The 55,375-nt window shown below is 71.5% G+C and carries 57 protein-coding genes (2 of these 57 running past the window's edge); 25 read left to right on the top strand and 32 right to left on the bottom strand.

Annotated features, from left to right (window positions below; all coding sequences use genetic code 11):
• Positions 1–60: the beginning of a GNAT family N-acetyltransferase gene (locus QOL16_RS01685; protein ID WP_065961033.1), read on the bottom strand. 561 nt of this gene lie to the left of the window's left edge; the window shows 60 of its 621 coding nt (coding positions 1–60); its start codon is at positions 58–60; its stop codon lies beyond the left edge, outside the window.
• 80 nt (positions 61–140) lie between these two features.
• Between QOL16_RS01685 and QOL16_RS01680 the strand changes: the two genes are divergently transcribed.
• Positions 141–749, top strand: coding sequence for a TetR/AcrR family transcriptional regulator (locus QOL16_RS01680; RefSeq protein WP_071282912.1), 609 nt, complete (start codon positions 141–143; stop codon positions 747–749).
• Between the two features lie 76 nt (positions 750–825).
• A complete protein-coding gene (locus QOL16_RS01675) occupies positions 826–1,254 on the top strand; it encodes a DUF4190 domain-containing protein (protein ID WP_253181580.1) in 429 nt (142 codons plus the stop codon).
• Between the two features lie 207 nt (positions 1,255–1,461).
• Here the strand turns inward: QOL16_RS01675 and QOL16_RS01670 are convergent, their stop codons facing one another.
• The 4 genes from QOL16_RS01670 to QOL16_RS01655 form a co-directional block, all read right to left on the bottom strand.
• Positions 1,462–2,796, bottom strand: a complete 1,335-nt coding sequence (locus QOL16_RS01670; protein WP_065961025.1) for an ABC transporter substrate-binding protein — start codon at positions 2,794–2,796, stop codon at positions 1,462–1,464.
• A gap of 123 nt (positions 2,797–2,919) precedes the next feature.
• A complete protein-coding gene (locus QOL16_RS01665; RefSeq protein WP_253181579.1) occupies positions 2,920–3,870 on the bottom strand; it encodes a carbohydrate ABC transporter permease in 951 nt (316 codons plus the stop codon).
• The gene (locus QOL16_RS01660; protein WP_071282910.1) at positions 3,867–4,811 is read right to left on the bottom strand and encodes a carbohydrate ABC transporter permease; all 945 of its coding nucleotides are present in this window, start codon (positions 4,809–4,811) and stop codon (positions 3,867–3,869) included. The genes QOL16_RS01665 and QOL16_RS01660 overlap by 4 nt, the downstream gene beginning before the upstream one ends.
• Positions 4,808–6,847 (bottom strand): beta-galactosidase, encoded by a 2,040-nt coding sequence (locus QOL16_RS01655; RefSeq protein WP_071282908.1) that lies wholly within the window; start codon positions 6,845–6,847, stop codon positions 4,808–4,810. The genes QOL16_RS01660 and QOL16_RS01655 overlap by 4 nt, the downstream gene beginning before the upstream one ends.
• Positions 6,848–7,386: 539 nt before the next feature.
• On the opposite strand from QOL16_RS01655, the gene QOL16_RS01650 reads away from it, so the two are divergent.
• Positions 7,387–8,409: a LacI family DNA-binding transcriptional regulator gene (locus QOL16_RS01650; protein WP_065961019.1), complete on the top strand. Its 1,023-nt coding sequence runs from the start codon at positions 7,387–7,389 to the stop codon at positions 8,407–8,409.
• A gap of 59 nt (positions 8,410–8,468) precedes the next feature.
• Here the strand turns inward: QOL16_RS01650 and QOL16_RS01645 are convergent, their stop codons facing one another.
• Both QOL16_RS01645 and QOL16_RS01640 read right to left on the bottom strand, forming a co-directional pair.
• Complete coding sequence (locus QOL16_RS01645; RefSeq protein WP_071282906.1) at positions 8,469–8,729, bottom strand: hypothetical protein; 261 nt, start codon at positions 8,727–8,729, stop codon at positions 8,469–8,471.
• A gap of 212 nt (positions 8,730–8,941) precedes the next feature.
• Positions 8,942–9,583 (bottom strand): hypothetical protein, encoded by a 642-nt coding sequence (locus QOL16_RS01640; protein ID WP_071282903.1) that lies wholly within the window; start codon positions 9,581–9,583, stop codon positions 8,942–8,944.
• A gap of 160 nt (positions 9,584–9,743) precedes the next feature.
• On the opposite strand from QOL16_RS01640, the gene QOL16_RS01635 reads away from it, so the two are divergent.
• A complete protein-coding gene (locus QOL16_RS01635; RefSeq protein ID WP_071246548.1) occupies positions 9,744–10,019 on the top strand; it encodes a DUF4190 domain-containing protein in 276 nt (91 codons plus the stop codon).
• A gap of 130 nt (positions 10,020–10,149) precedes the next feature.
• A complete protein-coding gene (gene glgX / locus QOL16_RS01630) occupies positions 10,150–12,168 on the top strand; it encodes a glycogen debranching protein GlgX (protein WP_254780173.1) in 2,019 nt (672 codons plus the stop codon).
• A gap of 226 nt (positions 12,169–12,394) precedes the next feature.
• Here glgX and QOL16_RS01625 read toward each other — a convergent pair whose 3' ends face one another.
• The 6 genes from QOL16_RS01625 to QOL16_RS01600 all read right to left on the bottom strand — a co-directional run bounded on the left by QOL16_RS01625 (position 12,395) and on the right by QOL16_RS01600 (position 19,771).
• Positions 12,395–14,164, bottom strand: coding sequence for a CBM35 domain-containing protein (locus QOL16_RS01625; RefSeq protein WP_083394926.1), 1,770 nt, complete (start codon positions 14,162–14,164; stop codon positions 12,395–12,397).
• A gap of 46 nt (positions 14,165–14,210) precedes the next feature.
• Entirely contained in the window at positions 14,211–14,432 is a 222-nt protein-coding gene (locus tag QOL16_RS01620) for a LacI family DNA-binding transcriptional regulator (protein ID WP_065961007.1), read from the bottom strand.
• A gap of 209 nt (positions 14,433–14,641) precedes the next feature.
• Positions 14,642–16,546 carry a glycoside hydrolase family 127 protein gene (locus QOL16_RS01615; RefSeq protein WP_071282898.1) on the bottom strand — a complete coding sequence of 635 codons (1,905 nt, stop codon included), beginning with the start codon at positions 16,544–16,546 and terminating at the stop codon, positions 14,642–14,644.
• Positions 16,547–16,578: 32 nt separating this feature from the next.
• Entirely contained in the window at positions 16,579–17,340 is a 762-nt protein-coding gene (locus QOL16_RS01610) for a carbohydrate ABC transporter permease (RefSeq protein WP_065961079.1), read from the bottom strand.
• A 133-nt stretch (positions 17,341–17,473) separates the two neighbouring features.
• Positions 17,474–18,445 (bottom strand): carbohydrate ABC transporter permease, encoded by a 972-nt coding sequence (locus tag QOL16_RS01605; protein WP_065961004.1) that lies wholly within the window; start codon positions 18,443–18,445, stop codon positions 17,474–17,476.
• An 81-nt stretch (positions 18,446–18,526) separates the two neighbouring features.
• On the bottom strand, positions 18,527–19,771 hold the full coding sequence (locus tag QOL16_RS01600) for an extracellular solute-binding protein (RefSeq protein WP_071283196.1): 1,245 nt from the start codon (positions 19,769–19,771) through the stop codon (positions 18,527–18,529).
• A 169-nt stretch (positions 19,772–19,940) separates the two neighbouring features.
• Here QOL16_RS01600 and QOL16_RS01595 point away from each other — a divergent pair, with 169 nt between their 5' ends.
• The 4 genes from QOL16_RS01595 to QOL16_RS01580 all read left to right on the top strand — a co-directional run bounded on the left by QOL16_RS01595 (position 19,941) and on the right by QOL16_RS01580 (position 23,164).
• Complete coding sequence (locus QOL16_RS01595; RefSeq protein ID WP_071282896.1) at positions 19,941–20,996, top strand: LacI family DNA-binding transcriptional regulator; 1,056 nt, start codon at positions 19,941–19,943, stop codon at positions 20,994–20,996.
• Between the two features lie 317 nt (positions 20,997–21,313).
• Positions 21,314–21,652: an SH3 domain-containing protein gene (locus QOL16_RS01590; RefSeq protein ID WP_071246555.1), complete on the top strand. Its 339-nt coding sequence runs from the start codon at positions 21,314–21,316 to the stop codon at positions 21,650–21,652.
• Between the two features lie 79 nt (positions 21,653–21,731).
• Entirely contained in the window at positions 21,732–22,676 is a 945-nt protein-coding gene (locus QOL16_RS01585; protein WP_083394923.1) for a GNAT family N-acetyltransferase, read from the top strand.
• 98 nt (positions 22,677–22,774) lie between these two features.
• Positions 22,775–23,164 carry a hypothetical protein gene (locus QOL16_RS01580; protein ID WP_139266341.1) on the top strand — a complete coding sequence of 130 codons (390 nt, stop codon included), beginning with the start codon at positions 22,775–22,777 and terminating at the stop codon, positions 23,162–23,164.
• Positions 23,165–23,287: 123 nt separating this feature from the next.
• Here QOL16_RS01580 and QOL16_RS01575 read toward each other — a convergent pair whose 3' ends face one another.
• The 5 genes from QOL16_RS01575 to QOL16_RS01555 form a co-directional block, all read right to left on the bottom strand.
• A complete protein-coding gene (locus QOL16_RS01575) occupies positions 23,288–23,587 on the bottom strand; it encodes a hypothetical protein (protein WP_139197411.1) in 300 nt (99 codons plus the stop codon).
• Positions 23,584–24,591: a hypothetical protein gene (locus QOL16_RS01570; protein WP_139266340.1), complete on the bottom strand. Its 1,008-nt coding sequence runs from the start codon at positions 24,589–24,591 to the stop codon at positions 23,584–23,586. Before QOL16_RS01570 ends, QOL16_RS01575 begins: the two co-directional genes overlap by 4 nt.
• 196 nt (positions 24,592–24,787) lie before the next feature.
• Entirely contained in the window at positions 24,788–24,970 is a 183-nt protein-coding gene (locus QOL16_RS01565) for a hypothetical protein (RefSeq protein WP_071282890.1), read from the bottom strand.
• Positions 24,971–25,038: 68 nt separating this feature from the next.
• Entirely contained in the window at positions 25,039–25,677 is a 639-nt protein-coding gene (locus QOL16_RS01560; RefSeq protein WP_071282888.1) for a hypothetical protein, read from the bottom strand.
• The gene (locus tag QOL16_RS01555) at positions 25,667–25,948 is read right to left on the bottom strand and encodes a hypothetical protein (RefSeq protein WP_065960978.1); all 282 of its coding nucleotides are present in this window, start codon (positions 25,946–25,948) and stop codon (positions 25,667–25,669) included. The genes QOL16_RS01560 and QOL16_RS01555 overlap by 11 nt, the downstream gene beginning before the upstream one ends.
• Positions 25,949–26,085: 137 nt before the next feature.
• Between QOL16_RS01555 and QOL16_RS01550 the strand changes: the two genes are divergently transcribed.
• The 4 genes from QOL16_RS01550 (at position 26,086) to QOL16_RS01535 (ending at position 27,770) form a co-directional block, all read left to right on the top strand.
• Positions 26,086–26,643, top strand: a complete 558-nt coding sequence (locus QOL16_RS01550) for an RNA polymerase sigma factor (protein ID WP_065960975.1) — start codon at positions 26,086–26,088, stop codon at positions 26,641–26,643.
• Positions 26,640–27,218, top strand: coding sequence for an Asp23/Gls24 family envelope stress response protein (locus tag QOL16_RS01545; RefSeq protein WP_065961076.1), 579 nt, complete (start codon positions 26,640–26,642; stop codon positions 27,216–27,218). The genes QOL16_RS01550 and QOL16_RS01545 overlap by 4 nt, the downstream gene beginning before the upstream one ends.
• Positions 27,219–27,228: 10 nt before the next feature.
• Positions 27,229–27,558: a hypothetical protein gene (locus tag QOL16_RS01540; RefSeq protein ID WP_071246567.1), complete on the top strand. Its 330-nt coding sequence runs from the start codon at positions 27,229–27,231 to the stop codon at positions 27,556–27,558.
• 83 nt (positions 27,559–27,641) lie between these two features.
• The gene (locus QOL16_RS01535) at positions 27,642–27,770 is read left to right on the top strand and encodes a hypothetical protein (RefSeq protein ID WP_290439172.1); all 129 of its coding nucleotides are present in this window, start codon (positions 27,642–27,644) and stop codon (positions 27,768–27,770) included.
• A 111-nt stretch (positions 27,771–27,881) separates the two neighbouring features.
• Here the strand turns inward: QOL16_RS01535 and QOL16_RS01530 are convergent, their stop codons facing one another.
• Positions 27,882–28,796 carry a carbohydrate kinase gene (locus QOL16_RS01530; RefSeq protein ID WP_071246634.1) on the bottom strand — a complete coding sequence of 305 codons (915 nt, stop codon included), beginning with the start codon at positions 28,794–28,796 and terminating at the stop codon, positions 27,882–27,884.
• 200 nt (positions 28,797–28,996) lie between these two features.
• Here QOL16_RS01530 and QOL16_RS01525 point away from each other — a divergent pair, with 200 nt between their 5' ends.
• On the top strand, positions 28,997–29,410 hold the full coding sequence (locus tag QOL16_RS01525) for a BLUF domain-containing protein (protein ID WP_071282886.1): 414 nt from the start codon (positions 28,997–28,999) through the stop codon (positions 29,408–29,410).
• Between the two features lie 10 nt (positions 29,411–29,420).
• Here QOL16_RS01525 and QOL16_RS01520 read toward each other — a convergent pair whose 3' ends face one another.
• Positions 29,421–29,651 carry a hypothetical protein gene (locus QOL16_RS01520; protein WP_071282883.1) on the bottom strand — a complete coding sequence of 77 codons (231 nt, stop codon included), beginning with the start codon at positions 29,649–29,651 and terminating at the stop codon, positions 29,421–29,423.
• Positions 29,652–29,692: 41 nt separating this feature from the next.
• On the opposite strand from QOL16_RS01520, the gene QOL16_RS01515 reads away from it, so the two are divergent.
• Both QOL16_RS01515 and QOL16_RS01510 read left to right on the top strand, forming a co-directional pair.
• On the top strand, positions 29,693–29,878 hold the full coding sequence (locus QOL16_RS01515; protein ID WP_071282881.1) for a hypothetical protein: 186 nt from the start codon (positions 29,693–29,695) through the stop codon (positions 29,876–29,878).
• Positions 29,879–29,889: 11 nt separating this feature from the next.
• Positions 29,890–30,684 carry a hypothetical protein gene (locus tag QOL16_RS01510; RefSeq protein ID WP_071282879.1) on the top strand — a complete coding sequence of 265 codons (795 nt, stop codon included), beginning with the start codon at positions 29,890–29,892 and terminating at the stop codon, positions 30,682–30,684.
• A 222-nt stretch (positions 30,685–30,906) separates the two neighbouring features.
• Here the strand turns inward: QOL16_RS01510 and QOL16_RS01505 are convergent, their stop codons facing one another.
• A complete protein-coding gene (locus QOL16_RS01505; RefSeq protein ID WP_071282877.1) occupies positions 30,907–31,665 on the bottom strand; it encodes an SDR family NAD(P)-dependent oxidoreductase in 759 nt (252 codons plus the stop codon).
• A gap of 90 nt (positions 31,666–31,755) precedes the next feature.
• Here QOL16_RS01505 and QOL16_RS01500 point away from each other — a divergent pair, with 90 nt between their 5' ends.
• Entirely contained in the window at positions 31,756–32,352 is a 597-nt protein-coding gene (locus QOL16_RS01500) for a TetR family transcriptional regulator (protein WP_071282875.1), read from the top strand.
• Between the two features lie 147 nt (positions 32,353–32,499).
• Complete coding sequence (locus QOL16_RS01495; protein WP_071282873.1) at positions 32,500–33,051, top strand: GNAT family N-acetyltransferase; 552 nt, start codon at positions 32,500–32,502, stop codon at positions 33,049–33,051.
• 221 nt (positions 33,052–33,272) lie between these two features.
• Here QOL16_RS01495 and QOL16_RS01490 read toward each other — a convergent pair whose 3' ends face one another.
• The 4 genes from QOL16_RS01490 to QOL16_RS01475 all read right to left on the bottom strand — a co-directional run bounded on the left by QOL16_RS01490 (position 33,273) and on the right by QOL16_RS01475 (position 42,919).
• On the bottom strand, positions 33,273–35,498 hold the full coding sequence (locus QOL16_RS01490) for an Ig-like domain repeat protein (RefSeq protein WP_071282871.1): 2,226 nt from the start codon (positions 35,496–35,498) through the stop codon (positions 33,273–33,275).
• A gap of 242 nt (positions 35,499–35,740) precedes the next feature.
• The gene (locus QOL16_RS01485; protein WP_175473047.1) at positions 35,741–37,129 is read right to left on the bottom strand and encodes an FAD-binding oxidoreductase; all 1,389 of its coding nucleotides are present in this window, start codon (positions 37,127–37,129) and stop codon (positions 35,741–35,743) included.
• A gap of 532 nt (positions 37,130–37,661) precedes the next feature.
• On the bottom strand, positions 37,662–39,146 hold the full coding sequence (locus QOL16_RS01480; protein WP_217637611.1) for a hypothetical protein: 1,485 nt from the start codon (positions 39,144–39,146) through the stop codon (positions 37,662–37,664).
• Positions 39,143–42,919 carry an ACP S-malonyltransferase gene (locus tag QOL16_RS01475; RefSeq protein ID WP_071246603.1) on the bottom strand — a complete coding sequence of 1,259 codons (3,777 nt, stop codon included), beginning with the start codon at positions 42,917–42,919 and terminating at the stop codon, positions 39,143–39,145. The genes QOL16_RS01480 and QOL16_RS01475 overlap by 4 nt, the downstream gene beginning before the upstream one ends.
• 244 nt (positions 42,920–43,163) lie before the next feature.
• Between QOL16_RS01475 and QOL16_RS01470 the strand changes: the two genes are divergently transcribed.
• A complete protein-coding gene (locus QOL16_RS01470) occupies positions 43,164–44,345 on the top strand; it encodes an MFS transporter (RefSeq protein ID WP_065961147.1) in 1,182 nt (393 codons plus the stop codon).
• A gap of 113 nt (positions 44,346–44,458) precedes the next feature.
• A complete protein-coding gene (locus QOL16_RS01465; protein ID WP_083394921.1) occupies positions 44,459–45,364 on the top strand; it encodes a ScbA/BarX family gamma-butyrolactone biosynthesis protein in 906 nt (301 codons plus the stop codon).
• On the opposite strand, the gene QOL16_RS01460 is transcribed toward QOL16_RS01465, so the two are convergent.
• Positions 45,351–45,998: a ScbR family autoregulator-binding transcription factor gene (locus tag QOL16_RS01460; protein WP_071246606.1), complete on the bottom strand. Its 648-nt coding sequence runs from the start codon at positions 45,996–45,998 to the stop codon at positions 45,351–45,353. The genes QOL16_RS01465 and QOL16_RS01460 overlap by 14 nt on opposite strands.
• Positions 45,999–46,001: 3 nt before the next feature.
• On the opposite strand from QOL16_RS01460, the gene QOL16_RS01455 reads away from it, so the two are divergent.
• From QOL16_RS01455 to QOL16_RS01445, 3 genes are all read left to right on the top strand, one after another.
• Positions 46,002–46,898, top strand: a complete 897-nt coding sequence (locus QOL16_RS01455; RefSeq protein WP_071282865.1) for an NAD(P)-dependent oxidoreductase — start codon at positions 46,002–46,004, stop codon at positions 46,896–46,898.
• A gap of 691 nt (positions 46,899–47,589) precedes the next feature.
• A complete protein-coding gene (locus QOL16_RS01450; protein WP_071282863.1) occupies positions 47,590–47,853 on the top strand; it encodes a hypothetical protein in 264 nt (87 codons plus the stop codon).
• A 644-nt stretch (positions 47,854–48,497) separates the two neighbouring features.
• Positions 48,498–49,682: a hypothetical protein gene (locus QOL16_RS01445; protein ID WP_071282861.1), complete on the top strand. Its 1,185-nt coding sequence runs from the start codon at positions 48,498–48,500 to the stop codon at positions 49,680–49,682.
• Between the two features lie 34 nt (positions 49,683–49,716).
• On the opposite strand, the gene lepB is transcribed toward QOL16_RS01445, so the two are convergent.
• The 4 genes from lepB to QOL16_RS01425 form a co-directional block, all read right to left on the bottom strand.
• Positions 49,717–50,424, bottom strand: a complete 708-nt coding sequence (lepB, locus tag QOL16_RS01440) for a signal peptidase I (protein WP_071282859.1) — start codon at positions 50,422–50,424, stop codon at positions 49,717–49,719.
• A 225-nt stretch (positions 50,425–50,649) separates the two neighbouring features.
• A complete protein-coding gene (locus tag QOL16_RS01435) occupies positions 50,650–50,856 on the bottom strand; it encodes a tautomerase family protein (protein ID WP_071275925.1) in 207 nt (68 codons plus the stop codon).
• A gap of 39 nt (positions 50,857–50,895) precedes the next feature.
• Positions 50,896–51,798 carry an SDR family oxidoreductase gene (locus QOL16_RS01430; protein WP_071282857.1) on the bottom strand — a complete coding sequence of 301 codons (903 nt, stop codon included), beginning with the start codon at positions 51,796–51,798 and terminating at the stop codon, positions 50,896–50,898.
• Positions 51,798–52,538: an SDR family oxidoreductase gene (locus tag QOL16_RS01425; protein WP_071282854.1), complete on the bottom strand. Its 741-nt coding sequence runs from the start codon at positions 52,536–52,538 to the stop codon at positions 51,798–51,800. The genes QOL16_RS01430 and QOL16_RS01425 overlap by 1 nt, the downstream gene beginning before the upstream one ends.
• Before the next feature lie 96 nt (positions 52,539–52,634).
• On the opposite strand from QOL16_RS01425, the gene QOL16_RS01420 reads away from it, so the two are divergent.
• Positions 52,635–53,360 (top strand): TetR/AcrR family transcriptional regulator, encoded by a 726-nt coding sequence (locus tag QOL16_RS01420; protein ID WP_071282851.1) that lies wholly within the window; start codon positions 52,635–52,637, stop codon positions 53,358–53,360.
• Positions 53,357–53,857: a VanZ family protein gene (locus tag QOL16_RS01415; protein ID WP_071282849.1), complete on the top strand. Its 501-nt coding sequence runs from the start codon at positions 53,357–53,359 to the stop codon at positions 53,855–53,857. The genes QOL16_RS01420 and QOL16_RS01415 overlap by 4 nt, the downstream gene beginning before the upstream one ends.
• A gap of 236 nt (positions 53,858–54,093) precedes the next feature.
• Here the strand turns inward: QOL16_RS01415 and QOL16_RS01410 are convergent, their stop codons facing one another.
• Together QOL16_RS01410 and QOL16_RS01405 are read right to left on the bottom strand one after the other, a co-directional pair.
• Complete coding sequence (locus QOL16_RS01410; RefSeq protein ID WP_055960810.1) at positions 54,094–54,906, bottom strand: AAA family ATPase; 813 nt, start codon at positions 54,904–54,906, stop codon at positions 54,094–54,096.
• On the bottom strand, positions 54,903–55,375 hold the final stretch of the coding sequence (locus QOL16_RS01405) for a Mu transposase C-terminal domain-containing protein (RefSeq protein WP_071245666.1). 931 nt of this gene lie beyond the right edge of the window; only the last 473 of its 1,404 coding nucleotides appear in the window; the start codon falls outside the window, past its right edge; its stop codon occupies positions 54,903–54,905. Before QOL16_RS01405 ends, QOL16_RS01410 begins: the two co-directional genes overlap by 4 nt.

The following is a 55,375-nucleotide window of genomic DNA, read 5'->3' as shown; positions in this document are numbered from 1 at the left end:
CAGGACGGTGGCGACTGCCGGGAGCTCGTGCGCGGCGGCGGGTCGGACGATGATCGGCATCGGGTCTCCTCCTTGATTCGGCCGTGTGGCCAGATCGAGTTTCCCGTCCGCTCCTGGGCACGGGCCGTACGCTGCCTGTGATGCCCCCTGGACCCGGACCCCGCGCCTACCGCAGCCGCGCCGCGCGCCGCGACGAGCTGCTCGACGCCGCTGCGCTGGTCGTGCGCGACGGGGGCCTCGACGCGCTCACGACCCGTGCCGTCGCCGAGCGGGCCGGGGTCGCGCACGGTGTCGTGCACTACGCCTTCGGGGCGCGGCGGAACCTCGTCGTCGCGCTGCTCGACCGGCAGGCACGCGACGTCCTCCCCCGGGTGCTCGCGGCCGCCGACGCCCATGCCGACCTCGCCGGGGCGCTCGACGCAGCCGTCGCCGCGTGGCTCGAGCTCGTCCGCGCCGAACCCGAGCGCTTCCTGCTGCTCGAGGCGGTCAGCGGGCCGGCACTCGCGGACGACGACGTCCTGGTCGCCGAGGAACGACGGGTCTGGCGCGAGGGCGTCGCCGCCGGGGTCGAACGGTGGACGACCCGGACCGGCGTGCGCCTGACCGAACCCGCCGAGGTGGTGGCGGACGCCGTGCTCGCCCTGGTCGACGGTCTCGGCCGCGCGGCGTGGAGCGACCCGGACGGCGTCGCGACCGAACGGGCTCGCACGGTGCTCGTGCGCGGGCTCGCGGCGGCCCTCACCGTCTGACCGCCCGACCGTCCGACCGCCGCGACGTCGTCGGCTGCCGGTAGGGTGCGGGGACCATCACGACGAGGGGATCACGATGAGCGACGACGACCGACGACCGACCACGCCCGAGCAGCAGGCCTGGCAGCAGACCGCGGGGACGCAGCAGCAGGGGCAGCAGCAGCACGGCCAGCAGTTCGGCCAGCAGCAGTACGGTCAGCCGTACGGGCAGCAGGTCGTCGTGAACGCGTACCAGCCCGCTCCGCCGCGCGGCCTGAGCATCACGAGCATGGTGCTCGGCCTGGTGTCGATCGTCGCGGGGTTCACGCTGATCGTCCCGGTGATCGGGCTGGTCCTCGGCTTCGTCGGCATCCGGAAGGAGCCGGCCGGTCGAGGGATGGCCATCACCGGGATCATCCTGAACGGCATCATCGTGGCCGGGTGGGCCGTGCTGCTCGTGGTCATGCTCGTCTTCGGGTTCGGCCTGTTCGGGGCGGCGGCGACGAGCGGCACGACCAGCCCCTAGCCACGACGGACGCAGCCGGCACGACGGGCCCAGCCGGCACGACGGGCCCAGCCGGCTCGACGGACGCGACCCGCACGACGGACGCGACCGGCGCCTCCCGCGCGACCCACGACGTGACGGGAGGCACGGTGCCAGCCGGCACCGTGCCTCCCGTCCGCGTCAGCGCGTCAGCGCGTCAGCGCGTCAGCGCGTCAGCGCTTCAGCGCTTCAGCCCTTGACCGGGATCGACTGCGCCTTGAGCGCCGCGATCGTCTTCGACTGCCCGTTCTCGAGCGCCTCGGTGAGCGTGCCCTGCCCGGACGCGGCCTGGCCGAAGCCGTCCGACACGTCCGCGTAGGTCTGCGTCATCGTGGGGCCCCAGGTGAAGGGCTGGATGTCCTTCGCGGCCGAGGCGAACTCCTCGTAGATCTTCTGGTTGCCGTAGAAGGGCAGGCCCTCGGTGAGCGCCGGCAGGTCGGCACCGGTCGAGGACGCCGGGTAGAGGTTCGCCTCCTTGTTCAGGGCGGACAGCGCCTCGGTCGAGGTGTTCAGCCAGACGAGGAACTTCGACGCCTCGGCCGGGTGCTTGCCACCCGCGAACACGACGTTGGACGAGCCGCCCCACGCGGCCGACTTGCTGTCACCCGACTTCCACTGCGGCATCGGGGCGACGGCCCACTTGCCCGAGGTCGACGGCGCACCGCTCGAGATGGTGTTGGCGCCCCAGACCGCGGAGACCCAGGTCCAGTCCTGGCCGCTGTCGTACGCGGCGTTCCACTGGTCGGTGAAGCTCGGGACGGTGTTGACGAGCTTCTTGTCGATGAGGTCCTGCCAGTAGTCGGCGACCTTCTTCGACGCGCTGTCGGTCAGGTTGACGTCCCACTGGTCGCCCGTGTTCGAGAACCACTGGCCGCCGGCCTGCGAGACGAGCCCGGCGAACTGGTTGACGTCGCCCTTGGCGAAGTTCGTGATGTTGCCGCCCTTGGCCTTGATCTCCTCGGCGGCCTTGGCGTACTCGTCCCACGTCGTCGGGACGGGGATGCCGGCCTGCTCGAACAGGTCCTTGCGGTAGTACAGCGCCATCGGCCCGGAGTCCTGCGGCACGGCGTAGACCGACTTCGACTCACCGAAGGTGACCTGGTTCCAGAGGCCCTCGGAGAAGTCCTTCTTCGCGGCGGCGACCCCGGCGCACGCGCCGATGTCCTGCAGGCCGCCCTGCACGCGGAAGGCCGGCAGCGAGTCGTACTCGACCTGGCCGATGTCCGGCGCCTGCTTGGCCTTCAGCTGGTTGAAGAAGTTCTGGTACGTGCCGCTGTTGCCGTTCGCGACGATGGAGACCTTGACCTGGATGTCCGGGTTCTCCTTGTTCCAGATCTCGACGACCTTGTCCATGTTCGGCACCCACGTCGTGAAGTCGAGGGTGACCTTGCCGCCCGAGGGCTTGCAGCTCGAGGCCGCGGAGTCGGAGCCGCTGCTGCCGGAGCCGCCGGCGCTGCAGCCGGCGAGGGCGACGGTCGCCGCGACGGCGATCGCGGCTGCACTGAGGAACTTCGTTGTCTTCATGCTGTTTCCGTTCGGATGTGAGGGGTGGTGCGTCGGGAGGGTCTTGAGCCGGTCCGGGTGCCCCGGGCCAGCGGCGGGGGCCGGGGGCCGGGGCCGGGGGCCGGGGCCGGGGGCCGGTTCGGGCTACTTCAGGCCGCCGGCGCCGAGGCCGGACCGCCAGAAGCGCTGCAGGGAGAGGAAGGCGACGAGCAGCGGGATGATCGAGACGAACGACCCGATGAGCACGAGCGTGCGCAGGTCCGGGTACTGGTTCACGCTCGAGTTCCACGTGTAGAGGCCGAGGGTGACCGGGAACAGCGACGTGTCCCGGAGCATCACGAGCGGCAGGAAGAAGTTGTTCCACACGGCGACGAACTGGAACAGGAAGATCGTCACGAGCGCGGGCGACATGAGCCGCACCGCCACGGTGAAGAACGTCCGGATCTCGCCCGACCCGTCGATGCGCGCGGCCTCGATGATCTCGTCCGGGACGCTCGACGCCGCGAACAGCCGGGACAGGTACACGCCGAACGGGCTGACGATGCTCGGCAGGAACACCGACCAGAACGTGTCGGTCAGGTCGACCTGGCTGAAGATGAGGAACAGCGGCAGGGCCAGCGCGGTCGCCGGCACGAGCACGCCGCCGAGGAACACGTTGAACAGGGCCTCGCGGCCGCGGAACCGGTACTTCGCGAGGGCGTAGCCGCACATCGCCGACAGCACGGTCCCGAGCAGTCCGGCGACCCCGGCGTACGCGATGCTGTTGGCCATCCAGCGCAGGTAGACGCCGTCCTGCCGGGTGAACAGCTCGACGAGGTTGCCGAGGAAGTCCTGCACCGAGGTCGCGCTGAACCACAGCGAGAACGTCGTGTTGAAGTTCGCGGCCGTCTTGGTCGACGACACCAGCAGCCAGAAGATCGGCAGCAGGAAGTACAGGGTGAAGACGCCCATCACGAGCATCGCGGCGCTGCGCGAGATGACGCTCTCGCGGGGACCGCGCGCTCCGCGCTGGTGCGGACGGGAGGCGCGGTTCGGCTCGAGCGGTCGGCCCGCGTCGGCGACGAGGTCGCGTCGGGAGGGTGCGTTGACGGTCATTCGGCGGCCTTTCGCTGGGTCAGTCGGAGGAACCCGATCGACAGGACGAACGTGGCGAGGGCGAGGACGACCGAGAACGCCGCCGCGAGGTTGAAGTTCGGCACCGACGAGGTCGAGTAGACGAGCATGTTCGGGGTGAACGTCGACGTGATCGTCGAGGTGAACTGGCGGAACACGGTCGGCTCGGTCAGGAGCTGCAGGGTCCCGATCACCGAGAACACGGCGGTGAGGATGATCGCCGGGACCACCATCGGGATCTTGATCGACAGGGCGATGCGCAGCTGGGACGCGCCGTCGAGCTTCGCCGCCTCGTAGATCTCGGTCGGGATCGCCAGGAGCGACGAGTAGATGATGAGCATGTTGTAGCCGACGTAGACCCAGGTCACGACGTTGGCGACCGCCCAGAGCACGGTGCTCGCCGAGAGCAGGTCGACGTTCGAGGTCAGGAACGAGAACGGCGACAGGTCGGGGGCGTAGAGGTAGCCCCACATGATCGCGGCGATGACGCCCGGCACCGCGTACGGCGCGAAGAACGCCAGGCGGAAGAACCGCTTGCCGCGCAGCAGCGGGGAGTCGAGCAGCAGGGCGAACAGCAGCGCGAGCCCGAGCATCACCGGGACCTGCACGACACCGAACAGCAGCACGCGGAGGACCGAACCCCAGAACTCGGTGTCCTGGAACACGAGCACGTACTGGCTCAGGCCGCCGAACACCTGCGTCGGGGCGCCGAACGTGCCCTGGCGCTCGATCTTCTGCAGCGACTCCCACACGGCGTAGAGGATCGGTGCCAGGTAGAACGCGGCGAAGAGCACCGCGAAGGGGAGCACGAAGATCGCGATCGCGCCGCGGTACCGCGAGCTCCCGCCGGTTCGACGCCGACGCTCGGTCGACCCGCCTGGGGTCGGCCGGGCCGCGCGGCGCGACTGGGTGGTGGTGGTCATGAGCGGGCTCCGGGGGTGTGCTCGGTACGGATGATCTGGGTGCCGCCCGGGGCGACGACGGTGGTGCCGTCGACCGGCCGGTCGGCGACGAGCTCGTGGCCCGCCACGGTGTGCGCGACCTCGCGGTCGGAGTGGTTGAGCAGGAAGACCCACTCGTGCCGGTCGTCGCGGCGACGGACGACCTCGAGGCCGGGCTCGGCCTGCGGGTCGGGGGCGACGCCGGCCTCCGCGGTGACCCGGCGGAGCAGTTCGGCCCGCGCGGCGTCCTCGAGCACGGTGGACACGTACCAGGCGCTGCCCGCTCCGTGCGTGTTGCGGGTGACGGCGGGGGAACCGGCGAGGGGGCCCTCGGCGTAGGACGTCACCGTCTCGGCGCCGCGCAGCGCCACGGGCTCCGACCAGGTGCTCGCCCGGGTGCCGTCCGACAGCGCCAGGGTCTGCCCGGCGGCGAGCGGGCGGAACTCCTCGACGCGGACGCCGAGCAGGTCGCGGAACGCCCCGGGGTACCCGCCGGTACGAGCCCGGTCGGTCTCGTCGACGATGCCGCTGAAGAACGTCACGACGACGTGTCCGCCGCGCTCGACGTGCTCGGCGATCGCGGCGGCGTGCTCGTCACGCACGAGGTAGAGCTCGGGGACGACCACGACGCCGTAGCCGCCGAGCGGCGCACCCGGCGCGACGACGTCGACGGTGAGCCCGAGGTCGGTCAGCGAGGCGTGGAACGCGTGGACCTGCTCGAGGTAGCGGAGCGCGGTGGTGGGGTGCGCCTCCGTGTCGGCGGCCCACTGGACCTCCCAGCTGAAGACGACCGCGACGTCGGCGACGACGCGGGAACCGCGGAGTTCACCGAGGCGCTCCACGACGGCGCCGAGCGCGACGACGTCGCGCCAGACCTGCGAGTCGGTCCCGGCGTGCGGGAGCAGTGCCGAGTGGAACTTCTCGCTCCCCTGCACCGACTGGCGCCACTGGAAGAAGCAGACGCCGTCGGCCCCGCGGGCGATGTGCGTCGCGGTGTCGCGGAGCATCTGCCCCGGGTCCTTCGCGACGTTGTGCGGCTGCCAGTTCACCGCGCCGGTCGAGTGCTCCATGAGCAGCCAGGGGCCGCCCTTCGCGAGACCGCGCGTGGTGTCCGCGGCGAACGCGAGCTCGGCGTGCGGGCGGGGCAGGCGGTGGTCGAGGTAGTGGTCGTTCGCGATGACGTCCATGTCGTCGGCCCAGGACCAGTAGTCGAGCGCCGTGATGTGCGCGGCGACCATGAAGTTCGTCGTCACGGGCTTGTCGCTCAGCTCGCGCAGGACCGCGGCCTCGGCACGGTGGTGGGCGAGGAGTTCGTCGGACGAGAACCGGTCGAAGTCGAGCGTCTGCCCGGGGTTCGTGAACGAGAGGGTCGCGCGGGGCGGCAGGACCTGCTCCCAGGCGGAGTAGCGCTGGCTCCAGAACGAGGTGCCCCACGCGGCGTTGAGGGCGTCGAGCGTGCCGTAGCGGTTCCGGAGCCAGTCGCGGAAGGCGTCGGCGGAGACGTCGCAGAAGCAGTGTGCGTTGTGGCAGCCGAGCTCGTTCGACACGTGCCAGAGCTGCACCGCGGGGTGGTCGCCGTAGCGCTCGGCGGTGGCGCGGACCAGGGCGAGGGCGTGCTCGCGGTAGACCGGGGAGCTCGGGCAGAACGCCTGGCGGCCACCGGGCCAGCGGGTGGTGCCGTCGGCGACCACCGGCAGGACCTCGGGGTGGGCGGTCGTGAGCCACGGTGGGGTCGAGGCGGTGCCGGTGCCGAGGTCGACGCCGATGCCCGCGCCGTGCAGCAGCTCGATCACGCGGTCGAGGGCGGCGAAGTCGTACGCGCCCTGGTGCGGCTCGACGTGCGACCAGCCGAAGATGTTGATCGCGACGAGGTTCACGCCGGCCTCGCGCATCAGGCGGACGTCCTCGACCCAGACCTCGGGGTCCCACTGCTCGGGGTTGTAGTCGCAGCCGAACGCGAGTCCGGTCGAGCCGAGCCCGAGCGCCGTGGTGGCGGGTGCCGGGAGGGTGGTGGTCACGGTGGTCCTCGCTGGTCGTGGCGGTCTGCGCCGTCCGGTCGCGATGGACCCCTTCGACGGCGAAGGTACTGCTGTGTGGGAGCGCTCCCAGACTGCGCCGACCGATCGGGATCGGAGGGTTCTGGGAGCGCTCCCAGAGTGAACACCAGATCGCGGTGGCTGTCAACACGGCACCGCTCGGAGCCGGCCGGGCGCGGTGCTGCGCCGCCACGCCGTGGTGCGAGTTGCTCCCGCACAACCGGGAGCACGTCGCGCCACGGCGAACCACGGCGCGAGGTGCTTCCGGTTGTGCGCAGGGCGCTCAGGCAGGGCGCGGGGCGCGGAGCCGCGGGACCCCCGCTCCGCACGGCACCACACGGCGCCACCCCGCGGTGCGGGGTGCTCCCGCACAACCGGAAGCACGTCGCGCCACGGCGAACCACGGCGCGAGGTGCTTCCGGTTGTGCGCAGGGCACCGAGGCAGGGCGTGGCGCAGGCCCCGGCCGGGGCCCCGGCGGCCCCGCACCCGGCCGCGCCGCGCGCGCCGATACGCTTGCGGGATGACCGACGTCCGAGCCGCGCGCTCCCGTGCGACGATCCAGGACGTCGCGGACGAGGCCGGGCTCTCCCGCGGCACCGTCTCCCGGGTCCTCAACGACGAGCCCTACGTCTCCGCCGAGGCACGCGAGGCCGTCCAGGCAGCCGTCCGCCGGGTGGGCTACGTCCGCAGTGCCGCGGCCCGCAGCCTGGTCACCCGTCGCTCCGGTGCGGTCGCGCTCATCGTGCACGAGCCGAGCGTCCAGGTGCTCGACGACCCGAACATCGGCAACATCCTCATCGGCACGAACGCCGTCCTGTCCGAGGCCGACCAGCAGCTCGTCACGATCATGGTCGACTCGGCCCGGGACAACGAGCGCGTGGTCGAGTACCTGCGCGGCGGGTTCGTCGACGGCGCGATCGTGCTCTCCGCCCGCGACGGCGACCCCGTGACCCGGGCGATCGAGGAGATCGGGCTGCCCGCGTGCTTCGTCGGGCACCCGTCCGACGCCGCGAACACCTCGTACATCGCGATCGACAACCGCGCCGCCGCCGAGGCCATCACCCGACGCCTGGTCGACACCGGCCGACGGCGCATCGGCATGCTCGCGTCCGGCCTCGACCGCGACTCCGGGCAGGACCGCCTGGAGGGCTTCACCGCCGCCCTCGGCGACCGCTTCGACCCCGACCTGGTCGCACGCAATCCCCTGTTCAGCTACACCGCCGGGGTCGAGGGCATGCGCGAGCTACTCGACCGCGCGCCCGACGTCGACGGCGTGTTCGCAGCATCGGACGCCGTGGCCGCCGGGGCGATGGACGTCCTGCAGCGCGCCGGTCGCTCGGTCCCCGGAGACGTCGGCGTGGTCGGCTTCGACGACAGCGCCTGGGCCCTCCGCTGCGACCCGCCGCTGTCGACCGTGCGCCAGCCGGCCCGCACCCTGGGCGAGCACGCCGCACGCCAGGTGCTCGAGCAGATCGCCGGGACCGACGACGGACCGCGGGGCCTGATCCTGCCGACCGAGGTCGTCTGGCGCGCGAGCGCGTAGCCCCGCGAACGGCCGGTCACCGCCAGGTCGGCGCGAGCGGGCAGCCCCGACGCCGCCGGTCACCGCCAGGTCCGCGCGACCACCCACCCGTCCCCCTCGGGCACGATGTCGACGACGACCGCGTCCCGGTCCGCGCTCACCTGGAACCGCCACCCCACGGTCCGCTCGGGCGCGTGCGTCATCGCGGAGGGCAGGAACTCGGCCGTCGCGGTCAGCCGCGTCGGGCTGTCGCTCACCCGCCAGCGCCGCTCGCGCCACACCATCCGGTCCGGCACACCGCGCTCCCACCACACCGTGGCGACCTCGTGCGTCAGCATCATCTCGACCTCCCGTTCGAACGTGTGTTCGAATGGTACGCGACGGCGCGGACATCGGCACCCGTCGGCGTGCCCCGGACAGGACGGCGGACGGGAGGCCCGTGGCGGCGCCGCCACGGGCCTCCCGTCCGCCCCCTCGTCGCGCCGTCAGCCGCCCTGCGCGACCCGGGACGCGCTCACCGGAACAGGCCGACGACGCGCGTCGTCGGACGCGGTCAGGGCCGCCGCGAGACCGGGGCGTCCGGCGGGCCGGACGACGAACGACCCCGCCGGGTGCGGGGCACGAGCATCGCCCCGCCCACCGTCACGGCCAGCGGGAGCAGCACCGCGAGCACGCCCTCCACCTGCCACAGGACCGGACGCGCGTCGAGGGCGGCGTCGAAGACCGCACGGGCGAGGATGCCGACCAGACCGAGGCCGACGATGGCCGCCGCGGGGGCCACGAGCAGGAGCCAGGCGACCGGCGGAGCGCGGTGCACCAGCAGCCACGCGGCGAGGAGCGCGGCGCAGCCGAGGCTCCCGCCGACGAGCCAGGCCACCCCGTCGAGGAACAGGCCGACCACCAGGACCGTGCTCGCGAGGGTCGCGAGACCGAGCGCCACCGCACGTCCCACCGCGTCGGTCGGCACCCGCGACAGCGCCACGAGCACGAGCACGAGCGGCACCACGAACCCGAGGACGCCCATCACGACCTCGCCGGTGCGGAGCTGCAGCTCGCTCGTCACGACGAAGAAGACCCGCTGCAGCACCGCCGCGAGGAGCACGGACAGCACGGCACCGGCCAGGAGCAGCCGGGCCTCGTCCGTCCGGCGCGCAGGACGGGGCGGCGCCGAGCGTGCGCGGAGGGAGTCGGTCATGGCGGGAACCTACCGCGAGATCGCTCCTCCGACCGGCGGACCCCGGGTTCGTCCGCACGGTGGACCCCGGTCATCCGCCCGAGGCTCACCCCGGCGACGACTCAAGGACGAGGCTCGGAGGACAGGGGCGGGACGCCCGCCCACGACGAGAGGAACGACCGTGACCGACCACGCCCATCCCCTGCCCACCGACCCGTACGCCCCCGTGCCGCGCGTCGACCGGACGAGTTCGCTCGCGATCGCGGGCTTCGTCCTCGCGTTCGTCGCGAACGTCGTCGGGCTCGTCGTCTCGATCGTCGCCCTCGTGCGTATCCACCGGACGGGCGAGCACGGCCGCGGCCTCGCGATCGCCGGCATCGCCGTCGGGGGTGCCTGGATCGCCCTGTTCGCGGTCGCCCTGCTCGCACACGCGCTCGTCGTCACCGTCGGGCACTGACTCGTCGTCACCGTCGGGCACTGACGCGTCGTCACGGTCGGCCACTGAACCGGCCCCTCGGAGGAGCAGCGCGGGCCCCGGGGTACGCCGGTCGCGCGGGAGCACAGTCGCCCACCACTAGAAGGGCATGATGACCACTTCCTCCCGTACCCCGCTCGGCGTCACGCTCGTCGACGGCGGCGCCAACGTCGCGCTCTTCTCCAGCACCGCAGAGCGGGTGGAGTTCTGCCAGTTCGACGAGGACGGCACCGAGCACCGCACCGAGCTGCGGAACCGCACCGGGTACACCTTCCACGACGTGGTCCCCGACGTGGCGGTCGGCACCCGCTACGGCTTCCGCGTGCACGGCGCGTGGGACCCGGCGAACGGCCTGCGCCACAACGCCGCCAAGCTCCTGCTCGACCCCTACGCCACCGCGATCGACGGCGAGTACACGTGGGGCCAGGCGCTCTTCGGGCACGACATGGAGTCGCCCGAGCAGATCGACGAGACCGACTCGGCAAGCGCCATGCCGAAGTCCGTCGTCGCCGACCGCGACTTCGACTGGGACGGCGACACGCAGCTCCGCACCCCGTACGCCGACACCGTCGTCTACGAGGTGCACGTGAAGGGCTTCACGAAGCAGCACCCCGACGTCCCCGAGGAGATCCGCGGCACCTACGCGGGCCTCGCGCACCCGGCGGCGATCAAGCACCTGACCGACCTCGGCGTCACCGCCGTCGAGCTGCTGCCGACGCACCAGTTCGTGCAGGACTCCACCCTCGCCGACAAGGGCCTCCGCAACTACTGGGGCTACAACTCCATCGGCTTCTTCGCCCCGCACGACGAGTACGCGTCCTCGGGCACGGCCGGCCAGCAGGTCGCCGAGTTCAAGGAGATGGTCAAGGCCCTGCACGCCGCCGGGCTCGAGGTCATCATGGACGTCGTCTACAACCACACCGCCGAGGGCAACCACATGGGCCCGACGCTGTCCTTCAAGGGCATCGACAACGCCTCGTACTACCGCCTGGTCGAGGGCGACGAGGCGAACTACTTCGACACCACCGGCACGGGCAACAGCCTCAACGTGTCGCACCCGTCGGCGCTCGGGCTCATCACCGACTCGCTCCGCTACTGGGTCGAGGAGATGCACGTCGACGGCTTCCGCTTCGACCTCGCCACGACGCTGACCCGCCAGGACGGCGAGGCCGAGAAGCACTCCGCGTTCCTCGACATCATCCACCAGGACCCGGTGCTCCGCGAGGTCAAGATGATCGCCGAGCCGTGGGACACCGCGGGCTACCAGGTGGGCGGCTTCCCGGCCGACTGGTCCGAGTGGAACGGCAAGTACCGCGACGACCTGCGCGCGTTCTGGCGCGGCGACGAGGGCACCCTGGGCGACGCCGTCCAGCGCGTCCTCGGCTCGCCGGACGTGTACGAGGGCTCGCGCCGCTCCCCGCTCTGCTCGGTCGACTTCGTCACCGCGCACGACGGCTTCACGCTCGCCGACCTGACGATGTACGCCGAGAAGCACAACGAGGCGAACGGCGAGGACAACAACGACGGCGAGAGCAACAACACCTCGTTCAACGGCGGCATCGAGGGCCCGACCGACGACGGTGCGATGAACGACTACCGCGACCGCCAGCGCCGGAACTTCCTCGGCACGCTGCTGCTGTCGGCCGGCGTCCCGATGATCCTCGGCGGCGACGAGATCGCCCGTTCGCAGGGCGGCAACAACAACGCCTACTGCCAGGACGACGAGATCTCGTGGTTCGACTGGGCTGCCGCCGACCAGGACCTGCTCGCCTTCACGACGGCCGCGATCGCCTTCCGTGCCGCGCACTCGGCGCTCCGGCCGGAGTGGTACCGCACCGCGCCCGGCGACTCGGCGTCGACCGTCTCGGTGCTCCGCGCCGACGCGAACGGCTTCGAGGACGGCGACTGGGCCGACGGCGGCAACCGCGCGGTGATCCTCGTGCTCGCGCAGGGCGACGACACCGTGGCCGTGCTGCTGAACGCGTCCGAGACCACGGTGGAGTTCACGCTGCCGGAGAAGCCGGGCGGCGGTGCGTGGGAGCTCGGCCTGTCGAGCGACCACGACCAGGCCGTCGAGGAGGGCGCGACCACGCTGCTCGTCCGCGACGCGTCCTTCACGGCACTCGTCTGACCCGCAGAGCCGGCCGACGGACGGCGGCCCGGCCCGACAGCGGTCGCCGGACGGCGGCCGGCCCGACAGCGGTCGCCGGACGGCGGCCCGGCCCGACAGCGGTCGCCGGACGGCGGCCGGCCCGACGGTGGGCAGCCCCGTCGGACCGCCCACGGCCCGCGAGGTGACCGGATGACGGACAGGAGGCGCGGTGCCGACCGGCACCGCGCCTCCCGTCCGTCCGCCCCTACTGCAGGTGGATGCTGTCCAGCTCGGCGTAGCCCGTGCCGCCGGCGTAGTTCGGCGAACCCTTCGCGAGTCGGATCACGTCGTACCCGGCCCGGAGCTGCACCGTGACGTCGACGCTGCCGGTGGGGTTGCCCCAACCGGACGTGGTCGGCGGGTAGCTCACCGTCGAGAAGGCTCCGCCGTCGGAGGCGAGTCCCTGCGTGGCGGTCGCACCGGTGGCGTTCGCGTACTTGATGGTCATCGTGTACGACCTGGCGGTCGGCACGTCGACCAGGAAGTCCACGAAGCTGTCCGTCCGCGCGTCACCGTTCCCGTCGATGCGGCCGACGTACCCGACGTTCGACGCCGTGGACGAGGACAGCCGGCTCGCGTTGACGACGGTCGCGTTCTCCGCCTCGTAGGTCTGCTGGTACGTCGGCGTCCCGGACGTCGGGGTGATGAGCAGCTGGTACGCCGCGACGGCGTCCATGTTCGACACCGGGACCGAGATCGACCCGTTGACGACGGGGTAGGTCGTCGTCGACAGCAGGTTCGGCGCGGCCTGGTTCGTCGTGCGACCCGTGGTGTTCGTCGACGAGAGCTGCACCGAGACCTGGCTGCCGAGCCCGGCGAGCCCGTTCACCTTGACGGTGTTCGTGCCGCCGTCACCGCCGAAGACGACGTTCACCTGCTTCCGGCTCGCGTCGTACGAGGCGACGCCGTCGAGGTACGACTGGGGGACGGTCTGGACGACGTTGCCGGACTGGTCGCCGTACCACTTGTACGCCCAGTAGGACGCCGTCGGCAGGTTGTTGTACAGCAGCCCGTCCATCGTGCCGGCCTCGTACCAGTAGGCACGCTCGGCGTCGTGGATGCCGGCCCGCTCGAACGCGGCCATGTAGTGCACGCCGATGCTCGGCTCGTCGACCTGCCCGGGCGAGGCGTACTCGTTGATCGAGATCGGGATGTGCGGCAGCCCGAGGGAGTCCTCGATGCCGCGGAAGTCCGTGACGTGCGCCTGGACGTCCTGGTAGCTGAAGTCGCCCAGCTCGTGCCACACCGCGACGGAGGGCAGCGTGCCGGTGTTCTTCGCGTTCGTCATGAAGCCGAGCATGAAGTCGTGGCTGTAGCTGCTGGCGCCCGGTCCGATGATCGGCGTGAGGGTGTCGACCGCGCGGATGTCACGGTAGGTCCGCGTCCACATGTCGAGGTAGCTGCCGGCGTTCGGGTCGTTCTTCGTGCTGGCCGCCCAGTTCGCGTCCGGCTCGTTCCAGATCTCGTACCCGGCGATGTTGGTCGTGCTGGTCGCGTCCACGCGGGCCGAGATCATCGTCCCGATCTTCGACTCCCAGTCCGGCCAACTCACCCAGTTGTACGGGAAGGTGCTGAAGACGTCGGGCAGCCGGAGGTACTGCTGTCCGCCCGCGTCGGTGATCTTCCCGGCCACCTGGAGGCCGTCGCAGCAGGGGTGCGTGGCACCGTTGCCGAGCTGCTGCGTGCCGGGCGGCGGCTGCGTGAAGGTGTTCACGTGCAGCGGGTAGAGCTGGCTCAGCGGCGGGGTGCTGCCGGTGTCGACGCCGTACAGGCCACCGGCGGCGACGTGCGTGACGGGGCGGACGGTCGTGCCCACGTTCACCGTCAGGGTGTTGCCGTCGGCGTAGGCGGGCGCCGTGGACCCGAACCCGAAGGCCGCCGTCCCCGCGACCACGAGTGCGGAGAGGACCGCTGCGGCCCGTCGGGGTCGACCCCGACGGCGTCCGGGTCGGACCGGTGTTCGAAGATGCGTCATTGCTTCCTCCTCGTCGTGTTCCGGGTGGTCCCGGAACGCTGGTGGGTCACTCCGCCGCGTCGGCGGGGTGCTTGTGGAGCCGGCCGAGCCGCTCGGCCTCGGCGTTCCGCTCGTAGCCCAGGTACGCGATGACCGCGAGCACGCGGTGGCGGTTCGCCGGGCGCACGGTCTCCGGGCAGTTCAGGACGCGCGAGACCGTCTGGTGGGACACGCCCGCCACGAACGCGACGTCGTAGATGGTCGGCTTGTCGGTGCGGTCGAGCGTCATCGCTCCTCCTCTCGGTCCGCCCGGCAGGCGGTCGGGCGGACGGCCCGCCGGTCGGACGGTCGGCCCGCCGGTCAGGCGGTCTGTCCGCCCGGTAGGCGGTCTGTCCGCCCGGTAGGCGGTCTGTCCGCCCGGCAGGCGGTCTGTCCGCCCGGCAGGCGGTCGCCGTGGTGCGGACGGGAGGCGCGGTGCGGCTCCCGTCCGCGGCTCCCCTACCCGACGGGCAGGAAGACCCGCATGGTCGACGGTCCGCGGTTGCCCCACGTCGCGTAGGGGACGAGTCGGACCTCGCGCGGCTCGTCGGTCGCCACGGCGCCGTCGCCGTCCCCGTACGGCAGGCCGGTCGGCTCGGGCACCGCCACGGTGCGGACCGCGAGCCGGACGTCGTCCGCGCCGTGGTCGACGGGTTCGGCGCCCGCCGGGACGAGCAGGTCGCGGACGTCCGAGCCCGCGTCGATCGACTCGACCGCGTACACGAGCGGGCCGCGCTCGACCGCGACGGTGCCGCGGACCGCGTCGATGCGGGGGTCCGGGACCGTGGTGCGCGCCTGCACGGGGACGTCGAGGACGATCCGGTCGCCCGCGGCGAAGACCCGGCGTACGGTGACGGTGTCGCCCTCCACGGGCACCGCCTGGCCCGCCACGTCGAGCGTGGCACCCGAGGACCAGGACGGCACCCGCAGCCGGAGGGCGACGGGGGCGTCGCCGCCGACGGTGGCGACCACCTCCACCCGTCCGGAGCGTGGCCAGTCCGACCGGACCGAGAACGCCGCGCGGGTCCCGTCACCGAGCACGGTGTCGACCTCGAAGTCGCCGTACTGGTGCAGCTGCAAGCCGTCGTCGCTCACCGTGGCGAACACGGTCTGCACGCTCGCGAGCGTCCGGGACAGGTTCGTCGGGCAGCACGAGACCTCGAACCAGGGGGCACGGAGGCTCGACAGGGCGCGACGGCTGACCTCGTCCTCGGGCGGGACGGTCCCCTCGACCCGCTGGTGCATGGTGTTCGCGTAGAAGAAGGCGCGGCCGTCCTCGCGCGGGGCGACCATCACGGCGTTGTACAGCGTGCGTTCGATGAGGTCCGCGTACTTCGACTCGCCCGTCTCGAGCAGCAGCCGCCACGAGAGCATGTTCGAGGCGATCGCGGCGCAGGTCTCGCCGTACTCGCGGTCCGGCGGCAGCTCGAAGTCGGCCCCGAACGCCTCGTCCTGGTGGTGCGCGCCCATCGCACCGGTCAGGTAGGTGCGCTTCGCGACGGTGTTCGTCCACTGGGTCTCGACCGCCCGCAGGAGTCCGACGTCGCCGGTCTCGACCGCGACGTCGACCGCACCCGCGGCCAGGTAGAGAGCGCGGACGGCGTGCCCGCGCAGGACCTCGGCGTCGCGGACCGGGACGTCGTCCTGGAAGTACTCCTGGCCGTACTCGATCGGCGCGAGCAGGCCGTGGCCGCGGCGCTCGACGAACGTCCGCGCCAGCTCGACGTACCGGTGGTCGCCGGTCGCCCGGCCGAGCTCCACGAGGGCCGGCTCGATCTCCGGGTGCCCGCACACCGCCTCCCGTCCGCCCTCCCCGAACACGTCGACCAGGTGGTCTGCGACGCGGACCGCCACGTCGACGAGCCGTCCGCCGCCCGCGGTGCGCAGCCGCGCGACCGCGGCCTGCAGGAGGTGCCCCATCGAGTAGAGCTCGTGCCCCCACTCCAGGTCCGACCACCGGGGCCGCTGCCACGGACGGCCGAAGCTGGTGTGCAGGTAGCCGTCGGCGTCCTGCGCCCCCGCGACCCGCTCGACCAGCCGCTCGTACCGCGCGGCGAGGTCGTCGTCGGGCTGCACGCCGAGCTGCCAGGCCATCGCCTCGAGGAGCTTGTAGACCTCGGAGTCGACGAACTCGATCCCGGCGTGCTCGAACGGCTGCCCGGTGGCCGCGGCGTCGAAGTTCCCGGTCCAGCCGATCCGCTCCATCCAGGTCTCGCAGTGGCGGATCACGGTGTCGGCGTTCCGCTGCTGCCAGTCGGCCCAGTAGCCGCCGGTCAGGCGCAGGTCACCGAGCGGGAGCGGTCGGAGCGCACCCGTGGACGGGACGACGGGCCCGGCCGGGACGGTGGTGTGGGTGATGGTCACGATGTCCTCCTCGGACGTGGGGAACGGGTGCGTCAGTCCTTGACCGCGCCGGCGGTGACACCGGCGGCGACGTAGCGCTGGGCGAGGACGAGGAGCACCGCGGCGGGGATCGACGCGACCACGGCGGTGGCCATGATCGAGTTCCACTCCTGGTTGTTGTTGCCGATGTAGGCGTAGATGCCGAGCGTGATGGGCTTCGCGTCGCCACCGCCGTCGAGCGTGTTGGCGAACAGGAAGTCGGACCAGGCCCAGAGGAAGCTGAAGAGCGACACCGTCACGACCGAGTTCCGGCTCACCGGCATCACGACGGCGGTGAAGGTGCGCCAGGTGCTCGCCCCGTCGATCCGGGCGGCGTTGAGCAGCTCGTCCGGGATCCCACGCATGAACGCGGTGAAGATGAGCACGCCGAAGGGCACCGCGATCGTCGAGTCGGCGAGGATCAGCCCCCACACGGTGTCGAGGATCCCGAGCTGCACGTAGATCGTGTAGAAGCCCATCGCCATGATGATCGCGGGGATCATCTGCGCGATGAGGAGCACGAAGCTCATCGCTCCCCCGCCCCGCGGCCGGAGCTTGGCGAGGGAGTACGCCGCCGGTGCCGACAGCACGAGGGTGAGGACGACGGTGCCGAGCCCGACGAGCAGGCTCGTGCCGAGGAACGGCAGCTGCTGGCCGAGCACCGTGCTGTAGCCGTGCAGGGTGCCGTCGATCGGGATGAGGTTCGGCGGGCTCTTCCGCATGTCCTGGTCGCGGGTGAGCGAGACGTTCACCATCCAGTAGACGGGGAACAGCATCACCGCCGTGAAGACGACGCCGAGCACGGTCCGCCACCACCGCTTCGCAGCGGGCCCGGTCGCGGTGGCGCCCTGCCGTCCGCCGCGGGCGTTCCGGGTCGTGACGGCTCGGGTGACGGTCGTGGTGGCCATCTCACACCTCCAGGCGGCGCTGCACGCGCGCGTAGACGAGTCCGACGACCAGGGCGATGACGATGAGCACGTTCCCCACGGTCGCGGCGGAGCTGAAGTCGGGCAGCAGCGAGCCGAAGCCCAGCTGGTAGGACCAGATCGCGAGCGTCGTGGACGAGCCCGACGGGCCGCCCTTCGTCATGATCCAGATGATGTCGAACACCTTGAGCGTGTAGACGAAGCCGAGCAGCAGGGTGATCGCCGTGACCGGGCGGAGCAGCGGGAAGGTGATCCGCCAGAAGCGCTGCCAGCCGTTCGCGCCGTCGAGGGATGCCGCCTCGTACAGCTCGCCCGGGATGCCCTGCAGCCCGGAGTACATGATCACGAGGTTGAACGGGATGCCGATCCAGATGTTCGCGACGAGCACGGCGAACAGGGACCAGGTCGGCGAGGTCAGCCAGTTGATCTGCCCGATGCCGACCGACTCGAGGAAGGCGTTCACGATCCCGGAGTCGCTGTTCATCATCCAGGACCAGGTGCTGGCCGACACGAGCAGCGGCAGGAGCCACGGCACGAGGAACAGCGCCCGGAGGAGTCCGGACAGCGGGAAGTGGTTGTGGAAGAACACCGCGAGGGCGAGTCCGAGTGCGAACTGCACGAGGATCGACACGAGGACGAAGACCGTGGTGTTCCAGATCGCCGGGGCGAAGGTCGCACTCGAGAACACCGAGACGAAGTTCTGCAGGCCGACGAACGGGGCGTTGCCGGAGACGAACGACGTCACCGTGTAGTGCCGGAGGCTCAGCTCGACGTTCTTGTAGAGCGGGTACGCGTAGAAGAGCAGCAGGTAGAGGGCCACCGGGGCGAGGAACGCCCAGGCCGTGAGCTGTGCTCTCCGCTGCGCGTGGGCGCGGCGGGCCCGGGCCGAGGCAGGGGTGCCCTCGGCCCGGGGACGCGCAGCCGACGGTCGCAGTGACGTCGTGTCGGTCGTCATGGTCGTGTCGACTTCCGTTTCCGTGGTGGTGCGGTGGGTGGTGTCCGCGTGGTGCGGTCGTGCGGTCGGGCGGTCGGGCGCCTACTTGGTGAGCTTCGCGTCGACCGCCTGCTGGGCCGCCTGCAGCGCGTCGGACGGCGATGCGGAACCGGACTCGGCCTTCTGCACCGCGGTCCAGAGCTGCTCCGAGATGACCGGGTACTTCACGCCGAGGTCGTCGCCGGTGCGTGCCCGCGCGGCCTTGACCGCGTCGACCCAGGTGGACAGGTCCTTGTTCGCGGCGAGCTGCTGCTGCTGCAGGCTGGACGACGCGGCGATGTAGTTGAGCGTGTTGTCGGTCTTCACGACGTTGTCGCCCGACGACAGGCACGAGACGATCTTCTTCGTCGTCGCGTAGCGGGCGTCGTCCTTCTGCACCGGGACCGTGAAGAACTCGCCACCGGTCGGCACCGGCGCGGCGCCGCCGTCCTTCGCCGGGATCGTGATGACGCCGGCGCCCATCTGCTTCGCCGCGTCCTTCTGCCAGGTGCCGTTCTCGCCGAACGCGAAGTCACCGGACTGGAACTCCTGCCAGCTGGTGGTCTGGGTGTTCTGGATCACCGAGTTCGGCGCGTAGCCCTTGTCGATCCAGTCCTTCCACAGGTTCAGCGCGGATTCGGCCTTCGACGAGTCGAGCTTGGTCAGGTCGGCGTCGGCGCCCCAGAACCACGGGAGGAACTGGAACGAGCCCTCCTCGGTGTTGATCCCGGAGAAGGTGATGCCCTTCTTGCCGGCGGCCTTCACCTTCGCGAGGGCCGCGGTCAGCGAGTCCCAGTCCTTGATCATGGAGACGTCGACCCCGGCGGCCTCGAGCACCTTCGGGTTGTAGTACAGCGCCAGGGTGTTCGCGCCGATCGGGACGCCGTACGTCTTGCCGTCGATGACGCCCGCGCCGAGGATGTTCTTGGAGATCGACCCGGTCTGCAGGCCGTTCGTCCCGGTGTCGGTCAGGATCCCGGCCTGGGCCAGGGTCGAGACGACGGGGTTGTCGACGAGCAGGACGTCGGGCGACTTGCCCTGCTGGCCGGCGAGCAGCGCCTTGTTCGTCAGGTCGGAGGTGTCGTAGCCGGTGCGCTTGACGGTGACACCGGCGTCGGTGCCGCACTTCGCGACGAGCTTGCCCCACGCGGAGGACGCGTCGTACTGGGGGTACGGGTCCCAGAACGTGTAGGTGCCCTTCGCGGCGTCCGACGAGCCGGAGGACTGGGCCGAACAGCCGGTGAGACCGGCGACGACGCTGGCTGCTGCCACCAGCGCGCCGATGCGGATTGCGGTCTTGGTGCGCATGATCACGGGTTCCTCTCTGAATGCGACGTGATCGCAGGTTCGGGTCCGGCAACGGTCCCCTCGGCGACGCTGCCTCGCCGTCGAGGGAACCGAAACCGGTTTCGGGAGGAATCTACGATCCGCCCTACCGAGGTGTCAAGGAAATTCGTAAACTAGTTTCGGAGGCACCATGAGCGACGACGACAGCGGCACCGACACCACGGCGACGACCGTCACCCTGGCCGACGTGGCACGGGCAGCGGGGGTCTCCGTCGCGACCGCGTCCAAGGCGCTGAACGGGAAGGCGCACGTCAGCGCGCGGGCACGCGAGGCCGTGACGGCCGCGGCGTCCGCCCTCGCGTTCGTCCCGAACCCGTTCGCCCGAGCCCTGAACCGTGCGCCCACCAACACCATCGGCATGCTCACGAGCGACCTCGACAACCGGTTCGTCCTGCCGATCCTGCTCGGGGCGGAGGACGCGTTCGGTGCCGGGTCGCTGAGCGTCCTGCTCGCGGACGCGCGGGACAGCGTGCTCCGCGAGCAGCTCCAGCTGCAGTCCCTGCTCACCAGGCGGGTCGACGGCGTCCTGGTCGTCGGCCGCACCACGAACCCCCGCCCGCCGATGCAGTCGAAGCCGAACGTCCCCGTCGTCTACGTCTACGCGCCGTCGACCGACGACCAGGACCTGTCGTTCGAGCCGGACAACGAGCTCGCCGGGCGCCTGGCCGTCGACCACCTCGTCGCCGTCGGTCGCCGACGCATCGCGATCGTCAACGGCGAGGACACCTACGCCGCCGCCCGGGACCGCCTCCGGGGGGCAGCCGCCGCGACCGAGGACCACGGACTCGAACTCGTCGGCACCCCGGGTCTGGTGTTCGGCAGCTGGAACGAAGCGTGGGGACGCCAGGCGACCGTCCGGCTCCTCGAGGCGCACCCCGACGTCGACGCGATCGTCGCCGGCAGCGACCACATCGCCCGCGGGGTCATGGACGCCGTCCGCGAGTCGGGGCGGCGGATCCCGGACGACGTGGCGGTCGTCGGCTTCGACAACTGGGACATCCTGGTCGAGGGCGCCCGCCCGCACCTGACCAGCGTGGACATGAACCTGCAGGAACTCGGACGCCTGGCCGCCGAGGCCCTCGTCGACACCATCGACGGGAACGTCCGGCGCGGCCGGGTCCGCAACCCGGTGCAGCTGGTGGTGCGGGGGTCGAGCGCTCCCGCGCGGGAGCCGGGCGCGGACTGACCCCGGGCGACGCTCCGGCGTCGGGGTCGATCCGGTGGGAGCCCGGTCTGCACCCCCGTCGGACGGACGCACGCGCGCACGACCGCGGGCGGTCCGCCAGGCCGCCCGGGGCGGCGGCCACGATCGGCCGACCCCGTCGGCCGGCTACGCTCCGTGGCCGGCCCGCCCCGTCGGGCCGGCCACGGCCGTCGACGCGACCGGTCGACGGACGGGAGGCGCGGTGCGGGCCGGAACCGCGCCTCCTGTCCGTCACGTCCCGCGCCACGGCGCCCGCCCGCTCCGCCGCGCCCGTCCCGGCTGGTGGCAGGATCGGTGCCGTGCGACACGTGTTGACCGCTGACCACGCAATCCCGGCACGGGCCCCGCTGGTGGTGCGGCCCGGCGAGGTCGTCCAGGTCGGGGACCGGGACACCGAGTGGCCCGCGTTCGTGTTCGTGACCACAGCACACGGAACGGGATGGGTGCCGGCGCGGCACATCGACGTCGACGGCCCGTCGGGCGTCGTGCGGGTCGGGTACGACACCACGGAGCTCCCCGCCGAGGCCGGCGAGGTCGTCGAGGTCGTCGAGGACGACCCGGAGAGCGGTTGGGCCTGGTGCCGGAACGCGGACGGCCGTGCGGGGTGGATCCCGCACCGTGTGCTCGCTCCCCGGTGAGGGGTCCGCACCTCCGGGCGCGCAGCGGCCGCCTGCCGGCCCTGGTGGATCGGCGGCCGACGCGGCAGGCTCGTGGTCGATGACCCCCACCACACCGCCGACCCGGATCCGACGTGCGACGCCCGACGACGTCCCCGCCCTGACCCGGTGGACCAGCGACGACCCCGTGGCACGGATCGACGCCGACCGCCTCACCGCGGAACTCCGCACGGGCAACTACCGGCCGGAGTGGTCCTGGCTCGCGGAACAGCACGGGCGGCCCGTCGGCCGAGCGCTCTGGTGGGGCCGGTCCGACGGAGACCGCCCCGTCACCCTGGACTGCCTCAGCACCAGCACAGGAGGCCCGGCGGCGGTCGAGATCGGTGCCGCGTTGGTCCGCGCGGGACTGGACGCCTTCGGTGCCGGCGCGCCGCTCGAGTTCATCGTCGACGCCGCCCCGACCTGGGCGAGCGATCCGGCAGCGGTGGAGGCGGTCCGGTGGCGTCACGAAGCCGCACATCTCGGCGGTTTCACCCGGACCACCGAACGCGTCAGCTTCGCGCGCACCGCGACGGATGCGAAGCCGCCGCGCCCGACCCGCCTGCGGTTCGCCCCCGCGGACGACGAGACCTTCCGGGCGCTGTTCGCCGCCGTCGCGACCGGCTCCCTCGACGCGCACACGAACGACGTGGTCGCCCGCGACGGGATCGACGCACTCGCCGACGACGACCTCGACTTCTACCGCTCACTGCCCGGCGACCGGCAGGCCTGGCGGACCGCGCACCTCCCTGACGGGACGACGGTGGGGTTCATCATCCCCACCAGGACGGCGTACGACGCGAGCATCAGCTACCTCGGCGTGGTCCCCGAGCACCGTGGACACGGGTACGTCCACGACCTGCTCGCGGAGATGACCCACGTCCACCACGACGACGGTCAGGCCCGGGTCGTCGGCACGACCGACGCGGCCAACACCCCCATGCGGGCGGCGTTCGAGCGCGCAGGGTTCACCGTCACCCGTGTGCGCATCGTGCACGCGCAGTGACGGCGGTCACGGGTCGGCCGACGCGCCGCCAGGTGGCCCGGCCCGTCAGACGGGCCACGGTCACGGACCTGACCGCGTCGCTCGTGCAGGATGGCGGGATGCGGAAGCCGGTGCGTGAGCGTGACGAGTGGCTCGTCCGGGTCTTCGTCGACCACGGTGACAGCCCGGTCTGGTACCGCGGGCCCCGCGACCACGACGAGATGCACCTGTCGCCCGACCTCGATCGGGACCTCCGGGCGTTCGACGCCTGGTTCTCCGAGGCCGGAGATCCTCGGGACCCGTACGCGGTCCGTGCCGACGTCCGACGGGCCTTCGAGCGCGAGGGCGAACGGCTCGCGCAGGCGCTCGCGGTCGAGCTCGGGACACCGTTCACCGTGCAGGTGCTCCACCCCGGGCGGTCGGGGTCGCGCACCTACCGGTCGACGTCGCCCGCCACGAACGAGCGGGCCCACGAGGCGTTCGTCGCGATCCACGACGAGGACCGCTGAGGGCTACCGGCTACCGCGCGGCGGGACGGGAGGAACGCTGCCGGGTCAGCGCCATGTCGTCGAGTCGAGCGGATCGAGGTCTCGGGCAGCAGCACCGGAGCGGTGCTGCTGCCCGAGAGCCCGTCAGCGCTCAGAAGGGGATGTCGAGCCACTTCCACCTCGGCGACGCGCGGCTGCGACGACGACGCAGGCGACGAGTGCCACGATCCCGACGCCGAGGAGCCAGAGGCCGACCTGGAAGCCTCCGACGATGCCGTCGGGCGTGTACCCGGGTTCCACGCCGGTCGCTTCCTGCATGCGGTAGTCGACGCCCATCGCGACGAGGAACCCGATTGCCGTGAGCGCTCCGACTCCCGCTGCGGCAGCGGAAGCGATCATCCACTTCTTCATGCGCTTCTCTCCGATCGGTCGTGCAACGGTCACCAGTTGCAGCGGTGGGAGGCAACTCCTGCGACCCAGTTCGAGCGGTTCGCCCGGTACCGCTCGAGGTTGTAGTCCTGCGTGAACGGCAGCCCGTACACGCTCGCCGCGACGTGGCAGTTGTACTGCTGCTGCAGCGTGGCCTTGTTCGTGATCGCTGGCCACTTGGCCTTCCACTCATCCCAGCCCGCACCGCGGAACACGGCCTGTCCGGCTGCGTACCCGCCCACTCCGCCACCCCCGCTGAGGACCAGTGCGCCGGGACCGGTCACCCAGGCGCTGTAGCGGTGGTCGCCGTGGTAGGTGTCGCGCTTGAAGCTCTTGAAGAGCGTGATCCCGAGCCACGGGTCGGCGACGACCGGGTACTGGGTGCCCGGAGCATGCTCCACCACCTGCGTCAGGGTGTTGCCCTGCACCTCGTAGTGGGTTCCGATCGGCGCCCCCGTCGCGTCCTTCGCCCAAGCCGGTGCCACGGTGCCGGCGAAACCGCCGTCGCGATCGGAGATGATGACGACGCCGTCCTCGCGGATAGTCATCTGTCCACCGCTGGGGACCGACAGGTCGTAGTCGTACCGGGTGGGCGCGCTGGCATCGTCGATGATCGTGAGGATCTGCAGACTGCCGTCCTCTCGTGCGATCGGCGCGGTCGTCGACGAGTTCTGGTTGTCGAACGTCGTCAGTCCCCCGCCGACGTCCACGGCAGTTGCCGCCTGGTTCGCGAACGGCAGCGACACGGTGAGCTCGTGGTTCCCGGCCTGCAGGACGGCGCCGTCGCCGGCATCCTTCGGGACGGTGATGTCGACGCCGCTGGCGACGTACGTCGAGGCGTCACCGTCGGCACTGTCGGGCGACGCGACACCTTCCAGGACCTCCGGCGCGATCCCCTCGACAGCGGCCATCGCGTCGACCTGTTCGGTGTCGTCGGCGAACGCGACCGTGGACGTCCCCGCCATGGCGGCGACGCACAGCAGTCCGACCCCCGCGAGCCCGAAGGCTCTTCCCGTCAACAGCATTGATTCCCCCATCTGATGCGGCAGGGGCCCCTCGCCCCGGCACACACCCGAATCTATGAGAGCACTCAGGAATCACCCTCATCCGATCGGATGAGGTTCGCGCGCGGGCAGCTGGCCAGCAGGCCATCGAGCGTGCGTGCGCTCGTGATCGAGCGACGACGAGACCCGGGATGTGACCGCCGCGCTCGGCTCAGTCGCGGGTCGATCGCGTCGCGCGCACCGAGAGCCCCACGAACACCACCGCGACGAGCAGCGCCACGCCCGCGAGCGCCAGCAGCGGACCGGACCGGGACGCGTCCCACACGAACGCGAGGACCAGGCCGACGACGCCGAAGCCCGTCGCGACGAGACCGAGGGCGAGACCGTTGCGCACGACACCACGCTCGCGTGGATGCCGAGGTCCTGTCAACCCGGCTCCCGCGGAGCCCCGATGCGCCGACCTCAGTCGAGGAGCGCGCGCAGCCGCCGGATCGCACGGGCGTTGAACGGGGCGTCACCGTGGTACCCGCGCACCCCCGGCGGCCGACGACCGCTGAGCAGGTACCCGACGACCTGCGGCCCCGACATCCCGAGCGACCGGAGGTGTTCCACCGCCTCGCGCGCACGGCGCACCGACCGCTCGTCGGGCAGTCCTCCGCGGGTCGCGTCGAGGAGGCGGACGAACCCGTCCTCGACGGCATCGCCCACGTCGAGACCCTGGACCTCGCCGCTGTCCAGGTCGAGCGCTCCGACGAACTGCGCCCACCCGGAGAGCGGCTCAGCCGGGTCCTCGGCCACGACGACGACGCAGTCCGCTCCGAGCCGGAGGCCGGCGAGCAGCTCGTAACTCGGCCGGACCACCGCCACCGCGGTCCGGTCGGGGATCGCGGTGCGGGTCCGGAGGGTGCGGTGGGGCCAGGACGACAACAGGTCCGGCACGAGTGCCTTCTCGTTCGCGACGACCAGACCGCCGAGGTCGCGGTCCTGCCGGAGCTCGATCGCGGTCCGCGCCGCGCGGTCGACGCTGGACGGCCCCCACGGGACGAACAGCACTGCAGGGGGCGCGACGGTCACCGGCACCTCGTGGACCTCACTCGTCATCGGTCACTCCTGCCCGCGGACCGCGCATCGTCCGCGCGGCCCAGCCACGCAGCGCGCGTCCGGTCGCCGACTCGTTCCAGGAGGCGGTGCTGGCGCCGGACGCAGCGCGGTGCGACCCGCCGTGGCCGTCCGGCTCCCCGCAGCGCCAGCGGTCGAAGACGCTCGTGCAGAAGGCGACGACCGCCGCGTCGATGCCGGGTGCGGCGCCACCGGTCGGGGGCGCTGCCTGCGGGGTGGACCCGTCGGGTACGTCGTTCGTGTCGTGGTCCATCTCACCGTGAAGACGTGCGCACGAGGCGGAACGTCACAGATCCACGGGTGACACGCCGTTCGGGCGGCGCTCGACCGCGCGGTGCATGCTCGGAGGTCCGACCGGTCCGCGTCGGGACGGCCGAGCGACGGGTGGGGATGAGCGACGACGACCCGCTCGCGAGAGCCGCTGACGCGACGCTCGTGGTCCGCGCCGCGGACGGCGACGTCCTCGCCTTCGAGGTGCTCGCTCGACGGCACGGGCCGCTGATGCGGGTCTACGCCGAGCAGGTCCTCGCGTCGAACGTCGAGTCCGACGACGTCGTGCAGGAGTCCTTCCTCACCGCGTGGCGGAAGCTCTCCGAGCTCGAGGAGCCGGCACGCTTCCGCGCCTGGGTGCTGCAGATCACCACCCGGAAGGCCCTCGACCGGCTCCGCCGTCAGCGGCACCACGACGACGTCGACGAGGTCGCACACCCCGCCGATGCCGTCCGGACGCCGGAGCGTATCGTCGAGACACGGCAGCAGACCGACGCCCTGTGGGCAGCCCTCGACCGTCTGCCCACCGACCAGCGCCGGTGCTGGCTCCTGCGCGAGACCGCGGGCATGTCCTACCAGGAGATCGCCGAGGAACTCGAGCTGTCCCCCTCGACCGTGCGGGGGCTCCTGGCCCGTGCGCGACGGTTCCTCGCAGTGGAGATGGAGGGGTGGCGATGAGCGACGACGTGACCGTGCACGACGGCGACGACCTCGACGGCCACACGATCGAGGAGCTCGCGGAGTACCTCGACCGCGGTCGCACCCCCGTCGACCCGTCGATCGAGCGATCGGCCGGGTGCCGCCTCGCCCTGTCCAACCTGCAGCGACTCCGCGAGCTGTCGACGGACGCGCTGCTCCGTCGCGCCGACGACGACGCCGACCGCGAGACCGGGTGGATCGACCGGCTGCTCGACGCCATCCGCTCCGAGGTGCGCTCCGGCCGGGACGTCCCCGTCCCGCACCCCGACCCCCGACTCCGGCTCGCCGTGACCGAGGCGGCCGTCCGCGGCATCGTCCGGCGTGCCGGCGACGGGATGCGGACGGTCCTGATGGGCCGGTGCTCGCTCGACGGCGACATCGGCACGCCCGACGCCCCCGTCCGCGTCGACATCACCGCGGGCCTGCTCTACGGCGCCTCGGCCGACGAGACCGCCGACGAACTCCGCGCGGTCGTGCAGCGCGCCCTCGAACGCCACACCGCACTGCGGATCGAGTCGATCGACGTCCGCTTCGACGACGTCTTCCGGCCGTGAGGAGCACCCTGTGAACGACGACGAGCTCTCCCGGACCCTCACCACGGCCGTGCGCGGGGTCCCCGGCGTGGTCGCCGTGCACCCGCCGCGACCGATCGCACACGCGGCCGCCGAGATCGCGGCGGCGGCCTTCGCGCTCCACGAGCCGGACGCGGTCGTCGACGTCCAGCGACACGGCTCCGCGCTGCGGATCGTGACCGGCATCGCCGTCGCCGACGAGCGGCCCGCCACGGACACCGTCCGCGAGGTCGGCGAGCGCCTGCGCGACGTCGTCGACGGGCTCGGCGGCACGCGCGCCGACGTGATCGACGTCCGGGTGCGGCTCGTCGAGGGCGTCTAGACCGCCTTCCGGACACCAGCTCGACATCGTCGGCCCAGCGGGGCGCTCCGCCGTGGGGAGACCGACTGGTCTCCGCTCGTGACGTGTTCGGGAACGTGAACCTGGTCGTCACCGTCGTCGTGCTCGTCGCCGTGGTGGCGCTCGTCTCGTGGGGCGTGCAGTCGCTCGTCGCGCGTCGGCGTCGCTCGCTCGACACCCGCCGGGAGGATTGAGGTCCTCGGCGGTCGGGGCATCCGTGCGCTGCACCACGCCGCGGCCCGGCGCGCGGCCGTGGACAGCGAGCACGGCACGCTCGACGCGCCGGTGCAGCTCGCCCAGCCGGTCTAGACCGCCCGCTCCCCCAACGTCGCCGCGACGTCCGCCGCCAGCTCGTCCCGCGTGGGCGGGTCCGCGCCCGGCCGCGACACCGTGACCGCCGCGCACGCCAGCGCGAGGGCCGCGAGCCGCCCGAGCTCGTCCTCGTCGAGGTCGACCGGGGCCGTCCCCGTCGCGAGGACGCCGGCGAGCAGCCCGGACATGAACGAGTCGCCCGCACCGATGGTGTCCGCGACGTCGACCGTGGGCGCCGGCAGCGTGCGTCGCGCACGAGCGGTGGCGATCGCGCAGCCCGAGCCGCCGAGGGTCACGGCGGCGAGGCCGGCCCCGTGCTCGAGCAGGCCGTCGAGCACCGCGTCGACGTCCCGGTCCGGCCAGAGCCAGGCCGCGTCCTCGTCGCTGCACTTCACGACGTCGGCCTCGGCGAGCAGTGGCGCGAGGGTCGCGAGCACGCCGTCGCGGTCCGGCGTGATGGTCGGTCGCACGTTCGGGTCGACCGACACCAGGGCACCGGTCGGGCGGGAGCGGACGGCGTCGAGCACCACCTGCGCGCCCGGCTGCAGCACCGCGCCGATCGAACCGACGTGCACGAGCGGGGTGCCCGCGGGGACGTCGACGGCGTCGAGCCGCCAGTCGAGGTCGAACTCGTACGAGGCACCGCCGTCCTCGCCGATGGTCGCGACCGCCGTCGAGGTCCGGTCGATCGCGGTCGCGTCCACCTGCACGTCGCTCGCACCGACGTGGTCGCGGACGGACGCGCCGCGGGCGTCGTCGCCGAGGGCACAGACGAGCCGTGCGGGCCGGCCGAGCCGCGCGAGGCCGACGGCGACGTTCATCGGGCTGCCGCCCGGGTGCTCGACCCGCCCCTCGGGGCGGTCGACGACGTCGACCAGGGCTTCTCCGATGACGATGACGGTGTCCATGCCGCCCACCCTGGCAGAGTGCGCGCGGGTTCCGCAGCGTCCCACGGGGCGGACGGGAGGCACGGTGCGGGCCCGCCCCGCGCCTCCCGTCCGCGCCCGCGCGCGCGTCGCGTCGTCCGGGGCACGCGCTCACCAGGCTGCTGGCCGGTGCCCAGGAGTTGACTGCTGGGACCCGACCCGACCGTCGAGATGGAGTCCCGATGCTGTCCCTGATCTACTCGAGCGTCGCGACGCGTCCGCTCGGTGACGACGACCTGGCCCACCTGCTCGAGCAGAGCCGACGGGCGAACGCCGAGAACGACATCACCGGCGTGCTGCTGTTCCGGAACGGGTACTTCCTGCAGCTGCTCGAGGGGCCGGACCGGGCGGTGCGCACGAAGATGGAGACCATCAAGCACGACGACCGGCACACCAAGGTGACCGTCCTGCTCGAGGACGTCGTCGAGGAGCGGCAGTTCCCCGAGTGGACGATGGGCTACCCGGCCGAGGACACCGACGTCGAGCAGGCGCCCGGCTACCGGACCACGTTCGACGACCTCGACGGCGGCGCCCAGGTGGCGTCCCTGCCGGCGCTCCGCGAGCTCATCCGGTGGTTCCGGCCCCGCGGGGACTGACGGGGCAGGGTCAGTCCGTGGTCAGGGCGCGGTGCAGGTACGCCAGGCGTGCGCCTGACCGGACGGCCGGGAGGCGCCCGCCGTTCTCGAGGGTCGCCAGCCCGTGGACCGCGGCCCAGGCGACCTCGGCAGCCGTCCCGTCGGATCCGGGGAACGCTGCCTCGATCGCGGCGAACGCGCGCTGCAACGGCCCGGCCCCGGCACCGGTGCCGAACTCCAGGCCCGACGGCATCGAGAACATCGCTTCGTAGACACGCGGCTGGTCGGCCGCGAACGCCAGGTATGCCGTCGTGGTCGGTGTTCGGCGACGACGACCGGAACATCCCGGTCGCGTCGCACCGCTGGATGGCCGAGCGCGCCGGGTTCGTCGGCGTCACCGAGCTCGCGGGCGCATCGCACGCGATCGCGGTGTCGCAGCCGGACGCCGTCGCCGCCGCGGTGCTCGCCGCGGTCCGCCACGGCGCCTGACCGGGAGACCGATGGACGAGCCGCAGGACGCCGAGCACCCGGACACCGGGTACACCGGCGAGCGCCCCGGCGAGGACCGCTGGACCCGGCACACCACCGGGCACACCGGCGAGCACCCCGAGACACGGCACGCCACCGGGCACCCGGAGGCCCGGCACTCCGCCGCGCACCTGCCGGACCGCACGAGCGCGTTCTTCTCGGCGCTCCTCAACGAGCAGTTCGTCCTCGAGTCGGCGAGGAACGCGACCGTGTCGGAGTCGGGCACGAGGGCGTCGATCTACCTGACGACGCTCTCGAGCAGCCTCGTCGCGTTCGGGTTCCTCGCCGACACGCCCTTCGCCGTGGTGTTCCTCGCCGCGGTGCTGCCGATCGTGTTCCTGCTCGGGGTGTTCACGTACGTCCGCCTCGTCGAGACCTCGCTCGAGGACGTCGCCGCCCTCGCCGCCCTGCAGCAGATCCGTCGGTACCACCGGCGGCTCCTGCCCGGCGCCGAGCGGTACTTCCCGATGCCGGTGCGCGGGCACGCCCCGAACGAGATGCTCGACATCGGCGGGACGGCGTCGTGGCGGCGGGTGTTCTCGACGCTGTCGTCGGCGATCGGCGCGGTGAACTCGATGGTCGCCGGTGCCGGGGTCGTGGCGCTCGTGGTCCGGTTCGCACCGGTCCCGGTGTCGGTCGGCGTCGGGGTCGCAGCCGTGCTCGTGCTGTTCGTCCTGCACGGGCTGTACCAGGAGCGCCGGTACGCGGCGCTGCCGCGGATCGTGCGTGCGGCGCGGGCGGCGGCGGAGCCGCCGGTCACGGACTGAGCAGGCGCGGTCCGGGCGGGTCGGCCACCGCCGGGTGCGCACGCACCGGACGGGAGGCGCGGGTCGGCCCGGCACCGCGCCTCCCGTCCTGTGGACCTGCCGGACCGGAGGTGCGGGTCGGCCCGGCACCGCGCCTCCCGTCCCGTGGACCTGCCGGACCGGAGGGGCGGGTCGGCCCGGCACCGCGCCTCCCGTCCGGCTGCCGGCTGCCGGCTGCCGCGGTCACCAGGGCACGCGACTCCCGTCCCACGACCAGAGCGCACCCGTCGGACCGTCGTCCGGCAGGAACGCGAGCCGGAGCGCGCCCGCGGCGGCCTCGGCCGGCGCACCACCCACGTCCATGCCCGCGACGAGGTTCGTCCGACGCAGGCCGGGCGCGAGCGCGTTCACCTTGACGCCGTCGCCGACCGCCTGGGCGGTGAGCACGGTGACGGCGTTGACGGCGGTCTTCGAGCTCCGGTAGGCCAGGCCGCCGCCCCGCGTGCGCTCCCGGTCGAACTGCGGGTTCGGGCCACCGGTCCACGCCAGGGACCCGGTACCGCTCGACACGTTCACGATGCGCGGGTGCGCGGACTCGCGCAGTGCAGGGAGGAACGCCTGGGTCACGGCGACGAGGCCGAAGACGTTCGTCTCGTAGGCCGTCCGCAGTTGGTCGAGCGACGTCCCCGTGACGTCCTCACCACCGGGGTTGACCCCGGCGTTGTTCACCAGGACGTCCACCGCTCCGACGTGTGCCGCGGCGGCTGCCACCGACGCGGGGTCCGTCACGTCGAGCTGGACCACGCGCGCTCCGGCGCCGAGCTCGGCAGCGGCGCGTCGCCCCCGCTCCGCGTCGCGCGCGCCCATCCACACGGTCACCCCGTGCTCGAGCAGCTGGCGCGCGGTCTCGAGCCCGATGCCGCTGTTCGCACCGGTGACGACGGCGATCGTCCCGGGTCCGGGCAGCTGGAGTGCCTCCGGCAGGTGGTCTGGTCCGTGCATGGGTGTTCCCCTTCTCCAACTCCAACGGTGTGGTTGGAGAATACGCCTCCTCGTGCCGATCGCCAACCGCCGCGTCGGTACCCTGGTCCGGTGGCATGGGACGTCGAGGGGACACAGCGTCGGCTGCGCGAGGCCGCACGCACGGAGTTCGCCGCGCACGGGTTCGAGGGGACGACCGTCGCCGCCGTCGCCGCTCGGGCCGGGGTGAACAAGGAGCGGCTCTACAGCTACTTCGGCGACAAGCGAGCACTCTGGGACCTCGTGCTCACCGGCGAACTCGAGCGACTCGCCGCCGCGGTGGGTCTGTCCGGCGCCGGACTGGACGACATCGGCGAGTTCGCGGGCGCGACGTTCGACTACCACGCGGAGCACCCGGAACTCGGCCGGCTGCTGCAGTGGGAGGGCCTGCAGAGCGGCCCGCCCGCCGGTGCCGAGGTCCGCACGCAGCACTACCAGGAGAAGGTCGCGCGCTTCGCCGAGGCCCAGCGTCGCGGCGTGCTCGACCCGTCCGTCGACGCGGGACACCTCGTGTTCGCGCTGATCGCGCTGGCCGCCTGGTGGCAGACCGTTCCGCAGCTCGCGGCGATGATCACCGGTGCCGGGGCGGACGACCAGGAGGAACGCGCCGCCCGCCGACGCTTCGTGGTCGAGGCCGCGCGGCGGATCGCGTCACCGGACCACGGCTGATCGCGGAGCGGGGCCGGGTCGCCGGGGGACCTGCGCCACCGGCCGGCGCGGGGCGACGCTCGCCCGTCAGGCGTCGAGGACGGGCCGCTCGTCGTGGATCGCCTGCCCTGCTCCCCGGGGCGTCGGAGGCGTCGGTACGGTCGGTGCATGGAGTTAACGTTCCGCGCGACGGACCTCACACAGGAGACGGACCGGGAGTGGTTGACCACGTTCCTGACGTCGAACCGGTTCCCGTTCCACGTCAGGACCACGCCGACCCGCGAGTGGGTCGAACGGCGGATCGCCGACGGCGCCTACGCCGGCCCGGACCACGCGCTCCTCAGCGTCGGGATCGACGGGGTCGCCGAGGGCCTGGTGGTGCTCGACGACCTCGACGACGACGCACCGCTGATCGACGTCCGCCTCGCGGAACGCGCCCGGGGGCGGGGTCACGGCGCGCCGCTCCTGCGCGCGCTGGCGACGTACGTCTTCGCGTCGTTCCCGGAGGTCGACCGGATCGAAGCGCAGACCCGGGACGACAACGTCGCGATGCGTCGCGTCCTCGTGCGGAACGGGTGGGTGAAGGAAGCGCACTACCGGCGGACCTGGCCCGTGGACGAGGGCGAGGCTCGGGACTCGGTCGCGTACGCCCTCCTGCGCGACGATCACCGGACCGGGCGGGTGACGCCCTTCCGCAACGAGGCGACCCCCGAGCGCTGAGCGCTGCGTCGAGCGCCCGGACCAGGAGGTCCGCTGCCGTGAGCGCCGATCGGTGAGCGCCCTCGCTTCCACCGATCGACTCGACGATGTCGATGTCGATGTCGACGTCGACGTCGACGTCGACGTCGACGCCGTCGTGCTCGGACGAGACCCACTGCCCACGAACAGCAGAAGGGCCCGCCGAGCGTCGCTCGGCGGGCCCTTCCCTGTCGCGCTCGGGGTCAGTTCCGCCCGAGCCGGGTCCGCCGGACCAGGAGGAGCACCACGCCGGCGAGGAGCAGCGCGACCGCGAGTGCGGTGCCGGTCCAGAGCGCGATGGTCGAGCCCGTGAAGGCCAGACCGTGGACATCAGCCGCAGCGTGCGCAGCCGCCGAGGACGACGGTGTCGCGCCGGGCGCGGCGGTCGTCGGGGCGGGCGTCGGGGCAGGCGTGCTCGGGACGGTCACGACGACCGCGTCCTGCACGGTCACGACGAGCTCGTCCGAGGTCGACGCGGCGTACGCGGAATCACCGGAGTACACGGCGACGATGCGGTGGCGTCCGGACGCGAGCGACGCGACCTCGCAGCTGGAGTCCGGGAGCGTGACGGTGCAGAGCACCCGGCCGGCCTCACGGAACTCGACCGTGCCGGTCGGAGCGGGGCCGCTGCTCCGCGGGACGATCCCGCCGACCCGGAGGGTCACCGGGGCACCGGCGGCCACGGGCTGCGCGGCGTCCGGGGACGTCGCGGTGACGGCGGTCGGGAGCTTCGACACGAGGAGCGTGCCCGTGCCCTGGGCGGTCGCGTGGTCGGCGTCGCCGAGGTACGTCGCGGTGACCGCGGTGGTGCCAGCGCCCGGTGCGGTCAGCGTGCACGACGCCACACCGGCGGTGAGCGTCGCGTCGCAGAGCGCCGCTCCGGTCGTCGTCGCGGTGAACCGGACGGTGCCGGTCGGCACGGTGGCCCCGGTGGTCTCGGACGAGGCGACCGTCGCACGGAGCGTCGCGTCGTCGCCGACGGAGACGGATGTGTCGTCGACCGCGACCGTCGCGGCCTGCGGGGCGACCGTGACGCTGCCGGTGACCGTGACCGCCTCGGCGTCGATGGACGAGACGATCGTCGAGACCGTGGCGGTGCGGGCGGCGCCCGTCACCGTGAACGGGATCGTCAGCGTCGGCAGGTCGGTGCCCGCCGTGCGGGCGGCCGCGGCCTGCTCGCACGAGGCGACCTGGCCGGAGACGGAGCAGGTCCAGCCGTCACCGGACGCGCCGTCGGCCGACGGCGTGACGCCGGCCGGGAAGGTGGTCGTGGTGCGGACGGCGCGCGTCTCGGAACCGCCGTCGGCGGAGACCGTCGGGGTGACCGTCACGGTGCCGGAACCAGCGTGGGCGACGCTGGTCGCGCCTCCCGTCCGTGCCGTGAGCACCGGGACCGCGCCGGCGGCGGTCGTCGCGACGAGGTCGGTGACCTCGTGCACGTCGGTCGCACCACCGGTGCCGGCCGTGAAGCCGTAGGTGAGCTTGTAGGGGTAGCCGGTGGCCGGGTCGACCCACGACGGGTCGACACCGGCGACGTTGCCGTTCGGGTCCAGCTTCGGCAGGGCGCCCGTGACGACCTGCTGCCCGGCGCCACGGCTCGTGAAGATGACGGCGTACTGCCCGGCCGGCACCGACACGCTCGGGTTCTTCCGCGCCGACAGCGCCGACGTCGTCGGGTTGACGACGACCTCGACCGGCACGGCGACCACGCTGCGGTCGGTGGAGACGGAGCCGCGGAGCGAGCCGGCAGCGGGCGTGACGGAGGCCACGCAGTAGCCGGAGTACCCGTTGCCCGCGCCGCGGACGGTCACGGAGTTGCTCGCGCCGCCGCGGCTCTGGTCACCGACGCAGCCGGTGTAGTTGCCCGCGAAGCCGCCGTAGGTGTCGAACCCGACACCGAGGTAGGCGTGCTGCAGTCCCTCGGCCCCGCCTGCCGGGTACGCGGCGTAACCGAGCGAACCGCCGGTGTACCCGGTCCGCGTGGGGACGGCGGGGTTGTACGGGTCGGTCGCCGCCAGGTAGAAGACCATGCCGTCCGCGCCGCTGCCGTTGTACTGGTAGGTCGTGAACGACGCGTCGAGGCCCTTGTCCGTGGGGACCGCCTGCTTCGCGCCGACCGCGCCGATCTGCGCCTGTGCCGTCGAGGTGAGCCGGAGCGCGCCGGCGCCGGCCGCCTGGACCGCGCCGCAGCCGGGGATGGGCGACGAGGCCCGCGGCGCGGCGGTCAGGCACGCGCTGTTGCCGTTCGCCGCTGCCGGCGTCGACGGGAGGACCCAGCCGGTCCCGGCATCGGTACCTCGGAAGGTCTGATCGGTGAAGGTCGTCTGGGCCGGGGCGGCGGCACCGGCCGCGGTGACGTCGGCGCCGACGATCGCGAGTCCGGCGAGACCCGCCACGGCGAAGCCGGCGAGGATGGTGCGGACGCGCACGACGGCGCGCCTCTGAGGGCGTTGACGCAAGGGAGGCCTGTTCGGGTCAGGAGGGGTGACGACGAGGAGCACCAGCCCGGCTCGTCGACTCGGGTCCTCACACCGTAGAGCGGTTCCGGGCGGCGCCGAGCACCGGAGCTGTGCAGCACCCCCGTCCTGGGGTGGTGAACGGGGCTGCGTGTCCCGACGGAGCCCTCGTTCGTGAGTGATCTTCGTGGAGCACGTGGAGCACGTGGTGCCTGTCAGACCCAGTGCGGCTGCGCGAACGCCCCGTCCGGGTCGGCCAGTTCGGCGATGCGGTGCAGGCGGGAGGTGTTCACGTCGAAGTACGCGGACGGGTCGGTGATCGCCGCGTCGCAGTAGTTCGCGTAGGCGGCGTCGCCCCACGCGGGGCGCATCACCGACCGGAAGCCCCGCACGTACCGGTCGAACGGTGCCGAGTCGGTGCCGTCGGTGAAGACCGCCGTGTACTGCACCGTGCACAGCGCGGAGCGCCACGGGAACGGGGTGTCGGTCCGTCCGATGTCGGACACCGCACCGCCGAGGGCGTCGAGGGAGACACCGCCCTCGACCATGCCGGCCACCGATCCGGCTCGCTCGGCCTGCTGCACCAGGACCGCGATCTGCGCAGCGGTGAGCGCGGCGGTGCCGATCGACGACGTCGCCGCCTCGGACACCCGCACGGGCTTGCCGGCGAGCCGCCGCATCGCCTCGCCGTACGTCGTCTCGTCCGCGGTGTGCTGTGTCGGGGTCACACCGGTCGCGGCGATGAACCCGTCGACGGAGGCGTCCGCTCCGGACTCCGGCCCGGTCCACACGCCGGAGACCGCGACCGACGGCCCTCCGGTGTGCCGCGCACCGCCCAGGAGCTTCAGCGTCGACCACAACCGCCGGTCCGCCGTCGGCGCCCAGTCCTGCCACGCGCGCACGACCGCAGCTGCGGCGGACCACGGGAAGGTGATCCGGAACAGCAGGACGGGAGGCGCGGGCTGGGTCCGGAAGGTCAGTGACGTGACGACGCCGGCCGTGCCTCCACCGCCACCGCGGCACGCCCAGAACAGGTCCGGTTCACGGGTCGCGGAGACCTCGTGCACGGTCCCGTCCGCCGTGACGATGGTGGCCCCGGTGAGCTGGTCCGAGGTCAGACCGAACGAGCGGACCAGCACGCCGACACCGCCGCCGAGGGTCAGGCCGCCGATGCCCACGGTCGGACAGGACCCCGCCCCGATGGCCCGACCGGCCCGGTCGAGGGTGGCGTAGACGTCGGCGAGTCGCGCGCCGGGGCCGATCGTGACCGACTCACCGGACACCCGGACGTCGTCGAGCCCCGCGGTGCTGATGACGAGCGAGCGTGGGACCTCCGTCCCTGCGGCGCCACCGGCCGACCACCCGGTGTACGAGTGCCCGCCGGACCGCAGCGCGACCGGGGTGTGCGTGTTCCGCGCGAAGGCGAGCCCGGCGACGACGTCGTCGGTGTCCGCGACACGGAGGATCCCGCGAGGGTCCGCGTCGTCGAACCGTGGGTTCTCCAGCACCCGTGCCGCATCCCAGCCGCGGACGCCGGGCCGGAGCAGCGCCCCGGTGGTCGCCGCGGCCAGGGCGTCCCAGCTGTCCGGGCCGGCACCCGTCACAGGTGCACTGCTCCCCGGCGTCGCCGAGCCGCTCTCCCCGGGGGTCCGCGTCGGGGACGGCGTCGGCGCTGGTGTCCCGCCGCTGCACGCTGCGAGGATCCCGGCGAGGCCGATTCCCACGCCGCCGGCGATGAGTCCCCTGCGTGTGGTCGAGTTGGCCATTCGTTCCCCTCACCGCCTGCCGAGCGCAGGTGTCGCGAGCGACGGGGCAGCGGTTCCCTCGTCGTCCTCCCGCGAAGCGTCCCAGGTTCCTGACCACGCTGCAGTTCCCCCGCGCTGATCTGTCTACTCGGAGCAAGCCCCGAGCGCATGGGCATCGGCGAGGGTCCCTGATCGACGCCTCGCTGACTCTCCCCTGGGACGGACACGGCCTCGTTGCCGAACATCGTCTACGCCTCGATGATGCTCGACCAGGAAGCAACGCCGCGCGGGGCCATGGCCGGCTGGGTGCAGCGAGTGCAGGGGTTCGCCGACGGGCTCGCCGGCGAGGTCGAACGATCGAAAGACCAGCGTCGGCGTTGCGCGCAGACATTCACGGAAGTCTCCAGCGCCCGCCCAGCGCCCGCGGCTCGGGCGCACCGAGGCCGCGTTGCCGGAGCGCCCAGTTGATGAGCGCGTGGTCAAGCATGAACAGTCGGTTGCCTTCGTCTCGCCCATCAGGTGAGATCCGTGACACGACCCATTCGACAGCCGAGATCCCGCCGTAGTGCTCCGAGGCCGTGAAGCAGCGCTCGACCTGCCCGATCTCGGCCAGGGCCGTCATCGCGTACGCGAACGGGTAGGGGCGGTTGGCACGTCCGGCAGGATCGCTCTCGAGGTAGCGGAACGCTCGGACCATCCGGTCGACCATCTCGTCGGTGACGAGGTCCCGTCGCCCGGTCATCAACGCGGTCTGCACGAGGTACGTGTAGGAGATCCCGGACAGGAAGTAGTCGGCTCCCGGATCGATGCGATGGTGCGATCCGAGCAGGTCCTCGATGAAGGCGTCGAGGTCCGGCGCAACCAGGGCGGTACGGCCTGCTCCGTGCGCGGCGAGCAGCAAGTAGAGCCCCATGTGCGTGCGCTCCTCGGTGCCGAGGCGACCGTACAGGGCCACCGCCTCGGCGAACCGGGCGTCGACGTCCCCGCGGTCCCACCCGGACACCGCGATGCTGTTGAGCATCGTGACGAGAGGGTAGATGCGCGGGAATGCGGGTGACATCGGGCTCGGGAACGAGGGTTCGACGCCGATCTCGTCGGCTCGGTCGAGGACCTCGAGGACCTCGGTCACGACCGGGGCCGCGCGCTCGGCGTGACCGAGCACGGAGACGGCCGACAGCAGGACCGAGCCGCCTCGACCCCGGAAGAACGGGGACGGCACACCAGCGATCAGGGTGAGCGCCTCCCCGATGTGGTCCCGGTCCTCGGTGACGAGTCGGTCGCCGAGCCCGAGGTGCCAGAAGGCGAGGAAGGCCGCGGAGGACGCGGACAACCGTTCGTAGTCGCCGTGGCGTCCGGCGTTCTCGTCGGCGATCCCGTCGGGACGGATGTCGTCCACCATCGCGAGCACCTCGTCGGCGACGTCCGCGTACCCGGGTGTCGGGCGGACGAGGGCGTCCGGGCCGACGACGAGGCGGGAGAGCCCGCACTTCGCCGCGGCCTCGATCGTGATGCAGCCGGCCATCAAGCGGTAGTAGGCGTTCTCCTCTGCCCGCCCGGCCTCGAGTGCCCGGGTGAACCCCGCGGCGAGGGTCCGGTCGTCGGCGGGGTCGCTCGGGTCGCAAGCGCGGAGCACGACGTCGGACAGCAGGTGCGCGAACGCCGTGTAGTCGGTCGCGGCGGGGACCCGCTGTCGCAGCAGGTCGAACGTCCGGCGGATGCGTGCCGCGTCCGCCGGGTCGTACTGCTGGGGACGCTGGCCGAGGCCGATGCCGCGGACGATCCTGCTCCACGGGGTGGCGATGAGACGCGACTCGATGCCGAGCGGTCCGAGCGTTGCGGACCGGTTTCGTGGCTCCAGGCCGGCGGTGGCGTTCATCGCGCGCCCTCCTCGTCCACGGACACGGACGCGGATGCAGGCGAGACCGACGCGGCCGACGCGACCGCGTCCGACGCGGCCGCCACCGGCGGCATCGGCACCCCGAGGAACTCGGTCCTCGTCCTCTCGAGCAGTTCCACGGCCGCGTTCAACCACTTGATCCCCTCCGCGTAGATCGCGACTGGCCGGCGCTGGCTCAGCGGCGAGTCGATGAGCGTGCCGTCGATCTCGGGCAGGAAGTGGAACGGCGGCATGGCGGTGAAGTGGGTGCCCATCGTGAACACGAACCGGACGAGCCACCACGGGTCGTCGGGGATGGTCGGGTCGCCGTGCTCGTCGAACCCGTGGACGGCACCCATCACCTGCGGGAAGTAGTCGGCCATGCCACGGTAGGCGCGCTCGTACGGGTTCCCCTCGTGGAACCGGACGTCGACGGTCGGACTGCCGTCCGCAGCGGTGGCGACCTCGAGGTCGAACTGCTCGTAGTGCATCTCGTCGTACCGGCCGATCGAGTTGTGCCACGGCTTGTTGTCGTACATCGGGTCGTCCCGCGTCGAGCCGCCGTCGCTCCGGAACCCGATCGCGCGGGGGTCGAGGAACATCACGCCGATCGTCTCCGGGGTGATCTCCGCCAGTGCCCGGTCGATCGCCGCCTGGTCGGCGCCGCCCTCGATGAGCGCCTGCGCGCGCCGGAGTGGTGCGGTGTCGGCGAGCTTGACGTTCTCGGTGTTCGTGTCGCCCATGACCAGCGCGTGGACCCGGGGTTCGAGCACGGCGAGCCAGTCCGGGCGCTCGCGCAGCGCGGCGAGCAGCGGACCGACGTTCCGGAGCCGCTGGCCGTCGACGACGATGTGGTCGCTGTCGAGCAGCCCGGGTCCGAAGGTCGACGGCGCGGTCCGCCGGCACAGCGCGAGGCGGTCCTCGATCTTCCGGAGGTACTGCTCCTCGACGGTGTCGCCAGGTGCGGGCACCCGCCCGACCGAGTGGACGTCACGGTGCAGCACCCCGATGATCGCCTCGTACACGCGGGCCACGACCTGGACCGGCGGGCTGGTCCGTTCGACCCACCGGCTCACCTCCTCACCGGGGACGTAGGTCATCTCGTAGATCACCTCGCGGAACGCGTCCGTGTCCGTTCGCAGGTGAGCGGGGACGGGCAGCTCGCGCGCCACGACGTCGCCGACCGACGGGAACACCCGGCTGAGCGTCGGCGGCAGGGCCTGCAGGTACTCGGCCTGCTTCTGCGCCTTCGCGAACGGCGGGAGCATCACACCGGTGCCGGAGGGGTCCCAGCTCACGGTGCTGAGCGCGTCGGACAGCACCTTCCGGACCCGGCGGCCCGGGGCGTCGTCGCGTTCGATGAACATCGTCATGGACTCGCTGCCACCGGCACCGAAGCCGACGACGGTCTCGCCGGGCTCGATGTACGCGTTCACCGTGCTGCTGAGGATCTTGCGGTGCTGTGCGTAGCGGAGGACCTGCTCGTGCTCGGCGGAGCGGGTCAGCGCGGCGCGCTCCTCGGCGTCGTCGAGCGCGGGGTTCTCGCCCCGTCGCCAGAGCTCGCCGGCACTCCGCACGGAGACGACGTCGGCGCGGTGCGGCACGGTGCGGACCCGCCAGGACGGGAGGGTCGACCCCAGCGAGACGACGAGGCACACGCCGTTCAGCTGGATGCGACGCTCGGGTGCGTCGAGCGCGCCGTCGACGATCACGGCCCGGGTCGCGTCGAGGAGTTCGCGCCGTGTCGTCAGCGGGATGCCGTCCGGTGAGAGCACCGGGGTGGTCGCGCCGACGAGTCGGTCGGCGAGGACGGCCAGGTCCGCCGCGAGCGCGTCCTGGTCGCGGCCCTCCGGGTCCCGGAGGGAGCGTGCGACGAGCGGGACGACGTCGGCCGCCGGGACAGCGCCCGAAACGGCGAGCGCGATCAACCAGCCCGGCCGGTCGCTGCCCGCGAGGTGGTGGTCGGTCTGAGCGAGGAGCGCGGGACGGAAGGTGCGGACCAGTTCGAAGAGCGCGACGCGGTGCGCGACGAGCGCGAGGGCTGCTGTGTTCCAGGGGCCGGTGGACGGCCGGGAGGCACGGCCCACCTCCGGAGCGGACGTCGCCACCGCGCGTACCAGGTCGGCGTGGACGCGTTCCGCGAGCGGTTGCGCGCGCACGAGCCGCCGGAGGGTACGCGTGAGGTCCTCGGGCCCGGTGTCGAGCGGGCGTTCGAAGTGGAACACGAGTGACTCCGCGTGCGACGGGCCGTCGAGGTGGCGGACCGAGGACCCACCGGCGGCGTCGAGCACCTCGAGTTCGGTCCGGGCGTGCCCGAGCCGATCCGCGTTCCCCGTCAGGCGCTTCTTGACCCGGGCGCGGAGCACGAGTTCACCGGCGGCGACGTCGATGTCGTTGCGGTGCGCGTGGGTGGCGCGGAAGACCTCGAGGAAGCGCCGGAGGCCCGCCAGCCCGTCGTTCCGCGGACGGTCGGCGACGCTGTCCATCGTGGAGCCGATGACCCGGCGGATCCAGCGGTCGTGCAAGTCTGAGCCGGCGGCGGTGCGGAAGAGGGTTCGAAGGAGGTCGAACTCCGCGGCGCCGGGTCGCCCACCGGCTTCGGAGAGACGCCGGACCGTGGCGCGCAGCTGTCCGGACAGGGTGATCGCGGCCAGGAGTTCCTCGGCGGGGCCACCGGTCCAGGCCGCGGCGGGGGTCTCGGCGGCGTTCTGCGCGAGGAGGTCGAGGGACTTCCCGCCGGGACCGATCTCGAGCACCATGTCGGCGTCGAGCGTCCGGATCCGGGCGACCGTGGCCTCCGAGTCCATCACCCGGTCGGTCATCGCGAGCACGGCGTCGCGGACGTCCTCGGCGGTGCGGAGCATCCCGTCCCGGTGGTTCGCGACCACGGGGACCCGGGGGGCGTGGAAGCGGATGTCCTGCTCCGTCATCCAGGAGGACAGCGCGTCCCGGACGACGTGCATGCGGCTCGCGTGGGCGAGGAACGTCGTCGGTTCCTTGCGCTGCTCCGCCTCGATGAAGGGGTGCTCCTCGAGCAGCCGATGGAAGCGGTCGGTGTAGCCCTCCCGGACGTACACGTTGACCTGGCGCCAGGAGTAGCGCTTGTGCACCTCGACGTCGGTGGTCGGGACCGCTGCGGCCAGGTGGTCGAGCAGGTCCGCGAGCTGGTCGGCATCCCCGGTCAGGGCGATGACGTGCGCCGGCTCCCGGACCGGGCGGGTCCCGGGCGCGAACCGGGGGAGGTGTCGGCGGAGGCCGGACAGGAACGCGTCGTCGGCCTCGGCGGGCGGGGCATCGACCTCGGACGCCAGGAGCATGAGCGGCGTGAACGCCTCGGCGATGCGCACCCCGTCGCGCAGTCCGAGCGAGCCGGCTGCCACCGCGGCGACGAGGATCCCGAAGCTCTCCCCTGTGACGGCGGCGAACTCCAGGTCCGTGTCCTGCGCGGCCGCGGACTCCTGGAGCTGCCGGTGGAGGGCGATCGACTGCGCGAGGAACGCCGCACCCACCCATCCCTGTCGACGGAGACGGTCCCGCGGTGGCTCGGCTGACGAGCGCACACCGTCGCCCGGTCGTGGGTCGTGCAACGCGGACCCGGCCTCGTCGAGCACGTCCCGGACCGCGGGGCTGGTCATGGTGAAGGGGTCGTGCTCGCGGAACGCCGACCGGCTCCCCAGGCCCGGGAAGAACCCCACGATGCGAGCGGTGTGCTCCGCGCGCGGGCCGGCTCCGGCGGTGGTGGTGACGGTCTCCGATGTCGTCTCGATGCCCATGTGCTGCCTCCCCTGGTCGACGCGAGGCGAGCGTGCCTCACGTGCAGTTGAACAAAACAGGCTGACCGGATTGTTTGTCAAACTCGGTCGTCATCGTTCACTCGCTCGTTACGGGCCGGAAACACGGCATTTCCTGCGCCTGAACAGGCTGACAGCAATGCGACTTCCCTCGACACGACCGCTTGACAAAACCGGCTGCAAGGCTTGTTAAATACATCCGACCCTGATTGGAAGGACCCTCAACATGCCCCTAGGACTGATCGCACTCGCGCTCGGCGGGTTCGGCATCGGCCTCACGGAGTTCGGCATCGTCGGGCTCCTGCCCGAGGTGGCTGCCGACACCGGCGTCACCGAGCCCGTGGCCGGCTACCTCGTGTCGGGCTACGCGCTCGGCGTGGCGCTGGGAGCCATCGCCCTCACCGCCCTCGTCTACCGACTCGAACGCCGGAAGGTCCTGCTCGGACTCATGGTCCTGTTCGTCCTCGGCAACCTGCTCTCCGCCATCGCACCCGACTACTCGGTCCTGCTCATCGGACGTGTCGTCGCGGCGCTGTGCCATGGGGCCTTCTTCGGCATCGGGGCGGTGGTCGCGGCCGACATGGTCGCCGAGGACAAGAAGGCCGGGGCGATCTCCCTCATGTTCGCCGGACTGACGGCCGCGAACGTGCTCGGTGTCCCGCTCGGGACGTTCCTCGGGCAGCAGCTGGGCTGGCGCTCGACCTTCTGGGCGATCACGGTCATCGGCGTCGTCGCGCTCATCGGCATCCGGCTGCTCGTCCCGGTGACCCCGGGGCCGAGTGGTTCGACGCTCCGAGCCGAGTTCTCGGTGTTCCGGCGTCCCCAGGTCTGGGTGTCAGCGATCGCCAGCGTCTTCGCGTTCGGCGCCGTCGTCGGTGCCTTCACCTACATCGCCTTCACCCTCACCGAGGTGACGGGCTTCAGCACCGGAGCCGTGCCCTGGCTGCTCGTCCTGTTCGGCGCCGGGACCTTCGTCGGCAACTTCGTGGGCGGCAAGCTCGCCGACCGCGCGTTGAACCCGGCACTCATCTCGATCCTCCTCGTCCTCGCGGTCGTCCTCGTGGTGTTCGCGCTCACCGCCGCGAACCCGATCGCCACGGTCGTGCTGCTGCTCCTGCTCGGCACGGTCGGGCTCTCGACGGCACCGGGCCTGCAGCTGCGCACCATGGCACACGCGGGCGACGCCCCGACGGTCGCCTCCGGTGCGAACATCGCGGCGTTCAACGTGGGCAACGCGATCGGTGCGTGGCTCGGCGGCGTCACCATCGCGGCCGGCCTCGGCTTCACGTCGCCGCTCTGGGCAGGCGCCGCGCTCGCGGGCGTGGGTGCGCTCGTCCTCGTCGGCGGCTCGCTCCGACGCCGGAGCACCGCGCCGGCGACGACCGCCCCCGTGCCCGTCGTGCAGTGAGCCCCGCGCTCCTGCGCTGACCACACCCAGCAACGGCGCTGCCCCGGTCATCCCGGAGCAGCGCCGTTGCTCGTCCCGCTCACCGAACTGAACCCGACCGGAGGAGACCCGACGTGTCCGCCACCCTCGTAGCTCCTGCCCTTGCTCCTGCTCCCGCCCTGACCCACGCGCAGCTCGTCCCTGGTCACCTCGTACACCGGCGGTGGCTGTCCGACGTGCTCGTGACCGAGGCCTACTCCACCGGCCGGGAGACCTTCCTCGCCGGCGCGCAGTGGCCGCGGAACCACCGCCTGCTCGGGCGCACCCGGCAGGTCGATCCGGCGCTCGTCGCAGAGATCGTCCGGCAGCTCGCGATCTACCTGGCCCACACCGCGTTCGGCGTGCCGCTCGATGCTGCGTTCCTGATGCCGTCGATGCGCCTGAGCACCGCTGCCCGCACGGTGCAGACCGGCGAGGCGATCTCGATCCACGCGCGCGTCGTCGACGTCCGACGGTCCGCGCGCGGCGTCAGTGCCTTCACCCTGGAAGCGACGTTCGAGGACGGGGACGGCGCGGTCGGTCAGGCCGTCGCCGCCGCGCGGATCATCGATCGACGCACCTACCAGCGGACCCGGAACGGTCGGACGCCCGTCACGCCACGCGTCGACGGCCCGTCCCGTCGTGGCGGGCTCGACCTCCTCGCCCCGACCGACCGGGCAGGCGTCTCCCTCCTCGTCGTTGACACCGGGGAGCCCGCCTGGTTCGACCACCCGCTGGACCACGTGCCGGGCATGCTGCTCCTCAGCGCCGCGCAACAGGCGGTGTCGGCGGCGGGCGGCCCCGGAGACCTCTCGACGATGGAGCTCGTCTACGACGCCGTCGTCGAGCTCGACGAGCCGTGCACGGTGACGGTGACGGACGACGGCGACACGTGGCGGGTGTCCTTCGAGCAGTCCGGCGCGGTGAGCACGAGCGCGGTGCTCCGTGGGCGGTCCGAACCGTCACGGCGGGTCACGCCGACCCACGTCACGGCCGGATGACCGCCAACAGTGCGAGGCAGGCGTCGAGCCGCTCGGGCACGACGACGCCCGGGAGCAGGATGTCCCACATCTCCCGCACCCGTTCGAACAGGTCCTGCCGATCGTGCAGCGTGTCCGAGACCAGCTGCACCCCGGTGTACGCCGGGATGACGAACCGGGCGAACCGGGCAGCGTCGAGGTCCGGCCGGAAGTCGCCCTGCTCGACGGCGAGCCCGGCGAGGTTCTCGAAGGTGGCCATCCAGTCGCGGTACGGCGTCACGTTGGACAGCGACGCGGCGGACCCGTCGGTCGTCAGCCGGATCCCTGCGCTGACCACACCGTCGCTGACGAGCTGGCGGGCGAGACCGGCGGACATGAGCAGCATCGCCTCGACCGCGGACGACGCCTTGGCCATCGCGGTCTCCGCGTCGACGCGGGCGATCCGGTGCTGCTCGGTGATCACGGCGTTCGCGATCTCGTCCTTCGAACGGAAGTGGAAGTACATCGCGCCGCGCGTGACGCCGGCCTCGTCCGCGATGAGATCGAGCGACGCCCCGGCATACCCACGCCGCTCGAACACCACGGCGGCGCCGCGAACGACAGCGGCGCGTGTCTGGAGTGCACGCTCTTGCACCGGCTCGGACCTGGGGGACATCGGATGACCAGCGTAGTCGACAGCCGTTGCGCTCACCCGATCTCGCCGACCGGAACCTTCATCACCGTGACCGGCGGCTCCGGCTACATCGGCAGCCATGTGGTCGCCGCGCTCGAAGCCAGCGGGGCGACCGTCCGCACAGTGGGGCGTTCGGAGCTCAGAGACCCAGCATCGACGACCAGGGCGATGGCTGGCGCGTCCGCCGTCGTCCACTGCGTCTCCGCGGTCTCCGGGACGCCGGAGGATCTCCGTCGTTCGAATGTCGAGGTCGCCGCAACTGTCGCGAGAGCAGCGCAGGCCGCCGGAGTCGAACGCCTGATCGCCGTCTCGACCGCGTCGGTCACCGGGAGGGGGCCGCATCGCGGTGCGGCCGCCCCTCCGACGAACCCCGCATCAGCCGTCAGCGCCAGCCGTGCGGAGGGCGAGGAGGTACTGCTCGGGGCAGGAGCGATCATCATCAGGCCGAACCTCGTCTGGGGTGCAGGCGACCGCTGGGTCGTACCAACCCTCGCGAGCTCATTCGTCGGCCAGGGCACGGCCCGGTCATGGCGGGCACGCGTGTCAGCGGTCAACGTGCGGGATCTCGCGAGCGGCATAAGCAGACTCGCGTCCACTTCCTCAGAGGCGCTCGGCACTCAGAGGGTGCTGCACGCCGACGCTCCCGGCCCCTTCCTCGTAGCCGAGATCGGTCAGTGGATCTCCGACCGACTCCTTCCACGAGTCCGACCGCTCACCGCCACGACGCTCACGCCCCACCAGCAGTCGATGCTGGAGATCGACAACTGGTTCGACAGCGCCCAGTTCTGGGAGCTCGCCGGAGTCCGCCCTGGACTTCCCTTCTCGCCGTCCGTCGCCGATCTGGAGTGGTACGCCGACTACCTGTCCGTCAGCACGAACTAGGTCGCTCACCATCTGCGGGAGGGTCGCGGTGAGCGGTATCTCGAGCGCGATCGCCATACGGATCCAGCCGAGCCGGCGCATCCTCCGACACGAAGCGAGGGATCTCCTCGCGGGCAGGACAGGGCGCTTCGCCGTCGTGGAAGGGGCACGAACAACACGATCCGGCCGTGCCGTCAGCTACGTCGTCCACGCCGGAGCAGACGTCCTGCGCGCAGGTGCAGAACGTCAGTGGGTCCTTCAATGCGTCCCCTGGAGCTGCGTGGTCATGAGTTCGTTTCCTCTCGTCAGGACCCCTGTGCGCGGACGCCCGCGCCTGGCGGAGAGCAGCACCCGCGAGGGTGAGGTACAGCCGGCGTACCTCACGGGCACGCAGCACGCTGCCGCTGCTCGAACAAGAACGCGCCACGCGGCGACACGCGCTCGCGTTGGCCCGTGAGCGGACACACCGCCAGGGTGAATCGAACGCGGGGAGACACGGGATGGCCTTGTACGTGAACGATTTCGAAGTCACTGCAACGATCAATGGCTTGCGTCGCAGGTGGTCGCACCTCGGTACGTCTCCGCGCTCGCTCTCGGAGCCGTCTCCGTCGACTACGTCGAGGTACAAGCGGTATCGGATAGCAAGAAGGTCGCTGCGGCAGAAGCTGCGCTACGGCAGCAAGGTGTGGTTCGACACGTATCGGGCCGACCCATGCACGGGATCGCCGCACAACAGTTCGCCCTCGCGCTCTTCGCTGTCGCCTCGAACATGCGACGCATCATCCAGTTCGAACACGACGGCCACGAATCGGAACGACGAGCCGGCGCGGGCCGCTCACCCCAGCCGCGGAAGCAGCCCGACGACTCCCTCGAGCGTGCCCCGGACCGCATCGGCGAGACCCGCTACGTGCGGAACCCGCCGCCGCGGAGCCTGGTGCCCTGGGAACCATCAGAGCTAGCCTCGGCACCTGCGTGATGAGCTGGCACGCACCGGCAGAACCGGCAGAACCATGCAAGACCAGCAGCACCCCGACGCTCCGTCATGCCCGAGAACGGGCGAGGAGCATCCGGGGTGCTTCAGCGTGCCCGGAAGCGAGCTGCGGACGGCGCACCGAGCGCTCGAGCAGCCACGAATACGTGAGCGACCCGTGGAATCGAGCACCAAACAGCTCCAGAGAACCAGAAGAGCCCCCGGCCGAAGCCGGGGGCTCTTCTGTCGGGTCACACCTGCAAACGCTGGAGACCAGACGTGCAATCAACCCTGTGGCGGTACCGGTGGGATTTGAACCCATCGCTGCGTGTTCGTGCCTTCACGGGCGCGCCCCCGATCGCCGGATTCATGGGGAAGTTGCCGACGGGTCGGGCCAGTCGGAGCCGTTCCCGGACAGGTGGTAGTGCACCAAATTGCACCACAGCGCTGCTGGGGGACGCCTGTGAGGAGCTTCGCTCCGTGTCGTCCTTCTGACTTCGCTCTGTGTCGTGATCACGTCCCGGTAGACGATGGTTGAACGGGCGTCGACAAGTGGGCCACCTGGTGCCTACGATGGCGATGGGCGGCGGGGTGCCGGCTCGATAGGGAGTGTGTCTCCCGGGTGGGTGGGCTCCTTTCTTGGAGCCGTCGTGAATGGTTCGTACCGCATCGTCGTTACCGACCGGGCGTTCGTCACCGGACTGATCGCGGTCATGCTCTCCGCGATCGCACTCGGGATGGTGCCTCTGGTTCTGATCCTCGCTTCTCCAGCGGGGTCACTCGCGACCGCCGCAGTCGCCGCGGGAGCGTTCGGGATCGGTAACGCGCTCGGTGTTCCAGCCCAAGGTGCACTCCTCGCGCGGTTCCCCGTTCGGGCGGTACTCGGTGCCAGCGGATGCGCCTGCTGCGCGCTCCTTGTGGGTGCGGCAGCCATGACAGGCGCGGCGGCATCGCAGGCGGTAGTGCTCTTCTGTGCCGGTGCTGCGTTCCCAGCCATCACGGCTGCCTTCCGCGCCTGGGTTCCTCAACGGTTCACCACCCAAACCGTGAGGACGAGCGCTTACGCGCTGCTCTCGGTTGCGTTCCAGGCCGGATTAGCGGCCGGTCCGGTCCTCGCCGCGATGGCCATGGCATCGGCGCTTCGTCCGTACAGCGTGTCGGTGGTCGCAGTGCTCGCGGCAGGTGCAACCCTTTCGTTCACCGCTTCGCGCGGCACGATCGCGGGCGCCACGCCGAAGCGGCCTGCAAGCACGGCGACCCGGGCCGGAGTCCCAAAGGTGCTTCGTCTCGTGGTCATCGGAGCCCTGGTGAGCGTGGGGACAGGGGCACTGACCGCTGTCGTTCCGGCTGCGGCTGTTGCATCGGGAGCTCGCAGCAGCGCCGGCTTGATCTTGGCGTGCCTGGCAGTCGGGGAAGCGGTTGGAGCGCTGGTATTCGGTGCGATGCGCCTGCCGGGGTCAGAACGACGGCATCTCGTCGTCGCGTTGTCTCTGATCTTGGTCGGCTACCTGTCACTCTCGATGCTCCTCGGCGCGCTCCCGGCGATAGCGGGTGGAGTGTTCGTCATCGGGGCGCTCTCGAGCCCGGTCACGATCGTCCTGTCATCGATGCTCGATGACCTGCTTCCGCCAGCGCTCATCGCCGGCGCGTACGGCGCTGTGGTCGCTGCCGCGGTTGCGGGCGCGGCCATGGGCACGGGAACAGCGGGGCTGCTGCTCGGAAGCCCGCTCGGTATCACTGGTGCGGTTGGCGCAGCCGCTGTAGGTGTCTGCCTCGCGATCACACTCAGCATCCGGCGGATTTCACCACCAGATGAACCTGGCTCCGCCCGGTAGCTGATCCACTACCGGGCATTGGGAGAGCGCTCTGTCAGTGCTTTTTGGGGTCGGTGCCGGCGAAGACAGAGGGGTAGTCGTCGAGCCAAGCCCACCGCTTCACAGGCCAGGTGATGACGACTGCGCGACCGACGACATCGTCTTCTGGCACGAACCCCTTCGATGGCAAGCCCTGGTGATAGCGCGAGTCTCCAGACTCGTATCGGTTGTCGCCCATCACCCACAGCTTCCCTGTCGGTACCGTCACGTCGAACGGGGTTCCGGACGCGGCCTGGCCTGCTTGCTTCCGCACGTACGGCTCCGAGATTGGGACACCGTTGACCTCCATTTGACCGAGCGCGTTGCAGCACTGCACGTGATCGCCAGGCAGGCCGATGATGCGCTTGATGAGGTGATCGTCGCCGTCGGCGCCGAGACCAACCGTGCTGAGGGCCTTCGACAGTGCACTCCGCGACTGAGTCGTTTGGCCCTCGATGGACTGTCCGGCTTCGAGCCACCCGCCAGGATCGCGGAAGACGACAACGTCGCCACGGTGCAGTGCCGCGCGCTCGTTGACGATCACCCGGTCGTTGATCTGCAACGTGTTTTTCATCGACCCTGACGGTATGTAGAACGAACGGACCAGGAACGTCTTCACGAGGAACGACACCAGGAGCGCTGCAAGCACGATGATGAGGAGGTCGCGAGCGAAACGCCAACCACTCGACTTCAGTTGGACGTGTCCCGCTGTTCGTTCCCCCACGACTGCAGCCTAGGTCAGGTCGACGATGCATCACCGGTCCCGTGGGCTGACAAAGCCCGATGCGGACCGGCGCCCGGTTGCGGATGGGCTACCGAACGCCCCCTCGGTCGCTCGTGGTCGCCCCGGTAGGGGATCGGCTACCGGACATTGTCACGCCGTCTTCTCAAACTGGTGACGAAGGGACCCGGTCTTCCGGGTCCCTTCGTCTGCGTGTGGTCAGCGGACTCAGACGCGGCCGAGCATCGCCTCGTTGAGGATGGTGCCGCCGAGCATCCAACCGCCGTCGGCGACCTCGTCGAGGATGACGAGGGTGGTGGGGCGTGCTCGCTCCCCGTAGGCGTCGACGATGGCGTCAGTGACGGCGTCCTGCAGCTTCTTCTTCGACTCGGCGGTCAGGGTGTCAGCGGGGACCTTGATGTTGGCAAAGGGCATGGTGTTCCTCTCGGTGGGGTTTCCCGGGCGGTCCGGGGGTCAAAGTGCGGCGTTGGAGGAGAGCAGGTCCTCGATGCCGACGCGGTGGTAGAACTCGGACCGGATGCGGTCCGCCACCGCTGAGACGACCTCGCTGCCGTCGTGCGAGGGGTCGACGTGGGTCCGGTACGGGCGGGTTCCTTCTGGGAGGCTGACCACGCGGACGATCTCGTCGGCGACGTCCTGCACGTCGGCGTCCACCGGGACGATCGCGGCGAGGCGGTCGGTGAGGTCCTGCCGGAGCGCCCCGTACTCCTCGTCGTGTGCAGCGACTCGGGCGGCGTCTGTCGGGACCGCAGCGTTCGTGAAGTGGTTCGTTCCCGAGGTGAAGGCTCCCGGGACCACGATGGTGGTGTCGATGCCGAAGCGGACGAGCTCCGCTGCGTAGCTCTCGGCCAGGGCGTCCATGCCGGCCTTCGCCGCGAAGTACGGCGCGAGGAACGGCGGGTGCCCGCCGCGGGTCGATGAGCTGCCGACCCACACGACCAGTCCTGAGCGGCTGACGCGCATGTGCGGCAGGACGGCGCGGGCGACGCGTTGTGCGCCGACGACGTTGACGTCGTAGAGGGCCGTGAACTGCTCGGGCGTGAACGCTTCGGCCGGGCCGTAGGCCATGTGGCCGGCGTTCTGCACGAGGACGTCGATCCGCCCGTGCGAACGGACGACCGAGCCGACGGCGTCATCGACGGACTGTTGTGACTGGACGTCGAGCTCGACGGCGCTGAGCTGCAAGCCCTCGCGGATGGCGAGATCCTCGAGCTCGGTGCGAGCCGTCGCGTTCCGACGGTCGATCGCGCGCATCCCCGCGATGACCACGTTGCCCGCCCGCGCGAGCGCCTCAGCCGTCAGCCGACCGAAGCCGCTGGACGCACCCGTGACGAGGACGACCCGTGGAGCGGTCATCAGACCATCCCGCCGTTGGCGCGGATGGTCTGGCCGTTGACCCAGTGGCCGTCGGGTCCGGCGAGGAACGCGACGACCGCCGCGATGTCCTCCGGCGTGCCGAGCCGCTCGAGGGGCGGGACCTTCGACAGCGTATCGATCTGCTCCTGGGTCTTGCCGTCGAGGAACAGCTCCGTTGCCGTCGGTCCTGGGGCCACCACGTTCGCCGTGACGTCCCGGCCGCGGAGCTCCTTAGCCAGGATCAGCGTCATGCCTTCGACGGCGCTCTTGCTCGCGACGTAGGCGCCGTAAGTCGGGAATTGCGTCCCGACCACCGAGGTTGACATGCCGACGAACGTGCCGCCGGCCCGGAGCCTGCGCGCCGCCTGCTGCGCGACGACGAAGGTCCCGCGGATGTTCGTCCGGTGCAGTGCGTCGAGGACGTCGAGGTCCTGGTCGGCGATCGTTGACAGTGCGAGTCGTCCGGCGGAGTGCACGACGACGTCGACGCCGCCGTGGTCGGCCTCGACCCGATCGAACATCGCGGCGACTGCGTGCTCGTCCGCGACGTCGGCCTGCACGGCGACGGCGCGACCGCCTGCTTCCTGAATCTGCTCGACGGTGGCGGCGGCCGCGGCCGTCCCGCTGGCGTGGTTCACGATGACCGTGAAGCCGTCGGCCGCCAGCCGGGTCGACACCGCGCGGCCGATGCCGCGTGAGCCCCCCGTGACGACTGCGACGCGTTGTGGCGTGCTGCTCATCGTGCTTCCTTTCACTGATATGCACCGAGCATTTCGACGCTACGCAGAAGCTAGCACAGATACGATCACCGATACCAACTGCGCTACCATTGCTCTATGGCTCGATCTGATAAAGCACTCCGGAGCGCGCTGCTCCGCGCGGCAGAGGAGCAGCTCGTCGCAGCTCCCGACGGCGACATCGCCACCCGTGCTGTATGCGAAGCAGTCGGCGTCACCCAGCCCGTGCTCTACCGCGTCTTCGGCGACAAGCGCGGGCTGCTCGACGCCCTCGCTGATGTAGGTCTCGAGCGGTACGCGGCCAGGAAGGCCGAGCTCGAGGTGTCCGACGACCCGTCGGCGGACCTGCGACGCGGCTGGGATGACCACCTCGCATTCGCGCGCGAGCACGCCGCGCTCTACCGACTGATGTTCGCTCCTCGGCCGTGGGCCAGCAGTTCGGCGCGCGACGGCGTGACCGCGCTCCTCGAGCGGACGCTCACCCGCTGTGCAGCCGCCGGCATGCTCCGTGTCGACGTCAGGGTCGCGGCGACGATGCTGCTCGCCGCGAACGTCGGGCTCGCACTGGATGGGATGAGCGCCAACCGCCAGGACGACGCCGACGAGGTCGCCGACACGCTCCGGGACGCGGTCCTCGGCGCCGTCCTCGTGCAGCCGCCCAGCCCGGGACGCGGTGACGTCGACGCGGCCTCCCGTCATCAGCTCCGCGCGCGACTCGAAGCAGGCAGAGCGAGCCCGTTGCTCCCAGAGGAGTCGGCACTCATGCGGGTGTGGCTCGACCGACTCGACCACCACGCCGACCACGACCAAGACGGCTCCGAATGATCTCCACCTTCCTCATCGAACACGCACCCCTGGCCCGTGCGGCATTCTGGGTGGCACTCGCCGCCGCCGCCGTGCTCGCTTGGTTGCTCCACCGCCTGCGGCTCCGCGGCATCCTGCTGGGCCTGTCCGGGGTGTCGCTCGTCGCGGTGCTCGTGCTCACTCTGCTCCCCGACGGCACGCGCCCGGGCGGCGTCACCTGCACCGTACAGTTCTCCGTCCCGTTCCAGGGCCTCGAGACGCTCGCCAACGTCGCACTCCTGCTGCCGCTCGTGCTCTTCCTCGGAACCGCGACGAACCGACCGCTCACGATCCTTGCCGGCGCGGTGGCGCTCTCCGTCGCCATCGAGGTCGTACAGGCCCTCGCGCCGGCACTCGGTCGTCGGTGCGACACGAACGACTGGTTCATGAACACAGTGGGAGCGCTCCTGGGCGCCGTCGTCGCTCTCGTCGTTTGCATGATCGAACGACGTCGGACGACCGCCGCCGTCGCCGGGTGACCGACGGGCGGAACGCGGAGGACGAAGAGCTCGACACCCTGCGCGGTCGCTGCTGGTGAGGGCGCGATGTGCGCGTGCTCGCCGCCCCGCGAGGAGGGGCGCGAAACGGTCGTCCCGACGCGTCTCGTAAGCCGGTCGTCCACCGGTACAGGTGAGGACGGTGCGGGACGAAGAGCAGAACCCAGCTGTGAGCAGCCTCGCTCTGTGTCGTCGTTTTCGCTGCGATCGGTGTCGGGTCAGGTGGTGCCGATGACGAGGGTGCTGCGGGCGGCCTCGACGACGTCGTTGGTGATGACGTCGAGTTCGTTGATCTTCAGGACGCGTTGGATCTGAGGGAGGAGGCGCTCAAGGAGGCGGAAGTTGCCGCGGGTGATGCGTTCGACGGCGGCGATGGCTTGCGCGTCGGTGAAGTCGTCGGGGTCGAGCGTCTTGCCGAGCTTGCGCCATTGACGTTCGAGGACGAAGAGCAGCTCGTCGTGGCCGAGCGGACGGTACTGGTGGGCGAAACCGAGGCGGCTGTAGAGCTGCGGGTAGTGGCTGAACTGCTTCTCGATGCCGGGCATGCCGATGAGGATCATCGCTATGCCGGTGCGGTCGTACTGGTCGCGGAGCCACTCGATGGCGTTGCCGGTGAGGCGTTCGGACTCGTCGATGATGATCAGCTCGAGCAGGGACGGGTTGGGGCCGTGTGCGTGGTCGAAGTGGCGACCCTGGAGCAGGAGGTGTTCCTCGATGCAGCGTTCGGTGCGGAGCATGTCGTGCCGGAGGTCGTCCTGCAGGGCGCGCATCGTGGCGGAGACCTCGGGCGTGTAGAAGACGGTGCGGGCTCGGTGGGCGGCGGCGTAGATCTTCGTGTCGTCTTCGCTGCGTGCGGCCCATCTGGCGATGAACGGGCCGATGCTGTCCCAGTGGGCGTAGCGGCGTGCGGAGAGGGTCTTGCCGACGCCAGCGGGGCCGAAGCAGACGCCGATGGTGTTCTGCTTCCGGACGGCGTCGGCGAACTCCGCGAACCGACGGTGTTCCTTCGTGATGATGAACTGGCTCGTCATGACCGGTCCTCCTCGTAGGTCATCAGTCGCGGTTGATCCGGTGCCGGTGCGGGTGCTGGTGGGGTGTGATCATCGGGTGTGGGGCGGATGATCGCGATGCGTTCGCGGATCTGCCCGCGCAGGGCTCTTCGTTGCGCGTTCCGGGCGGCCTGGATCTGCTTGAGACTGATGGTCTCGGTCTGATGCGCGGTACTGATCGCGGTGCACAGGAACGCGTCGCGGTGAAAGACACGGATCTCGGTGACGTCGCGGGGGTCGTACCGGACGCTGACGGTGCTGCCCACGAAGGGTGCGAGAGTGGTTGCGGTGTAGCGGAGCCCTTCGAAGTGGATGCCGTCTCGTTGCACGACACGCGTGGTCGGGACGGTGAGCAGGAACCCGTCGAGCTGTTCGAGGGAGTCCGGCATTCGTGGCAGCCACCCGTCTGCGATCCACGCTTCCAGTGGGCTCTTCCGGAGCTCGCGGTGGA

The organism is Curtobacterium sp. MCBA15_004, from assembly GCF_001865055.2.
GTDB lineage: Bacteria > Actinomycetota > Actinomycetes > Actinomycetales > Microbacteriaceae > Curtobacterium.
Note: the sequence above shows the minus strand (reverse complement) of the source record. Positions and strands in the feature narration are given on the sequence as shown.

Coding starts and splice junctions, on each gene's coding strand:
- QOL16_RS01680 (WP_071282912.1), top strand. CDS start 141: ATGCCCCCTGGACCCGGACCCCGCGCCTACCGCAGCCGCGCCGCGCGC.
- QOL16_RS01675 (WP_253181580.1), top strand. CDS start 826: ATGAGCGACGACGACCGACGACCGACCACGCCCGAGCAGCAGGCCTGG.
- QOL16_RS01670 (WP_065961025.1), bottom strand. CDS start 2,796: ATGAAGACAACGAAGTTCCTCAGTGCAGCCGCGATCGCCGTCGCGGCG.
- QOL16_RS01665 (WP_253181579.1), bottom strand. CDS start 3,870: ATGACCGTCAACGCACCCTCCCGACGCGACCTCGTCGCCGACGCGGGC.
- QOL16_RS01660 (WP_071282910.1), bottom strand. CDS start 4,811: ATGACCACCACCACCCAGTCGCGCCGCGCGGCCCGGCCGACCCCAGGC.
- QOL16_RS01650 (WP_065961019.1), top strand. CDS start 7,387: ATGACCGACGTCCGAGCCGCGCGCTCCCGTGCGACGATCCAGGACGTC.
- QOL16_RS01645 (WP_071282906.1), bottom strand. CDS start 8,729: ATGATGCTGACGCACGAGGTCGCCACGGTGTGGTGGGAGCGCGGTGTG.
- QOL16_RS01640 (WP_071282903.1), bottom strand. CDS start 9,583: ATGACCGACTCCCTCCGCGCACGCTCGGCGCCGCCCCGTCCTGCGCGC.
- glgX (WP_254780173.1), top strand. CDS start 10,150: ATGACCACTTCCTCCCGTACCCCGCTCGGCGTCACGCTCGTCGACGGC.
- QOL16_RS01625 (WP_083394926.1), bottom strand. CDS start 14,164: ATGACGCATCTTCGAACACCGGTCCGACCCGGACGCCGTCGGGGTCGA.
- QOL16_RS01620 (WP_065961007.1), bottom strand. CDS start 14,432: ATGACGCTCGACCGCACCGACAAGCCGACCATCTACGACGTCGCGTTC.
- QOL16_RS01610 (WP_065961079.1), bottom strand. CDS start 17,340: ATGCTGTTCCCCGTCTACTGGATGGTGAACGTCTCGCTCACCCGCGAC.
- QOL16_RS01605 (WP_065961004.1), bottom strand. CDS start 18,445: ATGACGACCGACACGACGTCACTGCGACCGTCGGCTGCGCGTCCCCGG.
- QOL16_RS01600 (WP_071283196.1), bottom strand. CDS start 19,771: ATGCGCACCAAGACCGCAATCCGCATCGGCGCGCTGGTGGCAGCAGCC.
- QOL16_RS01595 (WP_071282896.1), top strand. CDS start 19,941: ATGAGCGACGACGACAGCGGCACCGACACCACGGCGACGACCGTCACC.
- QOL16_RS01585 (WP_083394923.1), top strand. CDS start 21,732: ATGACCCCCACCACACCGCCGACCCGGATCCGACGTGCGACGCCCGAC.
- QOL16_RS01580 (WP_139266341.1), top strand. CDS start 22,775: ATGCGGAAGCCGGTGCGTGAGCGTGACGAGTGGCTCGTCCGGGTCTTC.
- QOL16_RS01560 (WP_071282888.1), bottom strand. CDS start 25,677: ATGACGAGTGAGGTCCACGAGGTGCCGGTGACCGTCGCGCCCCCTGCA.
- QOL16_RS01555 (WP_065960978.1), bottom strand. CDS start 25,948: ATGGACCACGACACGAACGACGTACCCGACGGGTCCACCCCGCAGGCA.
- QOL16_RS01550 (WP_065960975.1), top strand. CDS start 26,086: ATGAGCGACGACGACCCGCTCGCGAGAGCCGCTGACGCGACGCTCGTG.
- QOL16_RS01545 (WP_065961076.1), top strand. CDS start 26,640: ATGAGCGACGACGTGACCGTGCACGACGGCGACGACCTCGACGGCCAC.
- QOL16_RS01530 (WP_071246634.1), bottom strand. CDS start 28,796: ATGGACACCGTCATCGTCATCGGAGAAGCCCTGGTCGACGTCGTCGAC.
- QOL16_RS01525 (WP_071282886.1), top strand. CDS start 28,997: ATGCTGTCCCTGATCTACTCGAGCGTCGCGACGCGTCCGCTCGGTGAC.
- QOL16_RS01520 (WP_071282883.1), bottom strand. CDS start 29,651: ATGTTCTCGATGCCGTCGGGCCTGGAGTTCGGCACCGGTGCCGGGGCC.
- QOL16_RS01515 (WP_071282881.1), top strand. CDS start 29,693: ATGCCGTCGTGGTCGGTGTTCGGCGACGACGACCGGAACATCCCGGTC.
- QOL16_RS01510 (WP_071282879.1), top strand. CDS start 29,890: ATGGACGAGCCGCAGGACGCCGAGCACCCGGACACCGGGTACACCGGC.
- QOL16_RS01505 (WP_071282877.1), bottom strand. CDS start 31,665: ATGCACGGACCAGACCACCTGCCGGAGGCACTCCAGCTGCCCGGACCC.
- QOL16_RS01495 (WP_071282873.1), top strand. CDS start 32,500: ATGGAGTTAACGTTCCGCGCGACGGACCTCACACAGGAGACGGACCGG.
- QOL16_RS01480 (WP_217637611.1), bottom strand. CDS start 39,146: ATGAACGCCACCGCCGGCCTGGAGCCACGAAACCGGTCCGCAACGCTC.
- QOL16_RS01475 (WP_071246603.1), bottom strand. CDS start 42,919: ATGGGCATCGAGACGACATCGGAGACCGTCACCACCACCGCCGGAGCC.
- QOL16_RS01470 (WP_065961147.1), top strand. CDS start 43,164: ATGCCCCTAGGACTGATCGCACTCGCGCTCGGCGGGTTCGGCATCGGC.
- QOL16_RS01460 (WP_071246606.1), bottom strand. CDS start 45,998: ATGTCCCCCAGGTCCGAGCCGGTGCAAGAGCGTGCACTCCAGACACGC.
- QOL16_RS01455 (WP_071282865.1), top strand. CDS start 46,002: ATGACCAGCGTAGTCGACAGCCGTTGCGCTCACCCGATCTCGCCGACC.
- QOL16_RS01450 (WP_071282863.1), top strand. CDS start 47,590: ATGCACGGGATCGCCGCACAACAGTTCGCCCTCGCGCTCTTCGCTGTC.
- QOL16_RS01435 (WP_071275925.1), bottom strand. CDS start 50,856: ATGCCCTTTGCCAACATCAAGGTCCCCGCTGACACCCTGACCGCCGAG.
- QOL16_RS01430 (WP_071282857.1), bottom strand. CDS start 51,798: ATGACCGCTCCACGGGTCGTCCTCGTCACGGGTGCGTCCAGCGGCTTC.
- QOL16_RS01425 (WP_071282854.1), bottom strand. CDS start 52,538: ATGAGCAGCACGCCACAACGCGTCGCAGTCGTCACGGGGGGCTCACGC.
- QOL16_RS01420 (WP_071282851.1), top strand. CDS start 52,635: ATGGCTCGATCTGATAAAGCACTCCGGAGCGCGCTGCTCCGCGCGGCA.
- QOL16_RS01415 (WP_071282849.1), top strand. CDS start 53,357: ATGATCTCCACCTTCCTCATCGAACACGCACCCCTGGCCCGTGCGGCA.
- QOL16_RS01410 (WP_055960810.1), bottom strand. CDS start 54,906: ATGACGAGCCAGTTCATCATCACGAAGGAACACCGTCGGTTCGCGGAG.